This is a genomic window from Burkholderia sp. Ax-1719 (assembly GCF_011753055.1).
In the GTDB taxonomy this organism is placed as follows: domain Bacteria; phylum Pseudomonadota; class Gammaproteobacteria; order Burkholderiales; family Burkholderiaceae; genus Paraburkholderia.
Map to the genome: position 1 here is coordinate 1 of NZ_VWWJ01000005.1, position 57,671 is coordinate 57,671.

The 57,671-nt window shown below is 64.4% G+C and carries 45 protein-coding genes, 1 tRNA gene, 2 pseudogenes and 1 riboswitch (1 of these 49 running past the window's edge); of the genes and pseudogenes, 29 read left to right on the forward strand and 19 right to left on the reverse strand.

Going from position 1 to position 57,671, the window contains the following annotated elements:
• The 3 genes and pseudogenes from F3J17_RS11625 to F3J17_RS11635 all read left to right on the forward strand — a co-directional run.
• Positions 1-643, forward strand: a pseudogene (locus F3J17_RS11625) (peptidase M23); the annotation flags it as partial.
• 29 nt (positions 644-672) lie between these two features.
• Positions 673-3,111 carry a CHASE2 domain-containing protein gene (locus F3J17_RS11630; RefSeq protein WP_167057858.1) on the forward strand — a complete coding sequence of 813 codons (2,439 nt, stop codon included), beginning with the start codon at positions 673-675 and terminating at the stop codon, positions 3,109-3,111.
• An 88-nt stretch (positions 3,112-3,199) separates the two neighbouring features.
• Positions 3,200-3,820, forward strand: coding sequence for a DUF4136 domain-containing protein (locus tag F3J17_RS11635; RefSeq protein ID WP_167057860.1), 621 nt, complete (start codon positions 3,200-3,202; stop codon positions 3,818-3,820).
• A 17-nt stretch (positions 3,821-3,837) separates the two neighbouring features.
• Here F3J17_RS11635 and bluB read toward each other — a convergent pair whose 3' ends face one another.
• The 4 genes from bluB to F3J17_RS11655 are packed head-to-tail and all read right to left on the reverse strand — an operon-like array spanning position 3,838 to position 6,821.
• Positions 3,838-4,491 carry a 5,6-dimethylbenzimidazole synthase gene (bluB, locus tag F3J17_RS11640; protein WP_167057863.1) on the reverse strand — a complete coding sequence of 218 codons (654 nt, stop codon included), beginning with the start codon at positions 4,489-4,491 and terminating at the stop codon, positions 3,838-3,840.
• Complete coding sequence (locus F3J17_RS11645; RefSeq protein WP_167057865.1) at positions 4,475-5,785, reverse strand: cobyrinate a,c-diamide synthase; 1,311 nt, start codon at positions 5,783-5,785, stop codon at positions 4,475-4,477. Before F3J17_RS11645 ends, bluB begins: the two co-directional genes overlap by 17 nt.
• Before the next feature lie 4 nt (positions 5,786-5,789).
• Complete coding sequence (gene cobO / locus F3J17_RS11650) at positions 5,790-6,392, reverse strand: cob(I)yrinic acid a,c-diamide adenosyltransferase (protein ID WP_167057868.1); 603 nt, start codon at positions 6,390-6,392, stop codon at positions 5,790-5,792.
• Positions 6,393-6,401: 9 nt separating this feature from the next.
• Positions 6,402-6,821 carry a cobalamin biosynthesis protein gene (locus F3J17_RS11655; RefSeq protein ID WP_240160949.1) on the reverse strand — a complete coding sequence of 140 codons (420 nt, stop codon included), beginning with the start codon at positions 6,819-6,821 and terminating at the stop codon, positions 6,402-6,404.
• A 184-nt stretch (positions 6,822-7,005) separates the two neighbouring features.
• A riboswitch (cobalamin riboswitch) is annotated at positions 7,006-7,268 on the forward strand.
• A gap of 233 nt (positions 7,269-7,501) precedes the next feature.
• On the opposite strand from F3J17_RS11655, the gene cobW reads away from it, so the two are divergent.
• The 4 genes from cobW (at position 7,502) to F3J17_RS11675 (ending at position 14,180) form a co-directional block, all read left to right on the forward strand.
• Complete coding sequence (cobW, locus tag F3J17_RS11660; RefSeq protein ID WP_167057874.1) at positions 7,502-8,602, forward strand: cobalamin biosynthesis protein CobW; 1,101 nt, start codon at positions 7,502-7,504, stop codon at positions 8,600-8,602.
• Between the two features lie 48 nt (positions 8,603-8,650).
• Positions 8,651-12,442, forward strand: a complete 3,792-nt coding sequence (cobN, locus tag F3J17_RS11665) for a cobaltochelatase subunit CobN (RefSeq protein WP_167057877.1) — start codon at positions 8,651-8,653, stop codon at positions 12,440-12,442.
• 2 nt (positions 12,443-12,444) lie between these two features.
• The gene (locus F3J17_RS11670; RefSeq protein WP_167057880.1) at positions 12,445-13,494 is read left to right on the forward strand and encodes an ATP-binding protein; all 1,050 of its coding nucleotides are present in this window, start codon (positions 12,445-12,447) and stop codon (positions 13,492-13,494) included.
• Positions 13,495-13,571: 77 nt separating this feature from the next.
• Positions 13,572-14,180, forward strand: coding sequence for a VWA domain-containing protein (locus F3J17_RS11675; RefSeq protein WP_167058774.1), 609 nt, complete (start codon positions 13,572-13,574; stop codon positions 14,178-14,180).
• Between the two features lie 20 nt (positions 14,181-14,200).
• On the opposite strand, the gene F3J17_RS11680 is transcribed toward F3J17_RS11675, so the two are convergent.
• The 5 genes from F3J17_RS11680 to cobG form a co-directional block, all read right to left on the reverse strand.
• Positions 14,201-15,148 carry a flagellar brake protein gene (locus tag F3J17_RS11680; RefSeq protein ID WP_167057883.1) on the reverse strand — a complete coding sequence of 316 codons (948 nt, stop codon included), beginning with the start codon at positions 15,146-15,148 and terminating at the stop codon, positions 14,201-14,203.
• A 654-nt stretch (positions 15,149-15,802) separates the two neighbouring features.
• A complete protein-coding gene (gene cobJ / locus F3J17_RS11685) occupies positions 15,803-17,506 on the reverse strand; it encodes a precorrin-3B C(17)-methyltransferase (RefSeq protein ID WP_167057886.1) in 1,704 nt (567 codons plus the stop codon).
• Positions 17,494-18,225 (reverse strand): precorrin-2 C(20)-methyltransferase, encoded by a 732-nt coding sequence (locus F3J17_RS11690; RefSeq protein WP_167057888.1) that lies wholly within the window; start codon positions 18,223-18,225, stop codon positions 17,494-17,496. The genes cobJ and F3J17_RS11690 overlap by 13 nt, the downstream gene beginning before the upstream one ends.
• Positions 18,226-18,852 carry a precorrin-8X methylmutase gene (locus F3J17_RS11695; RefSeq protein WP_167057891.1) on the reverse strand — a complete coding sequence of 209 codons (627 nt, stop codon included), beginning with the start codon at positions 18,850-18,852 and terminating at the stop codon, positions 18,226-18,228. It abuts the gene before it with no gap.
• On the reverse strand, positions 18,845-20,287 hold the full coding sequence (gene cobG / locus F3J17_RS11700; RefSeq protein WP_240160933.1) for a precorrin-3B synthase: 1,443 nt from the start codon (positions 20,285-20,287) through the stop codon (positions 18,845-18,847). The genes F3J17_RS11695 and cobG overlap by 8 nt, the downstream gene beginning before the upstream one ends.
• Before the next feature lie 238 nt (positions 20,288-20,525).
• Here cobG and cbiE point away from each other — a divergent pair, with 238 nt between their 5' ends.
• The 4 genes from cbiE (at position 20,526) to F3J17_RS11720 (ending at position 24,312) form a co-directional block, all read left to right on the forward strand.
• Positions 20,526-21,749, forward strand: coding sequence for a precorrin-6y C5,15-methyltransferase (decarboxylating) subunit CbiE (gene cbiE, locus F3J17_RS11705; protein ID WP_167057894.1), 1,224 nt, complete (start codon positions 20,526-20,528; stop codon positions 21,747-21,749).
• Positions 21,746-22,489: a cobalt-precorrin-6A reductase gene (locus F3J17_RS11710; RefSeq protein ID WP_167057897.1), complete on the forward strand. Its 744-nt coding sequence runs from the start codon at positions 21,746-21,748 to the stop codon at positions 22,487-22,489. The genes cbiE and F3J17_RS11710 overlap by 4 nt, the downstream gene beginning before the upstream one ends.
• On the forward strand, positions 22,486-23,217 hold the full coding sequence (cobM, locus tag F3J17_RS11715) for a precorrin-4 C(11)-methyltransferase (RefSeq protein ID WP_167057900.1): 732 nt from the start codon (positions 22,486-22,488) through the stop codon (positions 23,215-23,217). Before F3J17_RS11710 ends, cobM begins: the two co-directional genes overlap by 4 nt.
• Positions 23,218-23,445: 228 nt before the next feature.
• Complete coding sequence (locus F3J17_RS11720) at positions 23,446-24,312, forward strand: DUF5672 family protein (RefSeq protein ID WP_167057903.1); 867 nt, start codon at positions 23,446-23,448, stop codon at positions 24,310-24,312.
• A 72-nt stretch (positions 24,313-24,384) separates the two neighbouring features.
• On the opposite strand, the gene F3J17_RS11725 is transcribed toward F3J17_RS11720, so the two are convergent.
• The gene (locus F3J17_RS11725) at positions 24,385-25,860 is read right to left on the reverse strand and encodes a sodium:solute symporter (protein WP_167057906.1); all 1,476 of its coding nucleotides are present in this window, start codon (positions 25,858-25,860) and stop codon (positions 24,385-24,387) included.
• Positions 25,857-26,072, reverse strand: coding sequence for a DUF3311 domain-containing protein (locus F3J17_RS11730; RefSeq protein ID WP_167057909.1), 216 nt, complete (start codon positions 26,070-26,072; stop codon positions 25,857-25,859). The genes F3J17_RS11725 and F3J17_RS11730 overlap by 4 nt, the downstream gene beginning before the upstream one ends.
• A gap of 307 nt (positions 26,073-26,379) precedes the next feature.
• Between F3J17_RS11730 and F3J17_RS11735 the strand changes: the two genes are divergently transcribed.
• Positions 26,380-27,063, forward strand: coding sequence for a MarC family protein (locus tag F3J17_RS11735; RefSeq protein ID WP_167057912.1), 684 nt, complete (start codon positions 26,380-26,382; stop codon positions 27,061-27,063).
• 83 nt (positions 27,064-27,146) lie between these two features.
• The gene (locus F3J17_RS11740; protein ID WP_167057915.1) at positions 27,147-27,980 is read left to right on the forward strand and encodes a class II glutamine amidotransferase; all 834 of its coding nucleotides are present in this window, start codon (positions 27,147-27,149) and stop codon (positions 27,978-27,980) included.
• A 6-nt stretch (positions 27,981-27,986) separates the two neighbouring features.
• On the opposite strand, the gene F3J17_RS11745 is transcribed toward F3J17_RS11740, so the two are convergent.
• The 3 genes from F3J17_RS11745 to treF form a co-directional block, all read right to left on the reverse strand.
• On the reverse strand, positions 27,987-29,969 hold the full coding sequence (locus F3J17_RS11745) for a PAS domain S-box protein (protein WP_240160950.1): 1,983 nt from the start codon (positions 29,967-29,969) through the stop codon (positions 27,987-27,989).
• Between the two features lie 141 nt (positions 29,970-30,110).
• Positions 30,111-31,094, reverse strand: a complete 984-nt coding sequence (locus tag F3J17_RS11750; RefSeq protein ID WP_167057920.1) for a glycosyltransferase — start codon at positions 31,092-31,094, stop codon at positions 30,111-30,113.
• Between the two features lie 284 nt (positions 31,095-31,378).
• A complete protein-coding gene (treF, locus tag F3J17_RS11755) occupies positions 31,379-33,148 on the reverse strand; it encodes an alpha,alpha-trehalase TreF (protein ID WP_167057923.1) in 1,770 nt (589 codons plus the stop codon).
• A gap of 236 nt (positions 33,149-33,384) precedes the next feature.
• On the opposite strand from treF, the gene F3J17_RS11760 reads away from it, so the two are divergent.
• Positions 33,385-34,557, forward strand: a complete 1,173-nt coding sequence (locus tag F3J17_RS11760) for a 4-hydroxybenzoate 3-monooxygenase (RefSeq protein ID WP_167057926.1) — start codon at positions 33,385-33,387, stop codon at positions 34,555-34,557.
• Between the two features lie 75 nt (positions 34,558-34,632).
• Here the strand turns inward: F3J17_RS11760 and F3J17_RS11765 are convergent, their stop codons facing one another.
• The 3 genes from F3J17_RS11765 to F3J17_RS11775 form a co-directional block, all read right to left on the reverse strand.
• Positions 34,633-36,129, reverse strand: a complete 1,497-nt coding sequence (locus F3J17_RS11765) for a DASS family sodium-coupled anion symporter (RefSeq protein WP_167057929.1) — start codon at positions 36,127-36,129, stop codon at positions 34,633-34,635.
• A gap of 212 nt (positions 36,130-36,341) precedes the next feature.
• Complete coding sequence (locus F3J17_RS11770; RefSeq protein ID WP_167057932.1) at positions 36,342-36,677, reverse strand: DUF4148 domain-containing protein; 336 nt, start codon at positions 36,675-36,677, stop codon at positions 36,342-36,344.
• A gap of 219 nt (positions 36,678-36,896) precedes the next feature.
• On the reverse strand, positions 36,897-37,574 hold the full coding sequence (locus F3J17_RS11775) for a DJ-1/PfpI family protein (RefSeq protein WP_167057935.1): 678 nt from the start codon (positions 37,572-37,574) through the stop codon (positions 36,897-36,899).
• A 193-nt stretch (positions 37,575-37,767) separates the two neighbouring features.
• Between F3J17_RS11775 and F3J17_RS11780 the strand changes: the two genes are divergently transcribed.
• The 3 genes from F3J17_RS11780 (at position 37,768) to F3J17_RS11790 (ending at position 41,158) form a co-directional block, all read left to right on the forward strand.
• Positions 37,768-39,261, forward strand: coding sequence for a PLP-dependent aminotransferase family protein (locus F3J17_RS11780; RefSeq protein ID WP_167057938.1), 1,494 nt, complete (start codon positions 37,768-37,770; stop codon positions 39,259-39,261).
• 280 nt (positions 39,262-39,541) lie between these two features.
• On the forward strand, positions 39,542-40,006 hold the full coding sequence (locus tag F3J17_RS11785) for an HU family DNA-binding protein (protein ID WP_167057941.1): 465 nt from the start codon (positions 39,542-39,544) through the stop codon (positions 40,004-40,006).
• Between the two features lie 252 nt (positions 40,007-40,258).
• Positions 40,259-41,158, forward strand: coding sequence for a LysR substrate-binding domain-containing protein (locus tag F3J17_RS11790; RefSeq protein WP_167057944.1), 900 nt, complete (start codon positions 40,259-40,261; stop codon positions 41,156-41,158).
• A gap of 154 nt (positions 41,159-41,312) precedes the next feature.
• Here F3J17_RS11790 and F3J17_RS11795 read toward each other — a convergent pair whose 3' ends face one another.
• Both F3J17_RS11795 and F3J17_RS11800 read right to left on the reverse strand, forming a co-directional pair.
• Positions 41,313-42,500: a porin gene (locus tag F3J17_RS11795; RefSeq protein ID WP_167057947.1), complete on the reverse strand. Its 1,188-nt coding sequence runs from the start codon at positions 42,498-42,500 to the stop codon at positions 41,313-41,315.
• A 377-nt stretch (positions 42,501-42,877) separates the two neighbouring features.
• Entirely contained in the window at positions 42,878-44,290 is a 1,413-nt protein-coding gene (locus F3J17_RS11800) for a YihY/virulence factor BrkB family protein (protein WP_167058780.1), read from the reverse strand.
• A 250-nt stretch (positions 44,291-44,540) separates the two neighbouring features.
• Here F3J17_RS11800 and fdnG point away from each other — a divergent pair, with 250 nt between their 5' ends.
• The 12 genes and pseudogenes from fdnG to F3J17_RS11855 all read left to right on the forward strand — a co-directional run.
• Entirely contained in the window at positions 44,541-47,612 is a 3,072-nt protein-coding gene (gene fdnG / locus F3J17_RS11805; RefSeq protein WP_167057950.1) for a formate dehydrogenase-N subunit alpha, read from the forward strand.
• 18 nt (positions 47,613-47,630) lie between these two features.
• Positions 47,631-48,617: a formate dehydrogenase subunit beta gene (fdxH, locus tag F3J17_RS11810; RefSeq protein ID WP_167057953.1), complete on the forward strand. Its 987-nt coding sequence runs from the start codon at positions 47,631-47,633 to the stop codon at positions 48,615-48,617.
• Entirely contained in the window at positions 48,604-49,245 is a 642-nt protein-coding gene (locus tag F3J17_RS11815; protein WP_167057956.1) for a formate dehydrogenase subunit gamma, read from the forward strand. The genes fdxH and F3J17_RS11815 overlap by 14 nt, the downstream gene beginning before the upstream one ends.
• Positions 49,246-49,332: 87 nt before the next feature.
• Complete coding sequence (fdhE, locus tag F3J17_RS11820) at positions 49,333-50,268, forward strand: formate dehydrogenase accessory protein FdhE (RefSeq protein ID WP_167057960.1); 936 nt, start codon at positions 49,333-49,335, stop codon at positions 50,266-50,268.
• Positions 50,269-50,285: 17 nt separating this feature from the next.
• Positions 50,286-51,755, forward strand: a complete 1,470-nt coding sequence (gene selA / locus F3J17_RS11825) for an L-seryl-tRNA(Sec) selenium transferase (RefSeq protein WP_167057963.1) — start codon at positions 50,286-50,288, stop codon at positions 51,753-51,755.
• On the forward strand, positions 51,752-53,671 hold the full coding sequence (gene selB / locus F3J17_RS11830) for a selenocysteine-specific translation elongation factor (RefSeq protein ID WP_167057966.1): 1,920 nt from the start codon (positions 51,752-51,754) through the stop codon (positions 53,669-53,671). The genes selA and selB overlap by 4 nt, the downstream gene beginning before the upstream one ends.
• 74 nt (positions 53,672-53,745) lie before the next feature.
• A tRNA-Sec gene (locus tag F3J17_RS11835) sits at positions 53,746-53,841 on the forward strand.
• Between the two features lie 109 nt (positions 53,842-53,950).
• Positions 53,951-54,013 (forward strand): annotated as a pseudogene (locus F3J17_RS36575) (hypothetical protein); the annotation flags it as partial.
• A gap of 34 nt (positions 54,014-54,047) precedes the next feature.
• The gene (locus F3J17_RS11840) at positions 54,048-54,866 is read left to right on the forward strand and encodes a DUF3304 domain-containing protein (protein ID WP_167057969.1); all 819 of its coding nucleotides are present in this window, start codon (positions 54,048-54,050) and stop codon (positions 54,864-54,866) included.
• Positions 54,867-55,329: 463 nt separating this feature from the next.
• Positions 55,330-55,635 carry a hypothetical protein gene (locus tag F3J17_RS11845; protein ID WP_167057972.1) on the forward strand — a complete coding sequence of 102 codons (306 nt, stop codon included), beginning with the start codon at positions 55,330-55,332 and terminating at the stop codon, positions 55,633-55,635.
• A gap of 148 nt (positions 55,636-55,783) precedes the next feature.
• Positions 55,784-56,674, forward strand: a complete 891-nt coding sequence (locus F3J17_RS11850) for a sugar phosphate isomerase/epimerase family protein (RefSeq protein ID WP_345891178.1) — start codon at positions 55,784-55,786, stop codon at positions 56,672-56,674.
• Between the two features lie 300 nt (positions 56,675-56,974).
• Positions 56,975-57,671, forward strand: partial view of a GntR family transcriptional regulator gene (locus F3J17_RS11855; RefSeq protein ID WP_167057975.1) — the 5' portion only. Its footprint extends 62 nt past the window's final position; the window shows 697 of its 759 coding nt (coding positions 1-697); it begins with the start codon at positions 56,975-56,977; its stop codon lies beyond the right edge, outside the window.

The following is a 57,671-nucleotide window of genomic DNA, read 5'->3' on the forward strand; positions in this document are numbered from 1 at the left end:
TCCGCTGGCCGCGTCGACGCAACTCGTTGCGGCCCGTCACGGCAGCCTTACGCTCGCGGGCCGCGCGGTGGGCGGCGCGGTGCCGCTGCTCGACGCGCCCGATCTGCGCAATCCTTCGAAGATCCAGGACGACGCCGTGGTCGCGTTCGATCTCGCGCCGGTCACCGCCGCGCACGGCTATCGCGTGCAGGTCGGTCGCGACGCGGGCCTGCTGGACATGATCCGCGACCTGCGCACCGATACATCTCACATCGACGTGGGTTCTCTCGACGATGGCACGTACTTCGTGCGCCTGTCGGCTATCGACGAAAACGGCCTCGAAGGCATGCCGTCAACGTATGCGTTCGAGCGCCGCCGCGTCTCGCTGAACGCCACGGCGGGACGTGTCGACGGTTCGCGCGACTACGCATTCCGCTGGTTTGTCGAGCGTAGCTCGGGCGACACCCGCTTCCGCTTCGTGCTGGCGGCGTCGTCGGATCTGCACACACCGCTGGTCGATCGCACCGACATCAAGGATGGCGAGGCCGTCGTGCGCGATCTGCCCAAGGGCGTCTACTACTGGACCGTGATCGCCGAGCAGTTCGAGGGCGGTCGCTACTACCAGAAGGCCAGCCCGGTCCAGTCGTTCCGGCTCGACTGGTGAGGCGTGCGCGCATGAGCGCAGGCGCACGCATGAGTCTTCGGCCGGGGCGGCCTGGTCGTCCCGGTCGTCCAGTCGGCCGACGTTTTCTGTTCGAATGGCTGGGCGTGGCGTGCGCGGGCGTCGCCATTGTCCTGCTCAGCGTGCTCACGCACTGGACGCTCAGCGCCGATTCGCTGGTCTATGACCGTTTCCTCGCCGCGCGCGAGCGGCCGGTTTCGCCCGATATCGTGGTCGTGGAAATCGACAACGCCAGCGTCGCCGCGCTGGGGCGCTGGCCCTGGCCGCGCAGCATCCACGCGCAGCTCGTCGATCAACTGGCGAAGGCGGGTGCGGCTGCCGTCGTCTACGACGTGCTCTTCACCGAACCCTCGCCCGACGATGCGCGCTTTGGCGCGGCGCTGCGCGAGCGTCCCGCGTTTCTCCCCGTGCTGCTTTCTCCGGCTGACGAAGCCGCCGATGGCCATCGCCAGGTGGTCAAACCGGTCGCGCCGCTCGCCGACGCCGCAGCGGGTCTTGGCCACATCAATCTCGAAGTCGATAGCGACGGCATCGTGCGCAGCGTCGCGCTGTTCGAAGGCGACGCCCAGCAGCGCTGGCCGCAGCTGATGGAGCCGCTCTGGCGCGCCGCGCGCGACGGCAAGATTGCGCTGGCCGCCACGCCTTACCCGCCGACCGACGCGCTCAAACGCGCGGACGCCAGGGTTCTGCGCACGGGCGACGCCGACAGCGAGGCGCGCTTTCTCCTGCCGTTCAGCCCGACCACGCAGTCGTACCGCAAGGTTTCGTTCGCGCAGGTGCTCGAAGGCCGCGCGCCGCCCGACCTGTTGCGCGGCCGCGTGGCGCTGGTGGGCGTGACCGCTTCCGGCCTTTACGACCGCTTTGCCACGCCGCTTTCGGGCACGCTCGGGCCGATGCCGGGCGTCGATATCCACGCGCTCGTGCTCGATACGCTGCTCACCGGCTCGGCGATCGAACCGGCTTCGCGCATGGCCGTCGTGCTGGCCTCGCTGCTGCCGCTCGCGCTGCTGCTGGCCGGCTTTCTGGTGCTATCGCCGCTGCGCACGCTGTTGCTGCTGCCGTTTCTCGCGCTCGTCACGCTGGCGGCCAGCGCCGCGCTGCTCTATTACGCGCGCATTTGGCTCGCGCCGGTGCCCGCGCTGCTGGCGCTCGCGCTGGTCTATCCGCTCTGGGGCTGGCGACGTCTCGAAATGACGATGGCGTATCTGCGCAAGGAGCTCAAGCAACTCGCCGATGAACCCTATCTGCTCCCGGAAGCGCCCGCGCCCGCGCGCGAGTTTGGCGGCGATGCGCTGGCCCAGCAAATGGCGCTGATGGCGCAGGCCGCGCAGCGCCTGCAGGACATGCGGCGCTTCGTGTGGGACAGCCTCGATTCCGTGCCCGAACCGCTGCTGGTGGCCGATCTGCAAGGCGTCGTGCTGATCGCCAATCACGCGGCGCGCGCGTATTTCGGCCGCCTCAACGTCGATGTCGCCGAAGGGCGGCAGATGAAGGATGTGTTTGGCGATCTCGCGCTCGTCAAGCCGATCGACCCGAATCCGGACACGCTCGCCTTTGCGCACGCACACTGGCCCGCGCCGCTCGATCCTGCGCTGGGCGACTACGCGCAATTGATGGAGCGCGGCGTCGAAGTGCGCGCGCGCGACGGCAGCGATTACCTGCTGCGTTACGCAAGCTGCACCAACGCGCAGGGGCAGGGCGTGGGCTGGATCGCGGGTCTCGTCGACGTGACGGCGCTGCACGACGCCGAACGTCAGCGCGAGGACGCGCTGCGTCTGCTCTCGCACGACATGCGTTCGCCGCAGGCATCGATCGTTGCGCTGGTCGAGACCGAGCGCGAGCGCGGCACGCTTGAAGCCGCGCCAGTGCGCGAAGTGATGGACCGCATCGAGCGCTACGCGCGCCGCTCTCTCACGCTCGCCGACGACTTCGTGCAACTCGCGCGCGCCGAGTCGCAGGTCTACGCGCTGGAGCCCACCAGCCTCACCGAACTCGCCATCGACGCCAGCGACGAAGTCTGGCCGCAGGCCAGCGCCAAGCACATCCACGTCGAGACTGCCTTCGACGAAGAGCAGATGGGCTGGATCAACGCCGATCGCTCGCTGATGACCCGCGCACTCGTCAACCTTCTTAACAATGCGGTGAAATACAGCCCACCAAATACCAGAATTATCTGTAGTATCGCTGTCGTGGAGGGTTCAGCCCCGCGCGTGATCTGCTCGATCCGCGATCAGGGCTACGGCATTCCGCTCGAGGATCAGGCGAAGCTGTTCGAGCCATTCCGCCGTTTTCACGAAGGGCAGCGGCCCGAAGTGAGCGGCGCGGGGCTTGGCATGGCATTCGTGAAGACGGTGGTGACGCGCCATGGCGGCGACGTCCACGTCGAGAGCATGCCGGACCAGGGCACGACGGTAACGATGTCGCTGCCCGCGCTAGAAGCACCGGAATGAGGGCCGCGCGGTCCTTGCCTGCTACATGTCGCCTGACTCCCCCGAGTGTTGCCAGAACCTGCTGGCAAAGATTCCGATGGAGTACCCAGTGAAGTTCCTGATGACGATCTGCACCGTGTCGATGGCGGGCGCGCTGGCCGGTTGCGCCGGCGTGAGCGCCGATGTGCAGGCGAGTGGCGGTTTGCCCTCGATGGGCGCAGCAAGCACGTCCGCCCCGGCATCGACCTACCGTTTCGCACGCACCCCCGCACAGGCCGACGCAGGCGACAACCTGCCTTACGAGGCGTTGCTGCGCGAGGGGCTCGCGCAGCGCGGTTTCCAGCAAGGCGCCGATGCCGCGCGCTATCTTGTCTCCGCCGCGTGGGCGTCGCGGCCCGCCGATGTCACGGTCGCCACCGGCGATTGCAAGGGCGGCTGCGCGCCGGCTGAAGGGCCGTCGCTGCCGTGGTTCGGCCATCGTTACGTCCACACGCTCACGCTGCGCTTTTTCACGCTGCCCGATGGCCAGGAGGCTTACAAGGTCAGCGCCGAAAAGCGCGACCGCAACGCCGATGCGCAACAGGCGCTGCCGTATCTCGTCGCCAGTGCGCTGGCGAAGATGCCTTATGCGGGCGCACCGCAATGGCGCGTGAAGATGAAGGACGCGGCGACGGCGGGCGCAATGCCCGAAGTGACATCGGTTACGCCGGTCTCGCCCGTCGCGCCATAAATGCCAAAAGCGTCGCGTCAGCCTTCGGGCGACGCGGGCCAGCGGTTCTCATAGACACACTCGCCCAGATCCTTGCGTTCGGCCCAATGCTCCATTTCGAGCATCGGCTTCGGATAGAACTCGGCGACATGCCCAACGCACAGGATCGCCACCGGCTTTGCGCCGGGCGGCATGCCCAGCAGCGCGTGCACTTCGTCGACATCGAAGATCGACACCCAGCCCATGCCCAGGCCTTCGGCGCGGGCCGCGAGCCACATGTTCTGGATTGCGCACGCCACCGACGCCAGATCCATTTCCGGCAGCGTGCGGCGACCGAAGACATGCGCCTCGCGGCGGTCCATGAGAGCGACGACCAGCAGTTCGCCGCACTCGCGCATGCCTTCCACTTTGAGCTTCATGAACTCGTCGCGGCGCTTGCCTAGCGCATCGGCGGTTGCGAGGCGTTCGCGCTCGACCGCTTGCTGAAGCGCTTCGCGCACGGCGGCGTCGGTGATGCGCACGATGCGCCAGGGTTGCATGAAGCCCACGCTCGGCGCGTGATGCGCGGCGTCGAGCAGGCGCGCGAGCACTGCCGGATCGACCGGACCGGGCGCGAAATGGCGCATGTCGCGCCGTTCGTAAATCGCGCGGTAAACCGCCGCGCGTTCGGCTTCGTCAAAGGGTTGTGCCATGGAACAGGGCGGCCGCGAAGGCCGGATTGGAAGGCCAGTAGGCGTGCATATAGGTCGCGGTAATCGAACCGTGGCGATAGAGCGCTTCGCCGTCCGCGCCGGTCTGGGCGTGGCGCGAGCGCAGTGTGGGCGCAAGCGGCGTGCTTACGCGCGAATAGTGGAACGTGTGGCCCGTGAGCGTGCCGTGCACGCCGTCCAGCCCTTGCATGCCGAGCGCCGCGAAGCGCTTTTGCATCGCGGCGGCGCCTGGTAGCAGGCCGAGCATCGGCGTGCGCGTGCCGTCAACGGTGGTGAGCGCGTCGAGCAGATACAGCATGCCGCCGCATTCGGCGACGAGCGGTTTGTTTGCTTCGACGTGCGCCTTGAGCGATGCGGCGCTGCGCGCGTTGGCCGCGAGCGTCGCCGCGTGCAGTTCGGGATAGCCGCCGGGCAGATAGACGGCGCTGGCATCCGCGGGCGCGGCTTCATCGGCGAGCGGCGAGAAGAAGCTCAAACGCGCGCCGAGCGTTTCCAGCAACGCGAGGTTCGCCGGATAGATGAACGAAAACGCAGCGTCGCGCGCCACCGCGATGTGCTGACCATCGAGCAGGCGTGGCAGCGCGGCTTGCGTTTCTGGCGCGTCGAACGTTACGGCGGGCGGCAGATCGGCCAGCGCGGTTTGGGTGAGCGCGTCGGCGGCGCGATCAATGCGCGCGTCGAGATCGGCGATTTCGCTGGCCTGATGCAGGCCCAGATGACGATCGGGCAACGAGAACTGCGCGTCGCTCGCAACATGGCCGAGCCAGCGGATATCCGCCGGCAACCCTTCCTGCAACATCTGCGCATGACGCGCGGAACCCACGCGATTGGCCAGCACGCCATGGAACGGCACGTCGGCGCGATAGCGCGCGAGGCCGAAGGCAATCGCGCCGAAAGTCTGCGCCATCGAATTCGCGCCGATCACCGCCGCCACCGGCACGCCGAACTTCGCGGCCAGATCGGCGCTGCTGGGTGTGCCGTCGTAGAGGCCCATCACGCCTTCGATCAGGATCAGATCGGCCTCGCTTGCCGCCTGCGAGAGCAGCGCGCAGCAGCCCGCTTCGCCCACCATCCACAGATCGAGCGACATGACTGGCGCGCCGCTTGCGCGCGCGAGGATCATCGGATCGAGAAAATCCGGGCCGGTCTTGAACACGCGCACGCGCCGCCCCTGGCGGCGGTGCAGACGCGCCAGCCCGGCGGTGAGCGTGGTCTTGCCCTGGCCCGATGCGGGCGCGCTGATGAACAGCGCCGGGCATGAAACCTTCGCGTTCATGACGTCAGAACTCCACGCCCTTTTGCGCTTTCACGCCTTGCTCGCGGTACGGATGCTTGACGAGGCGCATTTCGGTGACGAGGTCGGCGGCTTCGATCAGCGCGTCGGGCGCGTGACGGCCGGTCACGACCACGTGCTGCATCGGCCCGCGCGCGGTGAGCACTTCGAGCACTTCGTCGAGCGGCAGGTACTCGTACTTGAGCACCGTGTTCAGCTCGTCGAGGATCACCATGGCGTACTCGCCGCTCTCGATCATGCGCTTCGCTTCGTCCCAGCCCTTGCGCGCGGTGGCCACGTCGGCGTCGCGGTTCTGGGTGTTCCAGGTGTAGCCGTCGCCCATCGTCACGAAGTCGCACTGCGCGACGCTCGCGAGGAAGTCGCGCTCGGATGTATGCAGCGCGCCCTTGATGAACTGCACGACGCCCAGCTTCATGCCGTGGCCGAGCACGCGCACCGCCATGCCGAACGCCGCGGTGGTCTTGCCTTTGCCGGTGCCGGTGTTGACGATCAGGAGGCCTTTTTCGTGCGTCGCGGCGGCCTGCTTCTTTTCGTGGCCTTCGCGGCGGCGCTGGGTCATGCGCTGGTGCGATTCGGGATCGGTTTTCATCGTCGCGGATCAGTCCTGTTTTGCGGTCTGGGTTGTTGAGTTCGGGATTGCGGCGAGCGCCACCGTCACGCCGTCGAGCGCGATTTTGGCGCGCACGAGCGCACCGCCATTCGCGGCCAGACGCGCGCACGGTTCGCACACGCCCGCCACGCCAAAACGCACCTGCGCAGCGGCGCTCGGCGCCGATTGCATGGCGTCGGTTTCAAGCGCGGTTTCAAGCGCGGCCACCTGCTCGCGCGTGAAGGCGCGCAGCGGCAGCGCATGCGCGGCGCAGAACGCGAGCAGTGCGGGTTCGGCGGCTTTCGCGTCGAGCGTGGCCACCACTTTCACCTGCGCGAACGTGCGTCCGGACAGCGCGGCCTGCACCGCCGCCTCGATCTGCGCGAGCGTCACGCCGCTGCGGCAGCCAACGCCTAAGGCTAGCGGCAGATCGGCGGGGGCGTCGGGCAAGGTGTCGGAGGTGTGGGAGTGGTTCACGTGAAGGCGGGCGGCTGCGTTTTCCGCGCGATTGTGAAGATAGCGCATCAAACTGCGCGCTACGATAGCACACGCTCAAGCGCCCGCAGCGCGGCTCCAGCGGCGGCGTCCGGTTGACGCAGGGGGGCCCCGCGCCTACACTCGCACGCACTCTGGTGCTCGCGTGCGCGATCGATCTGCACGCGGTTAAACGGGAATCAGGGAGCTATCGCGCAGGGTAGATACGATGCGATGGCCAGCCTGAACTGCACCCGCAACGGTACAACGAGCGCATCAGCCGCAAGCCGATGCACGCCGCTTCAAGGTACGCCACTGCGCGAGCGGGCCACAAGGCCGCGCGTGGGAAGGCGAAGCGGCGTTTCGTCAGTCCGGATACCGGCCAGATACGCGGGACGCGCGCTGCGGGAATGCGGCGCACCGTCCATGATTTCCATGCGTCAGCCGGGTTGGGCCCGCGACGCGCCTTCGCCCAAAGCCTTGTTTTGCCTTGATTTATCGCGTGACGCCTGCCCAGCGGCCGGCGCGCAACGCGTTCAATCCTGTTGAACCAGCAAGACGTCAGCGAAGACGCTCAAGGCCCATACCGTGCGCGGCGCAATCCACCTGCGGCCCACGCGCCGAAGGAGCACCTCATGCAAATGCGCAAGATCCCCGTCACCATCATCACCGGTTTTCTCGGCAGCGGTAAAACCACGCTGATGCGTCACATCCTCCAGCACGCTGGCGGCCTGCGCGTCGCGGTCATCGTCAACGAATTCGGCGAACTCGGCATCGACGGCGAAATCCTGCGCGGTTGCGGTATCGGCTGCGACGAGAACGGCAACGAAACGGAAGGCCAGCTCTACGAACTCGCCAACGGCTGCCTGTGCTGCACGGTGCAGGAAGAATTCTTCCCGGTGATGGAGCAACTGCTCGAACGCCGCGGCGACATCGACCACGTGCTGATCGAAACCTCGGGCCTCGCGCTGCCCAAGCCGCTGGTGCAGGCCTTCAACTGGCCGTCGATCCGCAACGCCTTTACCGTCGATGCGGTCGTGACGGTGGTCGATGGTCCCGCCGCCGCGAGCGGCCAGTTCGCGGCCAACCCGCAGGCCGTGGACGAGCAGCGCCGCGCCGATCCGAATCTCGACCACGAATCGCCGCTGCATGAGCTGTTCGAAGACCAGCTTTCGGCCGCCGATCTCGTCATCCTCAACAAGACCGATCTGATCGATGAAGCGGGCCAGGACGCGCTCATCGCCGAACTGCGCGAAGAACTGCCGCCGCAGGTGAAGATCGTGCGCGCGCAACATGGCCAGCTCGATCTGCACACGCTGCTGGGTCTGGAAGCCGCTTCGGAAGAAAGCATCCATCTGCGCCACGACCATCACGGTTCGGCCGACGATGCCGACCATCATCACGACGAGTTCGATTCGGTGGTGGTGGAAGGCGCGGTGGCGTCGCGCGAGATCGCGATCGCCGCGCTGCAAAAGCTCGTCGACGGTCACACGATCTATCGCGCGAAGGGCTTCGCCGCGCTGCCGGGCGCGCCGATGCGTCTGGTGATCCAGGGCGTGGGGCGCCGCTTCGACAGCTACTTCGACCGCCGCTGGAACGCGCAGGAAAGCGCGGCGCTGGCGGACGGCAAGCTGGCGAGCCGCTTCGTGCTGATCGGCGAAGACCTCGACGCGGCCACGCTGCAAAGCGCGTTCGACGCGGCGCTGGCGGCTGTCGCGCACGCAGTCACGCAGTAAGCGTGCTTCGGCACGCCTCTATTTCAAGCTTGCACTGACGGAACCGCCATGCATCTTTTGCGCACCACACCGGGCGGTTTCGTCGACGATACGCAGGGCGTCATCCGCATCGACCAGCAGCCCGCCGAAATCGTCGTGCTGAGTTCCGCCGATACCACGCTCGCCCTGCTTGCGAGCGTCGTGCCGCGTCTGCCTGAGGGCTTTCCCAGCGTGCGGCTCGCCAACGTGACGTATCTGCGCCAGCCCGCATCGGTGGACTTTTACGTCGACGATGTCTTGCAGCACGCGAAGGTGGTGGTGGTCGACCACCTGGGCGGCGAGGCCTACTGGCCGTACGGCATCGAGCAGGTGACGACGCTGGCCGAACGGCGCGGCCAGTTGCTCGCGATGTTCTCGGGCGACTTGCAGGAAGATCCCAATCTGATCGCCAAAAGCCGCGCGGAACCGGAGTTTTGCCGCCTGCTGTGGCGTTATCTGCGCGAAGGCGGCGCGGCCAATGCCGAAGGTTTTTTGCGCGCGCTCGCGTGGCATGCGTTCGGCTTTGGCGCGGAACCGCCGCCGCCGGTCGTGCTGCCCGCTGCTTCGCTTTACCATCCGTCGCGCGACGTGGCGACCGTCGAGGACTGGCGCGCGCGCTGGACGCCCGGCGCGCCCGTCGTGGCGATCCTGTTTTACAAGGCGCATTTGCAGGCTGCCAACACGGCCGCCTTCGATGCGCTGATCGACGCCTTGATCGAGCGCGGCCTCAACCCGCTGCCGCTCGCCATCACCTCGCTCAAGGACGCCATCAGCCGCGATGTGCTCGACCGCCTCGCGGCGGAGCACGATATCGCGCTGGTGCTCAACACGACGGCGTTCGCGGCCTCGTCGCTCGACGATCCGGAGCCGCTCGCGCTCGCGGGCGATGCGCCCGTGCTTCAGGTGATCCTGAGCGGCGGCAATCGCGATGACTGGCTCAAGGACAACCACGGCCTGAATTCGCGCGACATCGCCATGCATATCGCGTTGCCCGAAGTCGATGGCCGCGTGATTACGCGCGCGATCAGCTTCAAGGGCCTGGCGTACCACTGCAAAGAGACGCAAGTGGATGTCGTGCGCTATCAGCCCGATGCCGAACGCGTGGCCTTCGTGGCCGAACTCGCGCGCCGCTGGTGCCGTCTGCGCACGCTGCCGAACGCGGAGAAGAAGCTCGCGCTGGTGCTGGCCAACTATCCGATGAGCGAAGGGCGCATCGGCAACGGCGTGGGGCTGGATACGCCGGCTTCGGTGGTGAACATCCTGCGCATGCTGGCCGACGAAGGCTATCGCGTGGGCGATCTGCCTGAAGACGGCGCAGCGCTGATGAACACGCTCACGCAGGGCGTGACCAACGATCCGGACACGCGCGCGCTGCGGCCCGCGTGGCAAAGCCTGTCGATCGACGATTACCGCGCGCATTTCGCGCAACTGCCCGTGGAAGCACAGAACGCGCTGATCGCGCGCTGGGGCGCGCCCGAGCAGGACCCGACCGTGCGCCGTGGCCGCTTCATGATTGCGGGCTGGCGCTGCGGGCAGGTGTTCGTCGGCATCCAGCCGTCGCGTTCGCGCGGCGACGACAGCTACGCCAATTATCACGACGCCGATCTGGTGCCGCCGCACGCGTATCTGGCGTTCTATTTCTGGCTGCGCGAGCACTTTGGCATCGACGCGATTGCGCACGTGGGCAAGCACGGCAATCTCGAATGGCTGCCGGGCAAAAGCGTGGCGCTCGCCGATACCTGTTGGCCCGACATGGCGCTCGGGCCGCTGCCGCATCTTTATCCGTTCATCGTCAACGATCCGGGCGAGGGCAGCCAGGCCAAGCGCCGCGCTCAGGCCGTGATCGTCGATCATCTGATGCCGCCGCTCACGCGCGCGGAAAACTACGGGCCGTTGCAGGACCTGGAGCGTCAGGTCGATGAGTATTACGAAGCATTGATGGTGGACCCGCGCCGCGCCAAGCTGCTGCGCAAGACGATTCTGGCGACCATCATCGAGCACAAGTTGCACGAGGAATTGAGCGTGGCCGCGCCGCAGGACCAGCAGGGCGAGGACGAACTGCTCACGCGCGCCGATGCTTATCTGTGCGAACTGAAGGAAGCGCAGATCCGCGACGGGCTGCATACCTTCGGCGAATCGCCGCAAGGCACGCAGCGGCGCGATACGCTGCTCGCGCTCGGACGTTATGCGTGCGGCGACGGGCAGGGCGCGAATGCGGGTTTGATCGACGCACTGGCGCGCGATTTCGGCATCGATCATCTGCTGGAAGCGGCGACTGTCGATTGGGCTGCGCCGTGGACTGGTGCGCGTCCATTGCCGCTTGAGCAAGCCATCGACGCGCCGTGGCGTCATGCGGGCGATACGCGTGAGCGTCTGGAAGCGCTGGCGGCCAAGTTGCTCGCGCGCGCTTGCGAAGAGGCGAACGCTTTAGGCGAAATCGCTTCGATGCTGCCGCGCGCCGCGCTTGTCATCGCCCGTTTGCGCGACGATGTTTTGCCGCGTCTCGACGCATGTGGGCGCGAAGAATTGCGCCAGTTGAGGCGCGGTTTCGAAGGCCGTTTCGTGCCGCCTGGCCCGAGCGGTTCGCCTTCGCGCGGCCGCCCCGATGTGCTGCCCACGGGCCGTAACTTCTACTCGGTCGACACGCGCGCGATCCCGACGCAGGCCGCATGGTCGCTCGGTTTGAAGTCGGCGCAACAGCTGATCGAGCGGCATTTGCAGGAACACGGCGATTATCCGCGCGCCATCGGTCTTTCTGTGTGGGGCACGGCCACCATGCGCACGGGCGGCGACGATATCGCCCAGGCGCTCGCGTTGATCGGCGCGCGTCCCAAATGGGCGGCGGGCAGCCAGCGCGTGATCGACTTCGAAATCATGCCGGTGGAAGCGCTTGACCGGCCGCGCATCGACGTGACGTTGCGCGTGTCGGGCTTTTTCCGCGACGCGTTTCCGAACGTGATGCATCTGTTCGACGCCGCCGTGCAGGCCGTGGCCGAACTCGACGAGCCGGAGCATCTGAACCCGCTGCGTGCGCGCATCCAGCGCGAGCGCGACGCCCTGATCGCCGATGGCATGGAAGCAGGCGAAGCGCGCCGCCGCGCAGGCTGGCGCGTATTCAGCGCGAAGCCGGGCGCGTACGGCGCGGGCCTGCAATCGATGATCGATCACCGCCAATGGCAGACCGATGCCGATCTCGCGCTCGCGTATCAGGCATGGGGCGGCTACGCCTACGCACAGAAAACCGGCGGCGACGAAGCGCGCGATGCCTTCCGCAAACGCCTCGCCTCGATCGACGTGATCCTGCAGAACCAGGATAACCGCGAGCACGATCTGCTCGACTCGAACGATTACTACCAGTTCCAGGGCGGCATGGCGGCGGCGGCCCGGCACTTCTCGCAGGCGCAGCCCACGATGTATCACGCCGATCACAGCAACCCCGCCGCGCCGCGCATCCGGCCGCTGCATGAGGAGATCGCGCGCGTGATCCGCTCGCGCGTGGTGAACCCCAAGTGGATCGACGGCGTGAAGCGCCACGGCTACAAGGGTGCGGCGGAAATGGCCGCGACTGTCGATTATCTGTTTGGCTATGACGCGACCGCGCGTGTGGTGGGCGATCATCAATACGCACTGGTTGCCGATGCCTACGTGCACGATGACGACACGCGCGCCTTCATGCAGCGCCACAATCCGAATGCTTTGCACGCGATCTGCGAACGACTGATCGAAGCGATGCAGCGTGGGTTGTGGCAGGAGCCGGGCGAACATCGCGCGCAAATCGAACAGCGTCTGCTCGAAACCGGGCAGCAGATGGAAGGACAGTGACCATGAACGTAGCGGCGGCGCGTCCCGCGTTTCCCTTCACCGCGCTGGTCGGTCAGGCGGCGTTGCAGCGCGCCTTGCTGCTGGCGGCCATCGATCCCGCGATTGGCGGCGTGCTCGTGAGCGGGCCGCGCGGCACCGCGAAATCGACGGCGGCGCGCGCATTGGCCGCGCTGTTACCCGACGGCGCCTTCGTCACGCTGCCGCTGGGCGCAAGCGAGGAAAAACTGATCGGCACGCTCGATCTGGAAGCCGCGCTGCGCGAGAGCGCGGTGCGTTTCGCGCCAGGACTGCTCGCACGCGCGCACGACGGCGTGCTTTACGTCGATGAAGTGAACCTGCTGCCCGATGCGCTCGTCGATGCCTTGCTCGATGTGGCGGCAAGCGGTGTGAACACGGTCGAGCGCGATGGCGTTTCGCATACGCACGAGGCGCGATTCGTGCTGGTTGGCACCATGAATCCGGAAGAGGGGGAGTTGCGCCCGCAACTATTGGACCGCTTCGGTCTGATGGTCGAACTCGACAATCGCTACGACACGGCTGAACGACAACGCATCGTCAAGGCGCGGCTCGCTTTCGATGCGAATCCGCAGGCGTTTTGCGCGGCGCAGGCCGAGGCCCAGAATGCGCTGGCAGCGCGTATCGCAGCGGCGCGTGCTGCGCTCGAATCGCTGGCGTGGAGCGACGCCGTGCATGAACGCGCGGCGCAACTGTGCGTGGAAGCGGCAGTCGACGGCATGCGCGCCGATCTCGTGATGCTGCGCGCGGCGCGTGCGCTGGCGGCGTTCGAAGGCGCGTCGCAGATCACGCCCGAACACGTCGATCAGGTGGCCGATGCGGTGCTTTTGCATCGGCGGCGCGCGTTGCCGGAGCAGCCGCAACAGCTACCGCAACAATTAACGCAACAACAGCCGCCGCATCACGACAAAACGCGAGACAACCCGCAGTCCGAAGCAAATTCGGACCCGCAATCGGATTGGGGCGAACTGCCGCCCGAGCCCGTCACTGCGAAAGCGGTCAAAGGCGTGATCCCGCTGCCCGCAAAAAAACGCTGACCCGTCGGGCAAGGACCGCCGCCCAGGCACAGGGCGGCGCACGACGGCGTGAAGGTCCAGGAACTGCGCGAGCGCGCATCGCGCACGACCCCGCGCGTGGCGCACGCCTCGCCTGGCCCGCCACGCTCGCGGCCAAGCGCGGGACTGCGCTGCGCGCGGAACATCTGCGTTACGCGCAGCGCAAGACCGGCACCGGCGCACTGCATTGCTTTGTTCTCGATTGTTCGGCGTCGATGCTCGCGCACGGCCAGCTTGCGCTCGCCAAGGGGCTGCTGATCGCGCTGTTCGATCGCGCGCGCGCTGAGCGCGTGGAAGTGGCCTTGATCTGCTTTGGCGGCGCGCAGGCCGAACTACGGTTCGGGCCTGCGGTGCCGCGCTGGTGGAACGAGCGCTGGCTTGCGCCCATTGGCGGCGGAGGCGGCACGCCGCTCGACGCCGGTATCGCGCGCGCCTCGCAACTGCTCGACGCGACAGCGCGGCGCGACCCCGCGCGTGAACGTCACCTCTGGCTCTTCAGCGACGGCCGTACCACGCAATGGCCCGCGCGCCCGCGCCAGGCGGACCACATCACCGTGGTCGATTGCGAGGCTGCCAACGTGCGCCTCGGGCGCTGCCACGCACTGGCGCAGGCCTGGCAGGGCGAGTGCGTCGATGTGGACGCATTGATCGCTCCGTCGCTTACGTAGCGTCCGGCGCTTCCGGCGATCTAGCGCGCCGCGCCGGTCCAGTACAGCACGTCGTCCTGACGATCGAACACGTAGACCTTCATCGCCATCTGGTCGGCGGGCGAGAGATGATCGAGTTCGAGACCGAGCGTGACGAGCGGCTCGGGGCCGTCTTCCTGGTGCACATTGCGCACGACTGCGCTGGTTTCGATGGTCGAATCGAGTTCGCCCGAGCGCAGCCGCCAGGCCACGCGCAGACGCTCGCCGACCTTGGCGAGCGCCCACGGCGCGGCGATCGACAGCCCGAGCGCGCTGACGCCGCGCGCGAGCGCGACACCCTGATACCCCTCGGATTCTTCGCCGATGCCATACCGCACCGGAAACTGCGCGCGTACGCGGATCGATTTGCGCTCGCGCAGCATGCGGATATTGGCGGGCTTCGAGAGCAGCAGGTAGCCCAGTGGCGCCTGATACATCGCGTGAATCGTGCAGACGAAGCGGTAGACGGCGTGGCTCGCGATCGCGACGATTTCGACGTTTTCGCCGGGGGTGATTTCGATGGGGCGACGGTCGACGTAAGGCAGCGTGACGAAGATTGCCTCATTGGGCGCGACGCCGATCAGCTTGCACGGATGCATGGGCGCGCCGCTCGCGCCCTGTTGCGGGCGCAGGCCCATTAGCGCGCCGATGGTCAGGTGTAGATCGCGGACGGCGAGTGCGGTGTCCTGTTCCTGGGGTTTGACCGGGGCGCTGGCGGGCGGCTCGCGGTCGCCGCGCTGCGGGGCGAAGTGGCGGAACAGGAAGGCGCGTTCCATTTCGCCTACGAGTGTCGCGCCGGCGTCGAGTAGCGGCGTGCCGTCGGCATCGATCAGGGGCCAGTCTAGGGGCTGGCCTAGGGCGATGTCGGCGGGAGTTAGTATGGTGGGGGCGTCCTCGGTGGCCGCTGTCTGAGGAGTGGTAGCCTCGGTGGCTTCAGTGCTATCGGTCATCGGCGCGCGTCCTGCGAGTGATGGGATCACTGTGTTTACGGCGCTGGGGGGTGAAGTTTTAGGGTTGGGGTTTGGGGTTATGCTGGGTGGATTTTTTTGTTGGCATTTTTTTGGGCATTTCCTTGTTTTCGTGTCGGTCTATTAGCGTTGCCCCTGTGCGGGGCGGCACTTACTTTTCTTTGCCGCGGCAAAGAAAAGTAAGCAAAAGAAAGCCGCTCACACCGCTAATGTGACGCCGTCCACCACTAGCCTTTAATCGGAGTGGTGACTGGGCATTGCTCGCACCACGCGCCCAATAGCGGAGTGACAAGGCAGTCATGCATTCCGTTGCTCGCTGCGCGCGCAACGGTTGGGTATGCGAGGGAAGGCGCAAACCTTCGGTTTTGGCTATGCCCTTCGGGGCGCTTGCGCCCCCGGATGTGCGAGCGTTTCCACTCCGATATTGGGCGCGTGGTGCGGGCGCTGCCCGGGCGCCACTCTGTTCGATGGCTGTAGGTGTACTGCGAAGCATTAGCGGTGTGAGCGGCTTTCTTTTGCTTACTTTTCTTTGCCGCGGCAAAGAAAAGTAAGTGCCGCCCCGCACAGGGGCAACGCTAATAGACCGACAAGAAAACAAGGAAATGCCAACAGCAACGCCAACAACAACCCAGAATCCTACCTATACCACCGCGGCGTATAAACCCACTCATCAAGCCCACCAGCTTCACCTTCCCGCATAAACCCCCGCGTAGCCGAAGACCCCACAATCACCATAGTCCGCATATCGACATCATCAGACTGCAGCGCCCCCAGTGTCGTCGCCCTCAGGGTCTCCCCGGGCCGCCCCACATCACGCCCCAGCACCACCCGCGTTTCCGGCGCCCGCACTGCACGCACAATTTCCAGCGCCCGATCGAGCTGCCACGGCCTGGCCCGTGAAATCGGGTTATAGAAAGCCATCACAAGATCAGCCAGCGCCGCATGATGCAGACGCTTTTCGATCACCGCCCAAGGCTTGAGATTGTCCGAAAGCGAGAGCATGCAGAAGTCGTGACCCAGCGGCGCTCCAGCCTGCGCCGCCGTAGCAAGCGCCGCCGACACGCCCGGCACGATCCGCAGCTCGACCCGACGCCAGCGCGAGTCCTCAGCCCCTTCAAGCGCTTCGAGCACCGCAGCAGCCATCGCGAACACACCCGGATCGCCCGACGACACCACGGCAACGCGCCGTCCCTCGCAAGCGAGTTCGAACGCATGGCGCGCGCGCTGCAATTCCTCGCGATTGTCGGTGGCGTGGCGCACCTGGCCCGGCCGCAGCGGGCCGGCCATCTCCACGTACGTGGCATAGCCGACGATATCGCTAGCCTCGTCGAGCGCGGCGCGCGCCATCGGTGTCAGCAGATCGGCGCGTCCCGGGCCGAGGCCAAGCACGGTGAGACGCCCGCGCGCGCGTCCCAGCGTGGACACGTCGAGCGGTTCGTCCGCGACGCCCAGCGCGATGCCGTGTCCCGCTTCAATCAGTCGATGCGGCTCAGGCAGCTTCAACGCCGCGAGCGGTTCGCCATCGACAAAACGCAGTGGCACGTCCAGCGCCGCTGCGGCCTGTTCGAACGCGGCATCGCCCATGTGCGCCGCGGGCGCGAGCAGCGCGGCGAGCGCCTGTTCAGCGAGGCCATTTTCAGTCAATGCTTCGCGTACGTATTCAGCCAGCAAGGCGGGCGCTTCGGTTGCGTACGCAACAACCGAGCGCGGATGAATCACCAGATGCTCGGGATTGCCGTCCCATGCCTGCGGGCTCACGCGAATCGCGTGGCGCGCCGCGGCGTCGCGCGGGAGATCGACGTTGTCGAGCCAGGGCGCGTCGCCGTCGATGCGCGTCGTGTCGCCCGCGAGCAGATCCGACACGAAGCGTTTGCCCTGCGTGAGGCTCGACAGCGCATAGCCTTCGGGCGGATTGAGCAGACAGGTGCCAAAGCGCAGTTCGCCGCTCGTGGTGATCGCAGGCGCGATGGCAAGCGCCGCGCCCATCTCGCGCGCCATCACGTTGACACCCGTGAGGCCGCCGAGCAGCGGTACGACCGCGCTGCCATCTTCGGCAAGCGCGAGGACGGGCGGCTCGATGCCCTTGTTGGCGAGCAGCGGCGCGAGGCAGCGGATCACGATGCCCGCCGCGCACAGTGCGATGAGCGGCGTGCCGCGTCGGTAGAGTTCGCGCAGATGCTCGCCCAGTTCGGTGAACGCGATGTCGCCTTGCGCCCGGTCCTGCAAGGCGTGAATCTGCGCGCCCGCATAGAGCGCCTTCACGCGCTGCGCGGTGGCCAGCGCGCCGGGGCCGAGTACGACGACGGCGGGCGCTTGCAGCGCAGGGCTCAGCGTTGCCATTTTTCCCCCGGCACGACCAGCAGCGAGAAGTAGGGCGATGCCATCGGATCGACGTCGTCGAGCGGCACGATGCGCTGGTTCGACATGGTTGCGCGCTCAACATAAAGCGCACGATCGGCGAGGCCGAGATCGGTCAGCACGCGGCGCACTTTTTCGAAGTTGCGGCCCAGTTTCATGATGACGGCGGCGTCCGCGTCGGCCAGGCGGCGGCGCAGTTCGTCTTCGGGCAGCACGCCCGAGAGCACCGACAGGCTCTGGTTCCGGTACACGAGCGGCACGCCCAGCACGGCCACGCCGCCCAGCATCGAACACACGCCCGGTACGACTTCGGCTTCGAAGCGCGTGGCGAGCCGGTCGTGCAGATACATGTACGAGCCGTAGAAGAACGGATCGCCTTCGCAGATCACAGCCACGTCGCGGCCCGCGTCCAGGTGCGCGGCGACGATTTCGGCTGCGCCGTCGTAGAAGTCGGCGATGATCGCTTCGTATGAGAGCGGCGGCTCCAGCGCTTCGGTGGTGACCGGATAGACCAGCGGCAGTTGTTCCTGGCGCGGTTCGAGATGGTCTTCGATGATGCCGAAGGCGTTGCCCTTTTTGCCCTTCGCGACGAAGTATGCAACCACGGGCGCGGCCTTGATGAGGCGCAGCGCCTTGAGTGTGAGCAGTTCAGGGTCGCCCGGACCGACGCCGATGCCGTGCAGTCGTCCTTTGATGGACATTTATTCGATCTCCGAAGCAAGTGCGTTGACGGCGGCTGCGGCCATGGCGCTGCCGCCGCGGCGGCCATGCACGACGACGAAGGGCACGCCGTGCGCGGCGCTCGCGAGCAGCGCTTTCGATTCCGCCGCGCCCACGAAACCCACCGGCATGCCGAGGATCAGCGCAGGACGCGGCGCGCCTGCCGCGATCATGTCGATGAGGTGGAAGAGCGCGGTGGGCGCATTGCCAATGGCGACCACGCTGCCTTCGAGATGCGGACGCCACAGTTCGAGCGCGGCAGCCGAGCGCGTATTGCCCATTTCGCGCGCGAGCGCCGGAACCGCCGGATCGTCAAGCGTGCAGATGACTTCGTTGCTGGCGGGCAGGCGTGCGCGCGTGATGCCAAACGCGACCATCTTCGCGTCGCAGAGAATCGGTGCGCCGTTGGCCAGCGCCGTGCGGCCCGCCGCGCCCGCGCCCGGCGAGAACGCGAGGTCGGCGGCCACGTCGACCATGCCGCAGGCATGGATCACGCGCACGGCGAGTTTTTCGAGGTCGGCGGGAATGCGCGAGAGATCGGCTTCGGCGCGGATCGTCGCGAAGGACTCGCGATAGATCGCCTGGCCGTCGCGGATGTAATCAGACATCAGGGGTGCTCCGGGGCCGCTGGGCGGTCAGTTGCGTAAGCATCTGCGCCGCGGCTTCGATCGTCAGGTGGCGCGCGACGACACGGCCGAATGGGGCCATGTCCGCCGCGCGCGGGTGGTTGTTTTCGTCGCCCTGTTCGTACAGGTCGTATTCGCCGGGCGCGACCGCGAGCAGCGTGAACGGCGCGCGATGGGCGGCGGCGCAAGAGCGCTCGCAGCCGCTCAGGTGGACGTGGACGTCAGGCGGCAATTGGGTGGCCAGACGCAGGGCGTCGGCCTTGGTATCGGCGCGGCTCTTTGCGCAACCCGCCGATCCCGTGCAGGCAATCGTGCGCGCGAGCGGGTGGGCGGCATCGGCAATCAGGCCGAGCGCTTGCAGGCTTTCTAGCACGTCCTGCGCGCTGCCGTTATCGATATTCGGCAGGATCGCGCCTTGCCAGGGCGTGAGGCGCAGCGTGCCGTCGCCGTGCTGTTGCGCGAGCGTGGCGAGGGCATGCAGCGTGGCGGCGTCGAGGCGCGCAAGCGGCGGCTGGCAGCCGATATAAACCGTGCCGTGTTTCGATTCATGTGCGCCCAGGCGCAAGGCCAGATCGACTTCCGGGCGATGCCAGCGGTGCTTGTGTTCGTTCTCGTGCGCGACGGCGATCGGCGCGTGGTCCTGCGCCCGTTGCAACACGGCGTGCGCGCCATGCGCGGCGACGATTTCGCGCATGCGCGTCTGACCGGGCTGGGCGAGATCGAGGAAGGCGTGCAGCAGTGCTTGAATGAACGCGATTACATCGGCGGCCGCAATCGAGCCGAGTGCGCCATCGGCAGGACATCCCGCAAGGCCGAACATAAAGCGCACGCCGTCGTCATGCGCCACAGCGGCCAGCCAGATATCGTGCGGATGATCGAGCGCCGCAAGCCGTTCGCCGCCGTCGATCAGCAGCGCGAACTTGGGCGACAGTGCCGCGAAACGCGGCTCGCCCTGGAGCATCGCGACGATCGGCGCGGCGAGTTGAGTGGTGTCGATGAGCGCCGCGCGATCGAGGCCGGCGAGCGGGCTGAGCATGAGGTTGCGCAGCTCGTCGGCGGCGCAGAGATCGGCGCTTTCGCTCCCGGAATTCGACGGACCGAGGCCCGCTTCGACCAGCGCCGCCGTGAGCGCCGCCGCGCTGCCCGTGCGAATGCCGCGCACCTGGAGGTTGGCGCGATTCGTCAGTTCGAGCGTGCCGTTTGCGTGCGCGAGCGCGGCTTCGGCAATCGCGTGCGCCTGTGCGGTCAGGAGCACGCCGCCCGGCAGACGGACGCGGCAGAGGCCGCCGTCGAGCGCCGCGACGACGCGCACGAGCCCCGGGCACGCCGAACGGCGGGCTGCGGCCCATGCTGCGGGGGACGAAGCAGACGAAGCGGACGTAGCGGACAAAGCGGCGGGCTTCGAGTCGTGATTCAAGGGGCACTCGTGTAGGGAATCGCGCGGTCGCCGGATCCGTGGCCCAATGCTGCGTTGGACAGGCTTAAGCGCGGCGCGAGCGCTGGCGGTATCGGCAAAAGGCGGGAAAGGGTGCGAAAGACGTGGGAAATTCGCGGTTTTCAGGCCCGTCCGGCGCCAGCGGAAGCGGTATTATGCCCGTTTTCCAGCGCGATCCGCGAATCCAGACGGGGCGCGCGCAACGCATGACGGAGCACGGATGCAGGGCAGGCAAGCGTGGCTGACGGTGATCGGCATAGGCGAGGACGGATACGAAGGACTCGGGCGCGAAGCGCGCCGCGCGCTCTTCGCGGCGACGGTCGTGACGGGCGGCGCGCGCCACCTGGCGATGCTGCCCGCACGCGTGCAGGCGCGCCGCCAGGCGTGGCCGCAGCCGTTCAGCGTCGAGCCGCTGCTTGCGCTGCGCGATGCCCAGGGCTGCGTGTGCGTGCTGGCAAGCGGCGATCCGATGTTCTATGGCGTCGGCGCGACGCTTGCGCGCCAGCTCGCGGCCGATGAGTTGCGCGTGCTGCCCGCGCCGTCGTCGCTGTCGCTCGCCGCGGCGCGGCTTGGCTGGGCGTTGCAGGACATATCGGTTGCATCGCTGGTGGGGCGTCCGCTCGATGCGCTGCGCCGTCACCTGTATGCGCGTTCGCGCGTGCTCGCCTTGAGCGCCGATGGACACACGCCCAAAGCCATCGCGGCCTTGCTCACCGCGCAGGGCCTGGGTGCGTCGCGCCTTGCCGTATTCGAGCATCTGGGCGGCGCGCAGGAACGGCGCATCGATGGGCGTGCCGATGCCTGGCATCTGGACGAAGTGGCCGCGCTCAATCTCGTTGCGTTCGAATGCGAAGCCGCCGATGAAGCGCCCGCGCGCAACTGGACACTCACGCCGGGTTTGCCCGATGAGGCGTATCGGCACGACGGGCAGCTCACCAAGCGCGATGTGCGCGCCCTCACACTCGCGCGTCTCGCGCCGACGCCAGGTGCATTGCTCTGGGACGTGGGCGCAGGCAGCGGCTCGATCGGCATCGAATGGATGCGCTCGCATCCGGCTTGCCGCGCCATTGCGATCGAAGCGAATGCCGAGCGCCAGCGCTTTGTCGAACATAACCGCCACGCGCTGGGCGTGCCCGCGCTGCAACTGGTGGCCGGACGCGCGCCGGATGCGCTCGATGGACTTGCCACGCCCGATGCAGTGTTTATCGGCGGTGGTGTGACGGCGCCGGGCGTGCTCGAAACGTGCTGGAACCGGCTGGCGCCTGGCGGCCGGCTGGTGGCGAACGCCGTGACCGTGCAGAGCGAAGCGGCGCTTGTGGGCTGGCGTGCGCAATATGGCGGCACGCTCACGCGTATTGGCATCGGCGAGGCAGAACCGCTTGGACGCTTCGATACCTGGCGTCAGGCGCTGCCCGTCACGCTATACGAAGCGATCAAGCCATGAGCGCACGCGTGTTGCTGCTCGGCGGAACGGGAGATGCACTGCGTATCGCGCGCGCACTCGGCCCCGAGCATGTTTATAGCCTTGCGGGCCTGGGCCGCGTGCCAGCCGATCTGGGCTGCGCGGTTAGGGTAGGCGGCTTTGGCGGTGCTCAAGGGCTCGCCGACTATCTCGCCGATGAGGACATCGATATCGTTCTGGACGCCACGCATCCTTACGCGGCGCAGATCAGCGCGAACGCGGCGCGCGCGTGCGAGCAGGCGAAAGTGCCTTACTGGGCGCTGCGTCGCGCGCCCTGGCAGCCGCAGCCCGGCGACGACTGGCTTTGGGTGGACGATTGGGCTGGCGTGGTCGAAGCCATTACGCCCTATACGCGCGTGCTGTTTACGCTGGGCCGCGAACCGCTCGCGCATCTTCACGACGTGCCGGTGCATCAGCACTGGACGGTGCGCTGTCTCGATGCGCATCCGGGCCATGCGCGCGCACAGGTGATTGACGCCCGCGGGCCTTTTACGGACGAAGGCGAGCGCGCGCTGTTCGAAACAGGGCGCTACGACGTGATCGTCAGCAAGAACAGCGGCGGCGCGGCGACTGAAGCAAAACTCGGCGTTGCGCGCGAAATGGGCTTGCCGGTGGTGATGGTGCGGCGGCCCGCGCTGCCGCCCGCGCAACGCGAATTCGCCTCGGTGCAGGACGTGCTGGATGCGCTTGCGGATCTCACTCAACGGAATATCGACGCATGACTGTTTTCTTTATCGGCGCGGGACCCGGTGATCCCGAATTGATCACCGTGAAGGGCCAACGGCTCGTGCGGACTTGTCCGGTCATTCTTTACGCGGGATCGCTCGTGCCGCCCGCCGTGCTGGAAGGTCATCGCGCGCAGCAGGTCGTGGATACCGCGCCGCTGACGCTCGATGAAATCGTTGCGCTGCTGGAGAACGCGCATCGGCAGGGACACGATGTGGCGCGCGTGCATTCGGGCGATCCTTCGTTGTACGGCGCGATCGGCGAGCAGATCCGGCGTTTGCGTGAGCTTGGGATTCCTTACGAAGTCGTGCCGGGTGTGACGGCGACGGCCGCCTGTGCAGCGGCGCTGGGCAACGAATTGACGCTGCCGGGTATTTCGCAAACGTTGATTCTCACGCGTTACGCGACTAAAACGTCGATGCCCGAAGGCGAGGCCTTGGGCGACCTCGCGCGTCATCGCGCGACGATGGCGATTCATCTGGGCGTGCGCCATATCGCGCGTATCGTCGAGGAATTGCGGCCGCACTACGGCGACGATTGCCCGGTGGCTGTGATTTATCGCGCAAGCTGGCCCGATGAGGAGCGCGTGACGGGCACGCTCGCGGATATTGTCGCGAAAGTGCAGGCGACGGATATCGAGCGCACGGCCTTGATTCTGGTTGGGCGTGTGCTGGGCGCGCAGGGCTTCGCGGATTCGAAGTTGTATGGGGTGGGGAAGCGGTAGGCGGGCTGAAAGCCTCGCGCTGGCGATGTATTGCGCTAGCGCAAACGTATTACAGACACGCTGGCAATTGCGGTCAATTCGGCTCAGAAAACACGATCTCGCTTTTAAGAGTGTTGCAAAATCGTGGCTCGGAAACTGGCTGGAATTTGCAAGCTATGATGTCGTTAAACGTATTGCCTGACGTCTGTCACTCACGGTTTTTCAGTGTTCACTGTCTGGGAGCGGGAAATGAGTGAACGAGCTTTTGACGTGCACAGTCCGTCACGAAATCTGCGCGACGTCACCCTCTGCGCCGTCGACACCGTCAACCCGAAACTCGCGGCGCGCGCTCTCGATATTTCGCTCTCCCAGTGCGATTTCGGCGACGCGATGCTGATCGCAGACGTCGATGCGCCAACGCGGGCGCGTATCGAAAAGATCGCAGCGCTGCGCTCGCTGGCCGAGTATTCGCACTTCATGCTCAAGCGCCTGGCCGACTACATCGCGACGCCCTGGGTGCTGGTGGTTCAATGGGACGGCTACGTCCTGGACGCGTCCAGGTGGAGCGACCGCTTTTATCAATACGACTACATCGGCGCGCGCTGGCCCAACTCCAGCAGCGGAAACGACGTCGGAAACGGCGGATTTTCCTTGCGCTCGGCGAAACTGCTGAAGGCGCTGGCGAACGATCGGTTCTCGATAGATCCCGGCGCAGCAGAAGATGTCCTGATTGGCAGCACCTGGCGGGAGGCGCTGGAAGCCGAACACGGAATCCGTTTTGCGCCAGGCGACGTTGCCGACGAATTCGCCTACGAGTATGGCGTACCCAGGCAACCGACCTTCGGCTTTCATGGATTCTTCAACATGTGGCGGCACGTTGAAGACAGCGTGATGTTGGAGATCATCGATGGTCTGGACATTCAGACGCTGGCCTCTCCGCGAGGCGTGGCCCTGCTGAAAAACTACTGCGATCTACGCAAATTCGCTTGCGTGCGCGCCATGTATCGCCGCTACCGGGCGCATTTGAGCGTCGCGGACGTCGCGCACGCATTCGCTCGCAATGGTTTGAGCGACGATGCCGCACGCGAATACGTGAATATATGCGAGCGCAGTTAAGCCTGCGCATGCGAGAAACGAAAGGGCCGACAACGTCGGCCCCAGTCATTTGCAGCGGAACCATCACCTCATTCAATGCGCGCCCGCATGCTTATGATCGGCATGCGTATGCGGCTGCGTCAGCACGCTCACCGCTGCGAGCACCACGATATTCACGCCCAGCGCGAGAAAGCCGATATTGATGTCCTTGAACGCGTCGGGCGCGAAAGGAATCAATTGCGCGACGCTCACATGCGTCACCGTCGTGATCACGACCACGGCCACGCCAGACAAAATCCCGCAAAATGCGCCTTGTTTCGTGACGCGATTGCGTGCCGAAAGGCTGCATACCAGCGCCGGGAACAATTGCGTGACGAAGTTATAGCCCATCAACAGCAGCGCCACGATGGTCTCGCCGCCATTGAGCGTGAAGCCCACCGCCACCAGCGCGATCACCGGCACGAAGAATCGTGCGAGCTTCGCCACGCGCGCGTCGTCGGCCTGTTTCATCATGGCGCCGCGATACACGTCGTTGGCGATCAGCGTCGAAGCGGTGGTGAGGATCATCGATCCCGGCACGAGCGCGGTGAGCACGCCCGCCGCGCCAATGACGCCGACGAACCACGGGTCGAAGGTCTGCAGCGAAAGACGGAACAGCGAAAGATCGATATCTCCGCCCTTGAGACCCGGCACTTTCAACACTGCCGCAAATCCGCAGAAAAACACGAACAGCAGGATCAGCTGATAGAGCGGCAAAATCGCGGCGTTGCGGCGGAAAATGCGTTCGTCTTTCGCGGTATAGACCGATCCAAACGTGTGCGGCCACATGAAAAATCCCAGCGCCGTGAGCAGGACCGTCGACTGGAACCACGTCACGCTCTGGCCTTTCGCGGGGAAGGCGAGGAAGCCGGGCTTCGCGGCATCAATGGCACGGAACATTTCCGACATGCTGCCGTAGTGATGAACCGGCAGATAAATGCCCAGAAAGATAGCGATGGCGAGAATCATCGTGTCTTTTACGACCGAATTCCACGCACAACCGCGCACGCCCGAGACAATCACGTAAACCGTCACCACGGCCGCGCCGATCCAGATTGCCGCCGTCGACGAAATCGCGCCGAAGGAGGCCGTTGTCACGATGATGCCGAGGCCTTTGAGTTGCAACACCAGATACGGCACGAGCGCGAGCACGCCCACGCACGCTACCAGCACGCCCAGCGCAGGGCTGTTGTATTTGCGCGCGAAAAAATGCGGCTGCGACATCAGCCGGTGTTGCTTGGCGTAGCGCCAGACCGGCGGCAGCATCCAGTAAGACAGGATGTACGCGAGCGTGCCGTAGCAGAGGATGTAATAGACCGGCGCGCCCTTGCCGTAGGCGAAACCACTGCCGCCAAGGAAGGTAAAGGTGGTGTAGATTTCGCCCGCCATCAGCAGGAACACGAATGCGGTGCCAAAGCTGCGTCCGCCCACCGACCACTGTTCGAGACTCATGTCGTGCCCGCGTCGCGCACGCATGCCCAGAAATAGCGCGACGACCGTGATCGCCGCGATGATGATGAGCGCGCTCATGGCCGCACCTCGCTTTGCGCGTCGGCGGGCAGGCGGTTGACCGGATCGAGGCGATAGACGATGGCCATGATCGCCGACGTCAGCACGACCCACATGACGATCCAGGCCAGCACGAGCGGCATGCCAAGGATCAGCGGTTCGGTGCGGTTGACGAACGGCACGCCCAGCAGAATGCCGATAAAGGGTAGCGCTGCGAGCAACCTCAGTGACATGGCAACTCCTTTTTGTAAAAGGGGAACGTCGCGACCGGGTTAGAACGATTCACTCTATGCCGGTGTACGCACCCCGTAAAGCCGCCAAAAATCCTGATATCGCCGCGTCAGTGCCTGCATTTCGATGCTGCGCTGCGGCACGTGCAAGCAGATTCCGTGCGCGCGCAGCGCATTCAGAGGGCACGCCGCAGGCCGATCCAGTTACACTTCACGCACCCTTGGCGATGCGCGCGCTTGCAACGATTGCGCGCCACGCGCCGCCGCATTATTCGATGCCAGCACCTGCCCCGTTTTCCGGATCGACTTCATGATCGAGAGCCTGATTTCAGACATTCTGTTCGGTTTTACCGGACTGATCAGCATCATCAACCCCATCGGCATCGCCTTTGTCTTTCTCGATCGCACGGCGACGTTGACCGACGAGGAGCGCCGCCTGCTCGCCAAGCGCGTCGCCACCAATGCGGGTTTCGTGCTGCTTGCGGCGTTTTTCGTGGGCACGCCGATCCTGCATTTCTTTGGTATTTCGATGGAAGCGCTGCGTATCGGCGGCGGTCTGGCCGTGGCCGTGAGCGGCTGGCAGATGCTCAACGCGCCGGAACCGGAGCCGCCCGCAGCGAGCGATCCGGCGGTCAAGCCGGTGAGTTCGTGGTCGGCAAGCGGCAAGGCTTTCTTTCCGCTGACGGTGCCGCTCACGACCGGCCCCGGTTCGATCGCGACGGCCATCGCGCTGAACGCTAACCGCACGCACAAGCTTTCCGCGTGGCTGCTGTCGAGTATCGCGTCCGTGGTGATTTCGCTGCTGGTGGTGCTGGTGATCTATTACGTTTACAGCCGCGCCGCGCGTCTGGCGCACTATCTGGGCGTGGAGGGCACGCGGGTGGCCATGCGCGTGTCGTCGTTCCTGCTGTTGTGTATCGGTGTGCAGATTATCTTGACCGGCTTGACCGGTTTCCTCACACCGATCGCTGCGGGGCTGCACGCCGCGAACTAAAGCGCCGGCGACGCGGCAAACTACACAGCGAACTGCGTGGCAGTGCGCGAAGGCAACCGCCGATCTGATCGATGGAGGCAACGATGTGCCGCTGGCTTGCTTACACGGGTAATCCGATTTCGCTCGAAACAGTGCTGTTTCGGGCGCGCCATTCGCTGATCGACCAGAGCCTGCATTCGAAGCTCGGCGCGACCACCACCAATGGCGATGGTTTCGGCCTTGGCTGGTATCAGCATCCGCACGATATTCCCTATCGCTATCGCAGCGTGCATCCGGCCTGGAACGATCGCAACCTGCGCGAACTGGCCAGGGCCGTACACGCGCCGATGTTTGTCGCGCATGTGCGTGCGGCCACGCACACGCCAGTGCAGGAGACGAACTGTCATCCGTTCCGGCATCGGCGCTGGATGTTTGCGCACAACGGGCTGATCCAGAGTTTTCCGCTCATGCGGCGCGAGTTGCTGCTGGCCATTGATCCTGGGCGCTTTAACGCGCTCGAAGGATCGACCGATTCCGAGGCGATGTTTTATCTCGCGATGACGTTTGGCCTGGAAGTCGATCCGGTGCCGGCGCTCGAACGCATGGCTGGTTTTATCGAGGCGACCGCGCAAAAGCACGGCATCGAGCCGGCGCTCAACATGACGGTCTTTGCCAGCGACGGCGAGCAGATCGTGGCCGTGCGCTATTCGAGCGAGCACAACTCGCGTTCGCTCTTTCACAGCACCTCGTTCAAGCATCTGCGGGAGCTGTATCCCGACGACCCGCGCATTGCGGCGGTGGGCGAGGATGCGTATCTGCTGGTATCGGAGCCGATCGTCGACCTGCCGGAAGCGTGGGCCGAAGTGCCCGAATCGACCGCGATCGTGGTACGCGGCCCGCAGATCGAGTACCGCGATTTCAAACCCGTCGCGCCTTGACCTGCCTTAAATCTGCGGATGTGTGCTTGTCCACGCCACGCGCGCTGCCCGCCGGGCAGCGGCGCGCGCGAGCACTTCATCGAACAGCAATACATCGACGGGCTTCACGAGGTGCATTTCAAAACCCGCTGCACGCGTGAGTTCGATATCGGCGGCCTGGCCGAAGCCTGTCATCGCAGCGAACACCGTATGCGCGAGCGCTTCCAGCGTGCGCAGGTCGCGTAGCGCCGCATAGCCGTCGATTTCCGGCATCGCAATGTCGATGAGCGCGGCATCGGGCGTGAAGCGCTCGGCCCATTCGCGGGCCTGAGCTGCGCTGTAGGCCACGCGCACGTCGTGGCCCTTGAGTTCGAGCAGCATCGCCAGGCTGTCGGCGGAATCGCGATTGTCGTCCACCACGAGCACGCGCAGCGGCAAGGATTCGTCGTGCGCGAGCACCGTCTGGCCGACCGTGCTGATCAGCCCTTCCACCGCCAGATCCACGTGCGCCGCGTTGCTGGCGCGCGCGAGCGGCAGACGGATCGTAAAGGTGCTGCCCGCGCCGAGGCCCTCGCTGGTCGCGGAAATGGTGCCGCCGTGCAGTTCGACCAGCGAGCGGCACAGCATCAGGCCGATGCCCAGGCCGTTTTCGCTGGGGCCTGGCATCGAGCGGTCCTGGCTAAAAAGGCCAAAGATCGATTCGAAGGTCTCGGGCCGCAGGCCGCGCCCTTCGTCGCGCACCTGGATCTGCACGCCGCGTCCGGCCACCTGCACTTCGATGGCGATGCGCGTCTGGTCCGGCGAAAACTTCGAGGCGTTGTGCAGCAGGTTCTGCAAAACCTGCATGAGCCGCGTGTGGTCGCCGGTCATCGGCAACGGGGCGGCGGGCAGGATGGCTTCGACTTGCTGGCCGCGCGCCGCCGTGAAAGGCTGCGCGGCTTCCAGTGCGTCCTTGACGACCTCGCGCAGATCGAGCGGCGCCTCGCGCAATTCGATCTTGCCCGAGGTGATGCGGCCTACGTCGAGCAGATCGTCCACCAGACGGGTGAGATGGACGATCTGGCGGTCGATCAGATCGCGCGCGCGCTCGACTTCGGGACTCTGCGCGGTCATCAGGCGCATCGTGGCGACGGCGTTGCGCACCGGCGCAAGCGGATTGCGCAGTTCGTGCGCGAGCATGGCGAGGAACTGCTTCATCTGCTCGCTCGAATGCTCAAGTTCGTCAGTGCGGCGGCTTTCGGTCATGTCGCGCGTGACCTTGGCGAAGCCGGTCAGGCGGCCATGCGCGTCATGAATCGCCGTGAGCGTGACGTTGGCCCAGAACATCGAGCCGTCCTTGCGCACGCGCCAGCCTTCGTTGACGCAGCGGCCCAGATCGGCGGCGCGGCGCAATTCGCGCTCGGGCACGCCAGCCGCGATGTCGTCGGGCGGATAGAACACCGAAAGATGCTGACCGATGATTTCGGCTGGCCGGTAGCCCTTGAGATTGGTCGCGCCGCTGTTCCAGCTCACCACGCGGCCTTGCGCGTCGAGCATGAAGATCGCGTAATCGCTCACGCTTTCCACCAGCAGACGGAAGCGCTCTTCGGAAAGCCGCAGCGCTTCGACCTGTCGGCGCTCCGCCGTGAGATCGCGCGTGACCTTGGCAAAGCCCGCGAGCGAGCCGTCCTGCTCGCGCAGCGCGGTAATCACCACATTGGCCCAGAACATCGAGCCGTCTTTACGCAGACGCCAGCCTTCGTCGTTGAAACGGCCGTGCAGCGCGGCCTGTTCCAGCTCGTGCTCGGGCCAGCGGCGGGCGTTGGCTTCGTCGGTATAGAAACGGGAAAAATGCTGGCCGATGATCTCGTGCGCTTCGTAGCCCTTGATGCGCGCGGCGCCCCGGTTCCAGCTCACCACATGGCCGCGTGGGTCGAGCAGGAAGATCGCGTAGTCCTCGATGGGCTGCACGAGCGCTTCGAAGCGGCGCCCGCTGTGCCCTTCGGCGGACAGGCCGGCATCGGGTTGCATCGCGGAATCGGACGTGGTCATGGTCCTTTTTGAATCGGTAAAGATGGAACGCCTCTCAGGCGGGCAGGCGCTCGCGATGCGCTGCTGTTGCGTTTCGGATGCAATGTCCGCTGCGTTTCCAGTTACATGTCGCGCGGCAGCTTACCACGCACGTTGACCGGCGCGATCGTACTTTTCGGCCATCGCCGGGATGCCGGCGCGCACCAGACGCTCGGCGCGGCGCACCTGACGGGTCAGCAGCACGACGTGTGCCGGGGCCACGCGGCGGCGGCGCAGCGTCCAGAATGCGCCGCGCAGCAGCGCAAAACCGGCCGGACCTAGCGAGCGCTGACGCGCGAACACAACCAGCGCGCGGCCGGTGGCGGCGAGCGCGTCGCGCACCGGCAGGCGCATCCACGCGACCCACGCCGAATTGCGCGCGTGCGTGCAATGCTGCGCCCGCGTGAGCCAGCGGTAGAGCGGTTCGCGGTGCGCCAGCGCCGGTTCGCAGTAGACGATCGAATGGCCGGCGGCGAGCACGTCGAGCGCGGCCAGTTCTTCCGCGCCGCCATGCGAGAGCCGTTCCTCGTAGCCGCCGAGCGCGCGGAACACCGCGGTGCGGAACACGCAGGCGCCCGCCATATAGCCCGCGAGCGCGGGGCCGGGCAGCGCGTCGTCGCCGGGCGAGGTGGCGTTGAGCATCAGGCAGGCGGGGTGGATTTCGCGTTCGTCATGCCCGACCACGCGCGCGTTGAGCACGGCCACCTGCGGATGCTGGTCGAGCCATTGCGCGGCGTGCGCGAGCGCGCCGGACGCGAACCAGGTGCTGTCGTCGCAGCAGGCCACGTATTCGGTGGGCGCAAGGGCGACGGCGCGGTTGAAGCCCGCCATGCCGCGATCGCCCAGACACTGGACGATGCGCACCTGCGGAAACAGCGAGGCGAGCAGGCTGATGGTGGAATCGGTCGAGCCGTTGTCGGCGACGATCACATGAGGATGTTCAGGCAGCGCGGTGAGCCGCGCGACGGTGTCGACTGCCTGACGCACATGATTGCGGGTGAGCACCACCACGGTGATGCGGGGGCCCGATGGGGGAGTCGGGGCTGGGGCGCCGGAGGCGCCAGGAGCGGGAGCGGAGGCGTTCATCGCGGTTCCATCTTCCATCGCGTTGCGGGCGGCGCAAGCCGGCGGCCAGCAGGCAGATCGCTCTGCGGAGCAGGTTTTCAGGATACGCCGATGCGGGGCGGCTTGCACCCCGTCAGAACGCCATGTAGCGCGGATTCGAGGCCGATTGGCACGATGGATGTTGCATTGCGTAATCGGCGCTCAATCGACGCTCAAACGTTGCGAATCAATGCGCGAAGCGTGGCGGAGTCACCGAGAGCGCGCATCCGCCATGCCTGTACTCACCGCATCGCCAAAGTCCGGCGTCAATGCGCCGGGACTGCCGGTTTCCGCACACTGGAGGCCCGCGCAGCCGGCGTGTTTTCCGTGTGCGGATACATCGTCAACAGCGCGCGCAGCACACCGTTGGTCCAGCCGAAGCCATCCTGCAGCGGATATTCCCCGCCGCCCGCCGACGAAGCCCTGGCCGCCGCCGCGCTCACATCGTATTTCTCGACCAGTTTGTGCGTGCGCTGGTAGTAGACGAGGTTGGTGGCAATCCAGCGTGTCGCGATGGTCTGCGCGAGCGCGCTCTCGCCGTAACGTCGCAGGCCCGTCACGGCCAGATATTGCAGGGGCGCCCAGCCGTTGGGCTCATCCCACTGCTGGCCGCTCGTTACCTGCGTGGTCGCGAGACCACCGGGGCGCAGCAGTCCGGCGCGCACCGCGCCCGCCACCTGATGCGCCTGCGTGCGCGTGGCCACGCCCGTATAAAGCGGATAAACCGTCGCCGCCGTGAGCCGGTGCGTGAGCGTTTGATGCACGAAGTCGTAATCGCTGAAGGCGTGGATCTGCGGATCCCAGAGCACGCGGCCGATGGCGGCGCTGCGTTGCGCGGCGCGCTGGTTCATCTGCTGCGCCTGGGCTGCGTCGCCGGTCAGGCCGTAGCCCCTGGCGAGCGCGCGCTCGAGATCGACCAGCAGTGAATTCAGGTCGACGGGCACGAGCGAAGTGATATCGATGGTCGCCAGCGTGCGGTTGTCGGCCAGCCAGCGCGAGCTGAAATCCCAGCCTGTTTCGCCGCCCGCGCGCAGATTGCGCCAGAGTTCCGGCGCGCCGCGTTGCGGGGCGCTCTGGGCGGTCAGCACGTCTTCGCGATACGACTCGTCGCGCGGCGTGTCGCGCGCATCCCAATAGCGGTTGAGCAGGGTGCCGTCATCCAGGCGCACGACGTGGCGCGTCGCCTCGCCGGGCTTGAGCGTATCGGCGCCCGCCATCCAGTAGTCGTATTCCTTGCGCAGTTCGGGCAGGTAGCGCACGTAGGTGGCGTCGCCGTCGCGGCGCGCCACGAGCGCCACCATCTGCGCGAAAAACGGCGGCTGCGAACGGCTCAGGTAATAGCTACGGTTGCCGTTCGGAATATGACCGTAACGATCGATCAGGGCAGCGAAATTATCGAGTTCGTCGCGCGTCAGTTCGTGGCGGCCGCTCGCCTCCAGGCCGAGCATGATGAAGTACGAATCCCAGTAGTAAATCTCGTTGAAGCGGCCGCCCGGCACGACATAGGGCTTGGGCAGCGGCAGCAGCGACGAATACGGCTGCTGCGCACTATCGGGATTGCGGCGCAGCACGTCCCAGAGCGTGTCGATGTGGCTCACGACGTCCTGATCCGGATCGGAAACATAGTGATCGTCGCTCTGTTTCTGATCGGAAAAATGCTGGGCAACGAACTCGCGCAGCGCGGCTTGACGCGCGCCCGGTTCGGTAATGCCGGCGTTGCGCGAACTCCAGATTTCGTATTCGGCGACGATTTTGCTGGGCGCTTCGTTCGGCACCATGTCGGCGAAGGTTTTGCTGTCCGGGAAAACCTGGGCGAGTTCGACGTCGCGGTACAGCTGGCCGAACAGTTCGGAAGGCGGTTTGGGCGCGTTTTGTAAATCCTGCTGAGGCGCTACGGAGGAGGCCAGGTCTGGCGCACTGATCTGCGCAAAGGTCGGCGTCATGGCGCAGGCGAGTGGCAGCGCCGCGATCAGGGCGGCGGCATAGCGGCGTGTGCGTTTGAGCGTGGCGGAATCAGGCGGCGTGGAAAACGGCATCGGCATGGCTCGCGGTGATTGTTCGGTGGAAGGGCGCTTGCCGGCGCGCGACCGTGTCGCCGGCAAAAACGCTGTGGCGCAGCAATTTTCGTTCCGCCCCGTTTTTGCGGGACGATCGGAACACCGTAACTACACTATCTAAAATCGGGATAGTTCCTATTCTCCATATCGCGTTGCGCGATACCGCTGGCCGAAGCGAAACTTGCGGAAAATCAAAACCGCACATGGAGACACCTATGCGCACTCAAGTTGGCATCATCGGCGCGGGGCCTGCGGGCCTGCTTCTTTCCCATCTTCTGCATCTGCGCGGCATCGATTCCGTCGTGCTGGAAATGCGCAGCCGCGAGCAGATCGAATCGACGATCCGCGCAGGCGTGCTTGAGCAAGGCACCATGGATACGCTCACCGAAGCCGGTGTCGGTGCACGCATGAAGGCCGAAGGCGCGCTGCATCACGGCTTCGAGCTGGCTTTCGAAGGCAAGCGCCGCCGCATCGATCTCACCGAACTCACGGGCAAGGCCATCACGGTCTACGCGCAGCACGAAGTGCTCAAGGACCTCGTGGCAGCGCGCGTGGCCGCCGACGGCAAGCTGTTCTTCAACGTCAAAAACACCGCAATCCACGGCATCGAAACCGATGCACCCTCTATCAGCTTCGAGCACGAAGGCGAGCCGCACACGCTGCATTGCGACTACGTGATCGGCTGCGACGGCTCGCAAGGCGTCTCGCGCGCCGCCATTCCCGCCGCGCTGCGCCAGGACTACGAACGCGTGTTCCCGTTCGGCTGGTTCGGCATTCTGGTGGAAGCGCCGCCGTCGTCCGACGAACTGATCTATGCGCGCCACGACCGCGGCTTTGCGCTGGTCAGCACGCGCTCGCCCAATGTGCAGCGCATGTATTTCCAGTGCGATCCGAAGGACACCGTCGACAACTGGTCGGACGACCGCATCTGGGCGGAAATGCACGCCCGCGTCGATTCGGAGGAAGGCCATCAGGTGGTGGAAGGCAAAATCTTCCAGAAGAATATCGTCGGCATGCGCAGCTTTGTTTCGACGACGATGCAGCACGGCCGCCTGTTCCTCGCGGGCGACGCGGCGCACATCGTGCCGCCGACGGGCGCAAAGGGCCTCAACCTGGCCGTCGCCGACGTGCGCGTGCTGACGGCGGCGCTGGTGGCGTTCTACAAGGAAAACCGCACGGATCTGCTCGACGGCTATAGCGAAACGGCGCTGCGCCGCATCTGGCGCGCCGAGCATTTCTCGTACTGGATGACGCGCATGATGCACCGCCTCGACGACGCTACGCCGTTCGAGCAGCGTTTGCAGGTGGCTGAACTGGAGCACGTCACCACCTCGCGCGCGGCGGCCATGGCGATGGCCGAGAACTACGTAGGCGCCGTGGCGGTTTAAGCCGGGAAAACCGCAGTCAAACAGAAGGGGCGCGAAAAAGCGCCCCTTTTTCATGGCTGGTGCGCGAGCGTGCGCTCACACCCAACCGAGCCAGCGCCACCACGTCGCCGCAAACAGCAGCAACAGCAGATAGCCGATCACGCTCAGCACCAGGCCCACGCGCGCGAACTGCTTCGCGGTGAAGGTATCGGTGGCGAGGCACACCATGTTTTGCGGCGCGTTGATCGGCAAAATGAAGCCGAAGCTCATCGTGAAACCGAGCAGCATGGCGATGCCCAGCCGATTGAAATCGCCCGACATCGACTGCAATACGGCAATCAAAATCGGCAGCATGGCGGAAGTGAGCGCCGTGGCGCTGGCGAATCCCAGGTGAATCAGGATCAGAAACGCCGCCAGAATCGCGAACGCCATGAACGGCCCGGCGGTATCCAGCCCGGTGTGATGCGCGACGAGATCGCCTAGCCACTGGCCCGCTTTGGTGGTCAGCAGCGCGGTGCCCAGACTGATCCCCACGCCGAACACGATCACCGTGCCCCACGGAATGCGGCTTTGCACGGTCTTCCAGTCCATCACGCCAAAGCGCGGCAGAAGCAGCAGCACGAGGCCCACGTAAGTGACCGAGGTGGTATCGAAGGGATGCAGCTTGCCTTCGGTGGCCCAGAAGCACAGCAGGCCGATGGACACGCCCAGCAGGCGTTTCTGCGGGCCGGTCATGGGGCCGAGCTCGCGCAGCGATTGTTCGACGGCTTCCTTGCCGCCCGCGATGGCATCGGTCTCGGGCGGCAGCATCTTGAGCACCAGCACGAGCAGCACCGCTGACATCACGATCGCCCACGGCGCGCCCGCGATCAGCCAGTCGAGCCACGTCACGCGCGCGCCCAGCATCTTGTCCATGAAGCCCACGGTCAGCAGATTCTGCGCGGCGGCGGTCTGGATGCCGACATTCCAGATGCTGGTCGCTTCCGCCACCACGATCATGATGCCGGCCGCGATATTCGAGCGCTTGTCCACGCCGAACGCCGAAATCACGCCCACCATGATCGGCACCACGCAGGCGCTGCGCGCGGTGGCGCTCGGCACCACCAGCGAGAGCACGATGGTGACCGCCACCGCGCCGATCAGGATGCGTCGCGTGGTGGTGCCGATCAGCGAGAGCGTGACCAGCGCGATGCGCTTGTCGAGGCCGGTGACGGTCATCGCCGCCGAGATGAACAGCGCGCCCGCCACCAGCGCGAGCGCGGAATTCGAAAAGCCGGCAAGCGCCATGCTGATCGCTTTGGAGGTGCCGTAAAGCTGCGAGGGATCGTCGATGGTGGGCGCGGTGCCGACGAGAAACGCCATCAGCGAAGTGATGATGATGGCGCTTGCCTCGTAGGAGACGGCCTCGGTGAGCCATACGACCACGGCGAAGGCGAGGATCGCCAGCATGCGCTGGCCGGCCACGGGCAGGCTCGCGGGCAGCGGCAGCAACAGCACGACGACGAGTGCGATTACACCTGCGATCAAGCCGATCGGAAGGCCCGATTTTTTCTGCGCCTGGGCGGCGCTTGCCTCCGGTTTCGCTGCGTTCATGCGTTGCGCTCCATGTGGACCGGCACGTCGGGCATCGTCCCATAACGAATCGGGGCGTGCGTCGTAGGTGCTCTGTAATGAAGCGAAGCGGGGAAAGGAGGAGCGGCGGAGCGGGCGGCGGAGGATCGTGGCAGGACCGGCAGCGCCGGTCCTCATGCAGCTTTATTGCGTCACTGGCTTATGACTGGGTCAGCTACGAAACGACTGCGAACTTACTGGCTTGCACCCTTGGCAGCGGCTTTCTTTTCCGCGTCCTGGAGGTTCTGCGGATAGTTCGGGTCGTTGTTCGCGGGCTTGTAGCCGGCGTCTTCGAGCTTCTTCAGTTCCGCGTTGTTCTTGGCGCGCGCGGCCTTGCGTTCGGCCTTGCGCTGGGCGCGGGCCTGTTTCTTCGCGGCGGCCTTCTGCTCCTTGGCGGTCGGCGCGGAGGCCATGGCCGGTGCCGTGGCGGCAGGCGCGCTGGCGTCCTGGGCGAACACGGGCGCGGCAGCGCCGAGCAGGAATGCGGCGGTGGCCGCGGCGAGAGTCAGCTTGCTGGTAATGGAACGCATTGATACCCCTCTTGGTTGTGTGTGCTGCTGGATTCAGGGTTTGTGATGCAGATAAGGCGAGAAGTGCTGGACAAGCGGCGCGACCCGAAACAACGAGTGCAATGCATGTCACGCCCGAGGCTCAATGTATACGATCCTTGTAAAACACGGTAGCAAGTGCCGACCCTAAGCGCGAAACCCGACGCGACGTGCGCCCCCCGAAGCTCCGCGGCTGGATTTTCAGCGCCTTTGCGTCACGCGTTCGACGATGCGCGTGCGTTGCGCCAGCGCCGCCGCGTTCAACTGGCGCACGCGTTCGACTACGGCGGGCGGCGCGCTTTGCGGGCTGCCTGCATCGAAAGGCGGTGCGGGCGCGTATTCCAGTTCGAGTTGCAGCGCTTGAGCGGCTTCGTCGCCGATCAGTTCTGCCGCGAGCGTGAGCGCGAAGTCGATGCCTGCCGTGATGCCGCCGCCCGTCATCAGCTTGCCGTCGCGCACGACGCGCTCCTTCACGGCGATGGCGCCGAACGGTTCGAGCAGCGAATGGAAGGCCCAGTGCGTCGTCGCGCGGCGTCCGCGCAGCAGACCCGCTGCGCCCAGCACGAGCGAACCGGTGCACACGGAGGTCACATAGCGTGCGTTTTGCGCCTGGCGCTGCACGAAGGCGAGTGCGGCCTCGTCTTCCAGCAAAGGACCGACGCCGCTGCCGCCCGGCACGCAGAGCACGTCGAGCGGCGGACAATCGTCGAATACCGTATCGGGCGTGAGCAGCATGCCTGTCGCCGACATGAGCGGCTCGCGCGTTTTCCAGACGAGCCGCACGGTCGTATCCGGCATCGAGGCGAGCACGTCGTAAGGGCCGCAGAGGTCGAGTGGCTGGACCTTAGGGAACAGCAGAAAGCCGATCTGGAGCGTCATGGAAAGTGCCTTTATAGAGGAGTGAAATCCGGGCGAGCGGCCGTCGAGGCAGCGCGCCAACGTCGGCTCATCTTCACCGCGTCGTCACTTTAAGCAGGCACGTTTGCGCACGAGCGCCAAAAAACGCGCAAAAGCTGCCAGCGCAGCGCGGCTTTGTGCCAGCATCCTGCCAGCACGACCACTCGTCATTCACATGGATCTACACGTCACCGTATCCGGCCAGCGCAACCTTGCCGGGCAGATCTACCGGCAACTGCGCGAACGCATCGTCGAAGGACGGCTGGCGGGTGGCACGCGCCTGCCGTCCACGCGCGAGCTCGCCGCGCAGCTTGGCGTCTCGCGCAAGACCACGCTCGACGTCTTCGAGCGCCTGCTCGCCGAAGGCTATCTGATCGCGCGGCGCGGCTCGGGCACCTTCGTCGCCGATACGCTGGAGCGTCTGCCCGCGCGTGCGCCTGGACATCCGAATGCGCAGATTCGCGCGGCGCAGGCGCTCAGCCAGCGCGAGCCGCACGATCCGCCCATCTTGCACGACGCCGATGCACCGCCGTGGTGGCAGACGCAGACCGAAGCGCTCGCGCTGCCGCGTCCCGATCCGCATCTTGCCTGCGATTTCGCGGGCGGCATCGTGGACAAATCGCGCTTTCCCTTCGACGTCTGGCGTCGCTGCATCACCGACGCGCTGCGCGTGCAGGCGCGAGGTCAGGGTGCGTATCGCGATCCGGCGGGCGAGGAAAAACTGCGTCTCGCCGTATCGCGCTACCTCGCTTTCAATCGCGCCGTGGCGAGCAACTGGGACGATGTAATCGTCACGCAGGGCGCACAGCAGGCGCTCGCGCTGCTCGCGCGCGTGCTGTTGCGGCCCGGCGACATCGTCGCGGTGGAAGATCCCGGTTATCCGCCTGCGCGCGAAGCGTTCGAGTCGTTTGGCGCGAAGGTCGTGCCGGTTCCCGTCGATGACGACGGCCTGATCGTCGCGAAGCTGCCGAAGCGCGCGCGTGTCGTGTATGTGACACCTTCGCACCAGTTCCCGCTCGGCATGCCGATGAGTCTCGCGCGGCGCGTGGCGCTGCTCGAATGGGCGCAAAAGCACGGGGCGCTCGTGATCGAAGACGACTACGACTGCGAGTTCCGCTTCGAAGGGCGTTCGCTCGAACCGCTCAAGAGTCTTGATAACGCCGGTCTGGTGGCCTACGTCGGCACGTTTTCGAAGACCATCTTCCCCGAGTTAAGAGTTGGCTACATGGTGCCGCCCGTCGCGCTCAAGGGCGCGCTCATGCGTGCGCGCCAGACGGCGGACTGCCACGGCTGCGTGCTCACACAGACTGCGCTCGCGAATTTCATGCTCAACGGCCACTTCGCGCGGCATCTACGGCGCATGCACCAGACCTATGCGGCGCGGCGCGAAACGCTGCTCGCCCACCTGCGCGGACCGCTTTCCAGATGGCTCGAACCGGTGATGCCGAACACGGCGGGGCTGCACCTGGCTGCGCGTCTCGTCGCTGGCGCGGATGAAAACGCGCTGCTGGCGGCGGCGCGTGAGGCGTCGGTTGGCTTGCATGCGCTCGCGCCGTTTCATCTGAATGCACCGCTGCAACAAGGCTTTCTGTTTGGCTACGGCGCGGTCGAAGTCGAGCAGATCGACGCCGCGCTGAGTGCGCTCGCCGCGCATCTTGAGGCTGAGTGAAGCGCGCTGGAACGCGAAAAACGCCATACGTGTGGCGTTTTCGCTGCATCGCCGCTGCGTCGCATCGAGGCGGAAGGCAGGTCTGACAGGCGAGCCTGGGCACGTTTACCCCTGTAAACAGGCGTCAAAATGCGTTCGAGAGTGGGCTTGAAACAAAAAATTTGCATCGGCGATGCAAAAGAATGACGCAAAACGCTTGCACGCTTGTAGAATCCGCCGATGAAGCATCTGCATCCCGCAGTGCTTCGTCGCTTCACTGACCAACACTGGTAGGAGAAACATGCCGACTTCCGCAAAGAAAGTGGCCAAAAAGGCAGTTGCTGCCCCGGCCAAGAAGGTTGTTGCAAAGAAAGCAGCGCCCGCCAAGACGGCCGCAGCCAAGACGCCCGCAGCTAAGAAGGTCGCCGTGAAGGCGTCCGGCGCTCTGTCGCCGATCAAGGACACCTTCACGAAGGCCTCGCTGGCTGCTCACGTCGCTGAGCGCGCTGGTGTCGAGCCGAAGGCAACGAAGGCTGTGCTCGCCGCACTGGAAGACACGATCCTGGGTTCGGTCCACAAGAAGGGCGCTGGCGAATTCACGCTGTCGGGCCTTCTGAAGATCGTCGTTCAGGCTGTGCCGGCGAAGAAGAAGCGCTTCGGCAAGGACCCGTTCACGGGTGCAGAGCGCTGGTTCCCGGCCAAGCCGGCTAGCGTTCGCGTCAAGGCACGCGCACTGAAGAAGCTGAAGGACGCAGCAGCAGGCTAAGCGCCTCGCGCCGCAACCCTGGCGGTTGCGGTTTGCGTCAGTACCCAAAGAATCCCCGTTGGCGATGCGCCCACGGGGATTTTTATTTGCCCGCGAAAAATGAATCTGCGCGAAACGAGTGCTGCGCCATGTTCAAATGTTATGGAATGAAGTGCTGTAATATCAGGCAATAAATAGCGAAGAATTGATGAAACGGATCTTCGTTTGACGTTGTTTTGACGGAATTTATTCAGCAAACCATACCTTTATATTATGGCTGCCAATGAACTCAGTGTTCGCCAGGTCGAAGCGTTTCGCGCCTTGATGCATGCGCGTACCGTCACGCACGCCGCGCATACGCTGGGCGTATCGCAGCCTGCGGTCAGCCGTTTGCTGGCGGATTTCGAATCGAGTGTGGGTTTCGCGCTGTTCGAGCGCAGGCAAGGGCGCCTGTGGCCTACCGCACAGGCGCACGCACTCCATGCTGAAGTGGAGCGCGCGTTCAGCGGCTTCGATCGCGTTGTTCAGGCGGCCGCGCAGATTCGCGAGCAGCGGCGCGGGGCGATCTGCGTCGCAGCAGCGCCCGAATTTGCCGCGGATTTTCTGCCGCGCGTGGCGGCGGCCTTCGCGCATGAACATGAAGGCGTGGACGTGACGCTGCTCACACTCGAACCGGCGCTCGCGCTCGAACGCGTGGCCGCGCAGCGCTGCGATCTGGCCATCGTGAACGAGGCCGCGCCGCCGCCCGGTGTGCGACTCGAACGTCTGGGGCAATGGCCGATGCGCGCGATCGTGCCGCGCGGTCATGGGCTCGCACGCAAGCGTGTGTTGAGCGCGGCGGATTGCGAAGGCGAGGCGTTCGTCTCGTTCGCGGCGGGTTCGCCAGCGCGGCTGCGAATCGACCGCTTGTTTGCCGAGTGCGCAGTGACGCGCGCGAGCGGCGTGGAAGCCGATCTCGCGCAGGCGGTGGTGACGCTGGTGGAGGCGGGAATGGGCGTCGCGCTCGTCGATCCGGTGACGGCTGCGGCCTTGGGAGCGCGCGTCGCCGTGAAGCGATTCGAGCCGGTGCTCGACGTACCCGTAAACGTGGCGCGCGGCGCGCAACCTGAATTTTCGCCGCTGGCTGAAGCTTTCGTCCGGCATGCAGCGGCCGCACTCGCGCGACTGAAGTAAGCCTCGCGCAAGCCGAAGCGGCGCGACGAAGAAACCGTGCGGCCAAATAAAAAACCAGCCTTGGGCTCGCGCCGAAGGCTGGTTTGGGGGCAGCGTGTAGTCCGCTGCGAGGTCTCGTCGCGTGGCCGGGCTTGCGCCCGGCTCATGCCGTCGATCAGAACTTGTGGCGGATGCCCAGGCTGACGATCTCTTGCGAGCTCGAAGCCGAGTTGTAGCCGTACGAACCGATCGAAGCCGTTGCGTTCACGCCCGGTTGGCCCGGTTGCGTGCCGTTGGCGTGCTGGTAAGCCGCCACAGCGTAGAAGTCGGTGCGCTTCGACAGGTTGTAGTCGGCGCCCAGCGAAACCTGGTGGTACGAGCTCGACGTTTCGCCTGCAGCGTGCGTGTAGATGTAGCCGAGGCCCAGCAGCAGCGCCGGGTTCAGTTGATAGCCGAGGAAGCCGCCGCCAACGTTGTAACGCTCGGTCGATGCGAACGACGAGTAGCCGTCCGGCTTGACCTGAACGTTGCTGTATCGGATGCCGATCGTGAACGGACCTGCGACGTACTGGCCAGCCACCGAAGCGATGCCAACCGACTTCGCCGTAGCGAATGCGTCGGTGATGACGCTGCCGTCCTGGAACACGTTGTCCGACGTAGCCGTCGATGCCCAGCCGCCGTTCGTCGTCGCGCGGTTAGCCGGGTTCGACGAGTTGTCCATGCGGAAGTAGCCAGCAGCAGCGTTGAACGAGCCGATGCCGTACGTTGCAGCTGCGCCCCAGCTTTGACCCGAACCGGTCGAGCCAGCGACGCCGCCCAGTGCGTACATGCCTTCGAACTGGAAGCCGTCCAGAACCGGCGACGTGTACTTGATTGCGCTGTTGGTACGCGAGCTGTTGTCGTTATTGTCGATGTCGCCCGGCGTTGCGAACTGGCTACCGAAGTAGTTGTCGCCCGTCAGCGGCTGAACCAGGTCGACCAGCGGGTCGTACTGGCGGCCCAGCGTGACCGTACCGAATTGCTCATGCGTCAGGCCAACGTAGGCCTGGCGGCCGAACAGGGCGCTGTTGCCGTTGTAGCTGCCCATCTTGCCGTTGTTGATGTTGAAGCCGTTTTCCAACTGGAAAATCGCCTTCAGACCACCGCCCAGATCTTCCGTGCCCTTGAGGCCGAAGCGGTTGCCCGAGAGGTTGCCGCCAGCCAGTTGGTACAGGTTCTTGTTGGCGCCATCGACTGCCGTGTTGTGAACCCACTGGATCGATTCATCGATCACGCCGTACAGGGTGACGCTGCTCTGGGCATGTGCCACGCCGGTGACGGCGAGCAGTGCCAGCGAGAGGGTCGAGAGTGCGACTCGTTTCATCCAGAATTCTCCACGCAGATGTTTGATTTAGTTGTTGCTGTTGCGCAATTTGATTGCTGCTGTTGCGCAAAGGAGAATAACGCAGGGGTGCAAATCTCTTGAACTGAAAAAAAATCAGTGTCGCGAAAAGCTGACACACGCGCGTAAGGCCTTGAAATACGGGAGATTCGGCGATTCTTCCGAATCCTGAAATATCGGATTCCCGACTCTGCATTATTGTCGTTTTCGCTACAAGTCGCGAAAAGTGCAACTCCACTTTGTAAGGTGTACGGGTAAACGTGGAGCAACCAGGGGTGTGCCCTGGTTGCGCCTCACAAAGTTAGCGGTGCTCTCTATATATAGTGGCGCGCGGGAGGGGAAGCGCGCCCTGGCTGCGCTCAGGACTTGTTGCGAGAGCTGGCGTGGCGGCGGCTGGTGGTGGCGGTCACGGCGATGGCGGCGCTCGCGACTATCAGGACTGAACTCCAGGGATGTCGCTTGATATAGCGGTCGGCGGCGGCCACGGTGCGACCCGCCTGGACGAGCGTGAGCGCGGCGGCATAGGTGGCGCTGTCTTCGATCCGCACGACCGAGCGGCGGATTTGCAGCCCGCCGCCGCGCCGTGCGAAGGCGCCACCCGCGGCGCGCGCCTGGCCGATGGCGCGCAGGGGCGCGTCGGCGTCGGCTGCGGCGAGATCGGCGGGGCCGGCCGGCGTGCCGGCGGCGGCTTCGGCCGCCACGGCCGCCGCATAGGGCGGCAAGGTGCCGTTGCTCAGGGCGGCGTCTGCTTCAGCAGCGTTTCCGATGGGAACGGCCTCGGCCTTGCGCGCGCCGGTGGCGGCTTCGCGCAGCGGCGCGATGGTCGAGGCTGCCAGCACGGACGCCAGCTTGGCGCGGCTGCCGGGCGGCGGTTCGTCGAGAAAGCCCCATGCGCCGCGCGGATCGTGCAGGCGTCCGCGTGCCGCCGAGAACTCCGCGCCCAGCAGTAGCACCGCCGCCGAAAAATACAGCCACATCAGCAGCACCGCGAGCGAACCCGCCGCGCCGAACGCCGTCGCCATGCCCGCGTGAGCGAGATAGAGCGCGAACAGTTTCTTGCCGACCGAAAACAGCACCGCGGCGACGATCCCGCCCACCATGGCGTCGCGCCACTGCACCAGCGCATCGGGCAGAAAGCGCAACAGCGCGGCGAACGCGACCGCGAGTACCAGCAGGCCCGCCACGAACTGCACGATATTGCCGATAAACAGATAGGTAGACGCGCCCCAGAGCCACTGGCCGACAAAGGTGATGGCGGCGTCGAGGACCAGCGAAACGATCAGCAGAAAGGCCACGCCCAGCACCAGCCCGAACGAGATCAGGCGTACTCGCACCAGGGCGATCACCGAGGAGGCGCGCGGGCCGTCCAGCGGCCACACCATATTGAGCGCGGAGTTCAGCGAAGAGAACGTTGCGGACGCCCCGACCACCAGCAGCACCAGCGAGATCACGGCGGCGAGGCCGCCCGCGTCGCCCGCGCGATGGGCGTTCTGCACGATGGTGGTGATGCCGGCGGCGGCGTCGTTGCCCAGCACGTTATGCACCTGACGAAACAACTCGCCGCGCGCGGCGTCGGCGCCGAAGAACCAGCCGGCCACGGCGATCACCATGACCAGCGTGGGCGCGAGCGAAAACGCCGAATAAAAGGCGATGCTGGCGGCCAGTGACGGGCAGCGGTCGGCGATGAACTGCCGGCAGGCGTCGACAACCCAGGAAGCTTCTTTGCGCGCGGCCGATTCGAGCCGCCGGGATGAAATCGTCGTCATGTGTATGCGTCCCGCGTTCAAGCGTGTGCAGCGTAGTCGGGCGTGATCCAGCAAGCATGCAGCCAGTTTCGCGACCCGCGTCGCCGCAGATTTTGCGCTGCACCTTTCGTTCGACTATAGCAATCCCGATACCCGGTTGCGCGATGAACGACAGGTCAAATGAAATCGAAAAAGTCCGGGCGCAACTCATGCGATCCGGTTCCCAAAACGTCTTATACTGAAATGACCCACAACCAGAAAGCCGAGGACGCACATCATGCTGCAGATGTCCCGGCGTCAGTTCCTCAAGGTCACGGCTACGTCGCTGGCGGGATCCAGCCTCGCGTTGATGGGCTTCGCGCCTGACAACGCACTTGCCGAAGTCCGACAATACAAACTGGCGCGCACCACTGAAACCCGCAATACCTGTCCGTACTGCTCGGTCGGTTGCGGGATCCTCATGTACGGTCTCGGCGATGGCGCGAAAAACGCGACGGCGAGCATCATCCACATCGAGGGCGATCCCGATCACCCCGTCAATCGCGGCACGCTCTGTCCCAAGGGCGCGAGTCTGATCGATTTCATTCATAGTCCGAATCGCCTGAAGTATCCGGAATACCGTGCGGCGGGATCGAACGAGTGGAAGCGCATTTCGTGGGACGAAGCGCTCGATCGCATCGCGAAGCTGCTCAAGGAAGACCGCGACGCGAATTTCGTCGATAAAACCGCGGACGGCAAGACGGTCAATCGCTGGCTGAGCACCGGCATGCTGGCTGCATCGGCGGGCAGCAACGAAGTCGGTTATCTCACGCATAAAGTGGCCCGCTCGTGGGGCATGCTCGCATTCGATAACCAGGCGCGTGTCTGACACGGCCCGACGGTGGCAGGTCTTGCCCCGACGTTTGGCCGTGGTGCGATGACGAACCATTGGGTCGACATTCGCAATGCGGACGTGATTCTGGTGATGGGCGGCAATGCGGCCGAGGCGCACCCGTGCGGCTTCAAGTGGGTCACGGAGGCGAAGGCGCACCGCAAGGCACGGCTCATCGTGGTGGACCCGCGCTTCACGCGCACGGCATCGGTGGCGGACTATTACGCGCCGATTCGTACCGGCACGGACATCGCATTTCTGGGCGCGGTGATCAACTGGTTGCTCACGAACGACAAGATCCAGCACGAGTACGTGAAGAACTACACGGACTTCTCGTTTATCGTGCGCGACGACTACGCGTTCAACGACGGCATCTATTCGGGCTATAACGCCGAAAAGCACGCGTATCCGGACAAAACCTCGTGGAATTACGAGCTGGGCGACGACGGTTTCGTAAAGACCGACGATACCCTGCAGAATCCGCGCTGCGTGTATCAGTTGCTCAAACAACATTACTCGCGCTATACGCCCGAGATGGTGGAGAAAGTGTGCGGCACGCCAAAGGATAAATTCCTCAAGGTGTGCGAAATGCTCGCGACCACGGCGGTGCCGGGCCGTGCGGGCACGATCCTCTATGCGCTGGGCTGGACGCATCATTCGATTGGCGCGCAGATGATACGCACGGGTGCAATGGTGCAATTGCTGCTTGGCAATATCGGCATTGCGGGCGGCGGCATGAACGCGCTGCGCGGTCACTCGAATATCCAGGGGCTCACCGATCTTGGCTTGATGTCGAATCTGCTGCCTGGCTATATGACCCTGCCGGTCGAAGCCGAACAGGATTACGGCGAGTACATCAAGAAGCGCGCACAACAACCGCTGCGGCCGAATCAACTGAGTTACTGGCAGCACTACGGCGCGTTCTTCGTGAGTTTCATGAAGTCGTGGTGGGGCGATAACGCCACTCAGGAGAACAACTGGGGCTACGACTGGCTGCCCAAGCTCGACAAGCCCTACGACCTGTTGCAGACCATCGAGCTGATGAATCAAGGCAAGATGACGGGCTATATCTGCCAGGGCTTCAACGTGATCGCTTCGGCGCCGGACAAGGCGAAAACGGTCTCGGCGCTCAGCAAGCTCAAGTGGCTCGTCATCATGGACCCGCTTGCTACGGAAACGTCCGAGTTCTGGAAAAAATACGGCGACTATAACGATGTCGATACCGGCTCGATCCAGACCGAGGTGTTCCGTTTGCCGACCACCTGTTTTGCCGAGGAAAACGGCTCACTGGTGAGTTCGAGCCGCGTGCTGCAATGGCACTGGAAGGGCGCGGAGCCGCCATTCGAGGCAAAGAGCGATCTGGAGATCATGTCGGGCTTGTTCCTGCGTATTCGCGCTGCCTATCAGAAGGATGGCGGCAAGGTGCCCGACCCGATCCTCAAGCTGAGCTGGCCGTATTCCGACCCGGAAAGCCCGACGCCCGAAGAACTGGCCAGGGAATACAACGGCAAGGCCCTCGCCGATCAGACCGATCCCAAGGATGCCACCAAGGTGCTCGTCAAGAAGGGCGAGCAGCTATCGGGCTTCGCGCAACTCAAGGATGACGGCAGCACTGCGAGCGGTTGCTGGATCTTCTGCGGCGCGTGGACGCAAGCGGGCAACCAGATGGGGCGGCGCGACAATTCGGATCCCACCGGCATCGGCCAGACGCTGAACTGGGCCTGGGCATGGCCGGTGAACCGGCGCGTGCTCTATAACCGCGCGTCGTGCGATACGGCGGGCAAGCCTTTCGATCCTACCCGCAAGCTGATTGGCTGGAATGGCGCGGCGTGGACAGGCGCGGACGTGCCCGACTATAAGGTCGACGAATCGCCCGATCTGGGCATGGGGCCGTTCATCATGAACCCGGAAGGCGTGGCGCGTTTCTTTGCCCGCGACGGCATGAACGAAGGTCCATTCCCTGAGCACTACGAACCGTTTGAAAATCCACTGGGCTACAACCCGTTCCATCCGAACAATCCGCAGGCCACGTCCAACCCGGCCGCGCGCGTATTCCCGGACGACCGCAAGACCTTTGGAACGGCGCAGAACTTCCCGCATGTCGCCACCACCTATCGCCTCACGGAGCATTTCCACTTCTGGACCAAGCACGCACGCCTGAATTCGATCATCCAGCCGCAGCAGTTCGTCGAAATCGGCGAAGAGCTGGCCAACGAAGTCGGCGTGGTCGATGGCGGGCGCGTGAAGGTATCGAGCAATCGCGGTTATCTGATTGCCGTTGCCGTGGTCACGAAACGCATCAAGGCGCTCACGATCGAGGGCAAAAAGGTGCATACCGTGGGCGTGCCGCTGCATTGGGGTTTCACGGGACTGACCAAACCCGGCTATCTGACGAATTCGCTGACGCCGCCGGTCGGCGACGGCAATTCGCAGACGCCTGAGTTCAAGTCATTCCTTGTGAAAGTGGAAAAGGCATAACGGGGAGCAGGGGGGAACATGGCATTCCAGTCTCTCGACATCAAGCGCCTGTCCGCCACCACCACGCCGCCGCCGGGCGTGCGCGAACCGGTGACGGGCACGGTGGCGAAGCTGATCGACGTCACCAAATGCATCGGTTGCAAGGCGTGTCAGACCGCGTGCATGGAGTGGAACGATCTGCGCGACGAAGTGGGCATCAACACGGGCGTCTACGACAATCCGCGCGATCTCACGGAACACTCGTGGACGGTGATGCGTTACACCGAATACGAAAATCCGGATGGCAACCTCGAATGGCTGATCCGCAAGGACGGCTGCATGCATTGCGAGGATCCGGGCTGCCTCAAGGCGTGTCCGTCGCCGGGGGCGATCGTGCAGTACACGAACGGCATCGTGGATTTTCACGAGGAAAACTGCATCGGCTGTGGCTATTGCATTACGGGCTGTCCGTTCAATATTCCCAGGCTGTCGAAGACCGAGCATCGCGTTTACAAATGCACGCTCTGTTCGGACCGCGTGGCCGTGGGGCAGGAACCGGCCTGTGTGAAGACCTGTCCGACCGGCGCAATCGTCTTCGGCACCAAGGAAGACATGAAGGTGCACGCGGCCGAGCGTATCGTCGACCTCAAGGAACGCGGCTTCGAAAACGCAGGGCTTTACGATCCGCCGGGTGTGGGCGGCACACACGTGATGTACGTGCTGCATCACGCGGATACACCGTCGCTCTATCACGGTTTGCCCGATAACCCGCGCATCAGCCCACTGGTGCGTTTGTGGAAGGGCGTGGCCAAGCCGCTCGCACTCGCGGGGATCGCGCTGGCCGCGGTGGCCGGTTTCTTCCACTACACGCGCATCGGCCCGAACGAAACGCATGCCGAGGACGAAGAAGCCGCGCTCGACGAAGCGCAGCGCATTCGCTCGCAACGCAGCGGCATCGGTGGCATTGGTGGAATCGGCGGTATTGGCGGTATCCCTCCCGAGGAGCGCAACGATGAGCGACCATGAACCGCGCGTGATCGAGCCGCGCTTGATTCAACGCTACACGGCCAACGAGCGCAGCAACCACTGGATTACGGCCATCACCTTCGTGCTGCTCGCGCTCTCCGGGCTGGCGATGTTCCATCCGGCTATGTTCTGGCTTTCCGCGCTGTTCGGCGGCGGGCAGTGGACGCGCATTTTGCATCCGTTTATTGGCATCGTGATGTTCGTGTCGTTCATGATTCTTGCGCTTCGTTTCTGGCATCACAACTATCTGGACAAAGCCGACGTGCAATGGCTCAAACAGATGGACGACGTACTGCACAATCGCGAGGACAAACTGCCCGAAATCGGCAAATACAATGCGGGACAGAAGCTGTTATTCTTCACGCTGGTGGTTTGCCTCGTGCTGCTGCTGGTGAGCGGCATCGTGATCTGGCGGCGTTACTTCTCGTTCTATTTCCCGATCACGATCATCCGCATTGCCGCTGTCGTGCATGCGGCCGCGGCCTTCGTGCTGATCGTGAGCATCGTCGTGCATATCTACGCGGCGATCTGGGTGAAGGGATCGATTGGCGCGATGACGCGCGGCTACGTCACCTGGGGCTGGGCGCGCAAGCATCATCCGCGCTGGTTCCGCGAGAGCATCAAGTAGCGTCGCCGTTGCACGGCACGCTGCGCGCAAGCCGCCTCGCCCGTGAGGGCGCGGCGGCTTTTTGCTGGTTGGACGGAGACTAACGCCGTGACGCAACAACGCATACTCGACCCGGAACAGATCCAGACGCAGGATCCCACTGCGATTCCGCGCATCCGACTGCCCGAACGCGCGACGCTCTTCAAGGAGCGCGCCGCACGCCTGCGCAAGCTGGCGGACCGCAATCCCATCGGCGGCTATATGCGCCTGATGGCGGCTCTGGTGGACGCGCAGCAACAAGCGCTCGAGCACTTGAGCGCACAGATGCCTTCGGCAGAAGCGATCGCTCACGCGCAACGTCATTCGATGCCGATCCTGCCTGCGCTGGGCGCGGATCGCGATCCGCAATGGCGTGCGGTGCTGCGGCGTCTCGCCGACCGTATTGAAGCCGCTGGCGCGGTCACGCCCGCGCTCGCGAACGTGCTCGACGCCTTACGCACGATGAGCGATGCACAACTCGATACGCAAGCCGATGCGTTGCTCGCGCAACGATATACGGAAGTCGCCCCCGCTACCGCGCCATTCATCATGGCCGCGCTGCAGACGGTGTGGACCGATCTCGCGAGCCGGCTCGACGTGAAGGACGTTCCCTACGTGGACGCGCCCGGCGTGTGCCCCGTTTGCGGCCTGCCGCCCGTGGCCAGCATCGTGCGCGTGGGCGGCGCGTTCCAGGGTTATCGGTACACCCAATGCAGCCTGTGTGCCGCCGAGCATCATGTGGTGCGCGTCAAATGCACGAATTGCGATTCGACCAAAGGCATCGCATATCACGGCATCGAAGGCAGCGATGGTGCATTGAAGGCTGAATCGTGCGACGAATGCCATACGTATCGCAAGATCGGCTATCAGGACAAGGACCTGGAATTCGAACCGCTCGCCGACGACCTCGCCAGTCTCACGCTCGATCTGCTGATGAGCGAAGCGGGATACCGCCGTGCGAGCGCAAACCCGCTGCTGTATCCCGAAGCCCCGGCCGACCAGTGACCCGTGAGATCAGCCCGATGAGCGAAACCGTGGAACAGGGCGCAAAACCTGCAATCGATACGCCTGCGCTGAATGCGCTGCTGGCGCAGATGCCGGCGGTGGAGCGCGTGATCGCTTCAAGCGAAGCACAGGCGTTAATCGCGCAGTATGGGCGCACGCAGGTGCTTGCTGCGATTCGCGCGACGCTCGATGGATGGCGGCACGATGCGCAGAGCGGGACACTCGCGTTAGCCGCCGATCCTGCCGCGTTTTCAATCGAGCGCGTTATTGCTGCCGCAGAACGGGCCTTGAGCGAACGTGCGCAAAGCAAGCTGCGTGCAGTGTTCAATCTCACGGGCACGGTGCTGCACACGAATCTGGGCCGTGCGCTGTTGCCCGACGAATCGGTGCGCGCTGTGGTTCAGGCGCTCACACAGCCCGCGAACCTCGAATTCGATCTGGCTTCCGGCAAGCGTGGCGATCGCGACGATCTGATCGACGACTTGATCTGCGAACTCACTGGCGCGGAAGCAGCAACCGTGGTGAACAACAACGCGGCGGCAGTATTGCTGACGCTGTCCGCGCTCGCAGCGCGCAAGGACGTGATCGTGTCGCGCGGCGAACTGGTGGAAATCGGCGGTGCGTTTCGCATTCCCGACATCATGAGCCGCGCGGGCGCGCGCTTGCGGGAGATCGGCACAACCAATCGCACGCATCTTAAGGATTACGAAGCGGCGATCAGTGCACGAACAGCGCTGCTTATGAAGGTCCATTGCAGCAACTACGCGATCAGTGGCTTTACCAAAAGCGTTGAGCTCGACGAACTCGCGCCCCTCGCGCGTAGCCATCATCTGCCCGTTGCAGTGGACCTGGGCAGCGGCACGCTGACCGATCTGACGCAATGGGGCTTGCCTGCCGAGCCCACGGTGCGGGCCACCGTTGAAGCAGGCGCGGATATCGTGACTTTTAGCGGCGACAAATTGCTTGGTGGGCCGCAAGCGGGGCTGATCGTTGGTCGCAAGGAACTGATTGCGAAAGTCAAGAAGCATCCGCTCAAGCGCGCATTGCGCGTGGGCAAGCTCACGCTCGCGGCGCTGGAGCCGGTGCTCAGGCTCTATCAGGCGCCCGAGTTTTTGCGCGATCGGCTCACCACGCTGCGTCTGCTTACGCGTCCGGCTACGGAGATTCACGAAGTCGCGACGCGCGCTTTGCCGGCATGGCAAAACGTACTGAGTGACGGCTACGACGTGAGCATCGAACCGATGTTCAGCCAGATCGGCAGTGGCGCGTTGCCGGTGGATGTGCTGCCGAGCAGCGGGCTCGTCGTGCGGCATCGTGGCAAGGGCGGCAGCGGTCGCGCGCTGCTCAAACTCGAACGCGCATTGCGCACGCTGCCGCGCCCGGTGATCGGCCGCATCGCCGACGATGCCTTGCGTCTCGATCTGCGTTGCCTCGAAAGCGCGGACGAAGCAGCGTTCATCGCGCAACTCGCGGAGTTGCGCCTGTGATTGTCGGCACGGCAGGACACATCGATCACGGCAAGACTACGCTCGTGCGTGCGCTCACTGGCGTGGACACTGATCGCCTGAAAGAAGAGAAGGCGCGCGGCATCTCCATCGAATTAGGCTACGCTTATGCGCCGCTGGAGAACGGCGATGTGCTGGGTTTTATCGACGTGCCGGGTCACGAAAAACTCGTGCACACGATGACGGCCGGCGCGTGCGGGATCGACTTTGCGCTGCTTGTGATCGCCGCCGACGATGGCGTGATGCCGCAAACGCGGGAACATCTCGCGATCCTGCAATTGCTGGGTGTGCAGCATGGCGCAATTGCACTCACGAAAGTGGATCGCGTGGACGCAGCAAGGCTCGCACAGGTGCGTGCGGAAATTGCAACGTGGCTCGCGCCGACATCGCTCTCCGATGCACTCGTTTTCGCAACGAATGCGAGCGTAGCGGGCGATAAAGGCGTCGCGCAACTCGATCAGTATTTGCGCGAGCGCGCAATGCACTGGCAGTCGCGCCGCGACGACGGCTTGTTTCGTCTTGCTGTTGACCGTGTATTTACGCTGACGGGACAGGGCACCATCGTGACTGGCACCGTGTTTTCCGGGCGCGTGCAGACGGGCGATACGCTGCTGCTCGCGCCTGCCGCGGAGCCGGTGCGCATACGCAGCATCCATGCGCAGAATCGTGCATCTGAAACCGGCCATGCGGGACAACGTTGCGCGCTCAACCTTACCGGCGTCGATAAAGATCGCATCGCACGCGGCGACTGGATTGTGGATGCGCGACTCGCGCAACCGGCCACGCGGCTCGACGTCGAACTGCAACTGCTCGTGGATGCGGATATCACGCTGCAGCACTGGGCTCCTTTGCATGTGCATCTGGGCACGACGCATAGGGTGGCGAACGTGGCGCTGCTGGAAGCCGACACGCTTGCGGCAGGCGAGCGGGCGCGCGTGCAACTTGTGTTCGACGCGCCGCTGCATGCGATGCCGGGCGATCGTTTTATCGTGCGCAACGCTCAGGCGAGTCGCACAGTGGGCGGCGGGCGCGTGCTGGATCCCTTTGGCCCTGCGCGCAGACGACGCACGCCGGAACGTCGGGCCTGGCTCGATGCGCTTTGCGCGTGGCTGGATGAAAAGCGCGTGGATGCCATGATCGATCAAGCGCCGCGTGGGCTGGAGCGCCGCGCGTTGATGCAATTGACCGGCTACGATGCCGCGACGCTGGCATTGCCCGATGATGTTGTCGTGATCGCGCCGCAAGGCCGTGTCGAAGCCGCGACGCTAATGGCCCGTGAGCATTGGGTGCGTCTGGCCGCGCGTATCGTCGAAGCGCTGGGCGATTTTCATGCGCGTATGCCTGACGAACAAGGCCCGGATGCGGCGCGTCTGCGGCGTATGGCGGCTCCGTTAGCGAGCGATACGATCTGGCGCGCGGCAGTTGATGCATTAGTCGAGGATGGTCGTATCGCGCGTAGTGGGCCGTGGCTGCATTTGCCCTCGCATGCGGTGGCGCTCGATGCGCAAGAGGAGCAATTGGCGGCGCGTCTCATGCCGTTGATCGCGCAAGGACGCTACGATCCGCCGTGGGTGCGCGATCTAGCGCGCGAAACGCAGCAACCGGAGGAGAAGATACGCGCGTTGCTGCGCAAACTTGCGCGCCTTGGGCGTCTTTATCAGATCGTGCGTGATCTGTTTTACGACCGTGACGTTGTGCATGAACTGGCGCGTTTGATTGCGCTTACGGCGCAGAGTGAGGTGGCGGGAGTGGGAGCTGCTGCGTTTCGCGATGCTTCTGGTCTGGGGCGCAAGCGTGCGATCCAGATTCTGGAGTTCTTCGATCGCGTTGGATATACTCGGTTCCAGCGCGATCTGCATCTGTTGAGGCCCGATAGCCATATGCGTGAATGGCTATGAACAGATGATAAAAGTGCGTGCGCGTGCATCGAAATCGCGTTTGAAAGCACCGTGCCAAAGGTTTTGTGGTCAAGGGAAGGCAATCGCATCCGGTGGTGCGGCTGGACTTCAAATCCAGTTGGGGACGTCAGCCGTTCCCGGGATGGTTCGACTCCATCTGCTTTCCGCCAGGAGCTTTCTTTAGTTTGATCGCAATGTGTTATGACATCGCATGAAAGCCGTCCCGCTTCGCAACTGTTCGCGTTGATCGACGGGGCCGCGAGTCCGGGGCGCATTCACATGCTGCTGGAAGAGTCCGGAGCGGAATTCAAATCGGTCTTTGAAGGCTTGCCGGAGGAAGCGCTGGGACCGGCGTCACTTCATCTCGCGCGAGTCGATGATCGCGATGCGTCGTGGTTTGACGAGCTTGAACATATCGATCTGTATTCACAAATTCACGCCGGCTCAGTGTCAGTCAGAAAAAACAGATCGAGGAAGCAAGTTGATTCATTTCGTAAAGAATGTTCTGGTGCGTCGCGGCGCGCAGGATGCAAGCGTACCTGTGCGATTGTTTGCCGCGTTCGCGTTTGGTCTGATGATGGCGGGCTGTCATCAGGACGTGGCGCAGACGGATGCCGCGAAGTCATCGGCACCGGTTGTTGATAACGTCGAAAATCCGGCGTCGGTGAGCGGATTGAACTATGCATCGTATGGCGTGGCGACTTTCTCCATCACGGATGCCGAAGGAAGAAGCGGGGGCGGCCCCAATCTCGCGCCGGTCAGTAAGACGGGCCAGCCGAGTGGAGGAGGTTTCGATATGTGTTGCGTCTATGTCCCGCAGAAGTGGCATGACGGAATGTCGGTCCATGTTCGCTGGAGGCGAGACACTCACCCCTATGACGACGATCGTAGTGGCGACCAATGGCTGGAGGCCACGGCGAAGGTCCCACCCTATGGACCAAAGCAATATAACTTCATCGTGCAGTTCCTCGAGAACGACCGGGTTCGTGTGCGCGTTGACGACGGCAGTCCTTTGGACAAGCCGGTCAGTAATGATCCGTATACGGTTCAAGGCGAACTCGATGTTCAGGCGAACGCGCAAATGCAAGCGTCGCGCGAGCGTGATAAAGCCGCGGCAGCCTATGACCGGCAACTACAGGAAAAAGTCGATAAGGCAGAGAAGGCGTCCGAAAAGGCGGTGCAGCCGAACCGATAGTCGCGCTGCGAAAATCGACTTTCGAGCAGAAGGCGTCCGCGTAAACTCGCTATTCAATAAAAGGTGCGGCGTATCGATTTGTTAAGCGACCGTCTGTCGGAACGACCTCCGCCTCTGCCAGCCTTGTTCTTTAGAGTTTTTGAAGCGCTGCGAACGAGGCATTTGAAGACTGAATAATTTCGAAAACACCGTCGGAAAGTCTGCAGTTTCTGAAGCTTATATCTTTGCGCCTCCGTAACGGACTGACGAAAGCTTAATGAAGGGGGCCGATCACCTTTCGGCCATCCATTCGCAATAAAGTTGCTCACGCTGATGCCGTTAACTCGCAGGTGTCATCGTGACGCTTTGTTTAGCGGATGCATTCTTGCCGCGCCAGCCACGATCGTTCGTGCGCGCACGGCGGCTTGCCCTGGCATCGCCAGCGCGCTCGGGACGGTCCTGTTATCTGATGAAAGAGGAGTTCATGGTTACATCCGCAGTATCCTTTCCCCGGTCAATCGGCGCGTCAACGCGTATTGCTTGCGCTGATGGTCTCGTCGCCCACGTGTTCATGGTCGACTCCCAAGTGCCGTTGTTCAACGTAGTCTGCGGGCCATTGAAGTTCCTCGCGAACCGCGAGCAGGTGGAGTCTCAGGTGGCACGCGTAACCGCGGGCAAAATGCCCGTGCCAGACTGGGAATGGGTGCTCGATACCGGCTTCGATTCTTCTGTCGATGGAGCGTCGAGCAAGCAATGGAAAATGACGCGCAAAGTGGCGGACGCGTCCTGAATCTTGATGGCGGCTGGCTCGTCAACCGTCGTTCTGATCTCGGCGGAATCTGCCCTACGAAAAGGGTTGTTCGACTTCAGCAATGCGGCTGTGCAGTCCCCACGACCTGTACAGCAATGTCGACGTGTACCTGTCATGCGCGATTTCAGTGAGTGAGACTTTGTTGATCAAAGCACTCCGGAGACATCGACGCATGACATACGATCTTTCGCGCTTTGCGATCAATCAGATCACGACGCCAAAATGGACCATGCCTGAAGCACTCGACGGATATAGCCGTCAGGGTGTTAGCGGCATTGCGGTTTGGCGGCAATTTCTCGAAGCTTATGGCGTTGCGCAAACACGCAAACATCTCAGGGAACTGGAGATGTGGGTGCCTTCGCTATGCACGAGCGAATGGTTGAACGTTAGTGTCGAGCAGAGCATGACGGCTGCGATCGACACGAATCGGCGACTGCTAGATGCAGCCGCGGAAATTGGCGCCGCCTGTCTAATGATGGTGGTCGGCGGCATGCCACCCGGCAGCAAGGACATCGCAGGGCAGCGCGCGCGTGTGCGCGATGCGCTCTTTGCATTGCTGCCGCATGCGCGCGAGGTCGGCGTCAAACTCGGCCTTGAACCATTGCATCCGATGTACGCCGGCGATCGCAGTGTGCTGAATTCGATCAAGGTCGCCAACGATCTATGTGATGAGCTTGGCGAAGGCGCGGGGCTGGTGCCCGATGTCTATCACTGCTGGTGGGACCCGGCATTCGAAGCCGAACTTCGGCGTGCGGGACCTGAGCGCATCCTCACCTTCCATTACTGCGACTGGCTCGTGCCGACCCGCAACCTGCGCGATCGCGGCATGGTTGGTGACGGCGTCATCGATATTGCGGGTATCAAGGGCTGGCTCGACAATATCGGCTACTCCGGGCCGTTCGAGCTGGAGATTTTCTCCGAGCTGGACTGGTGGGAGCGGCCACCCGAAGAGACGGTTCGTGTCGCTGTCGAACGGTGCGCGCCGTACGTTGCAATGCCTTCTACCTCGCGCAACTGAGCGCAACCGCCGCTCATTGCTATGCCGACGCCTTTGGCCCAGGGCGTCCCACCAATACACTCGCTTCCCTCCCTGGCTGGAATCCGCCTTATTGACACCAGCCGCGATCCGCTTGGCAATTCAAGTAAACTGGAGCGAAAGCTCTAGTTGCGGTCCATCCCCATAAAATTCCATTGACATTGTCGTCATTATGTCGACAATTGAATGAGCAGAGTCCCTGGCTCATCGAACGTGGCATGGCCGCGATTCCCGTGAAGCAGGGCCGCACGCTCCACAAGCGGCAAGAATTCAGGAATTGATATGGCTAAGCCAGTAGCGGAACAGCCGTCCGGCAAAGAAACGGGCGCGGCCCGAGTGTACAAAATGCTCCGCAGCGAGATCCTCACCATGACGCTCGCGCCCGGCGAAGCGCTGGACGAGGTCAGCCTCGCAGAGCGCTTCGATTCATCGCGCTCGCCCATCCGGGAAGCGCTGGTCAGGCTTTCGGCCGATGGCCTGGTGACCACGCTCGCCAATCGCAGCACCGTCGTCACGCCGATGGAACTCGCGCGCGTGCCGGAATTCCTCGACGCATTGGATCTGCTGCAACGGGTGACCACGCGTCTCGCCGCGTTACACCGCACGCCGGCGGATCTCGTCAAAATTCGCGAGACTTATAAGGCCTACGAAAAGGGCGTGGCAACGAGCATCCGTACGCGTGTCAGCCTGCCGATGATCGAGACGAATCACGAATTCCATATGGCCGTGGCGCGCGCCGGACGCAACACGTATTTCGCCGATCTCTACAGCCGCTTGCTGGACGAGGGGCGCAGAATGCTGCATCTGCATCTGCAATTCAAGCTGCAGGACCCCAATATCTCGCCGCAGCAAATGGGCGCCGACCACACCGAGATTCTCGACGCGATCGAGCGGGGCGATGCGGACAAGGCCGAGGAGTACGGCCATCTTCACGCTGTGCAATTCAAGGGGCAATTTATGGAGTTCATGGATCGCAATC

Excerpts from the sequence above, each read along its gene's own strand:
- F3J17_RS11730 (WP_167057909.1), bottom strand. The coding sequence starts at position 26,072 with ATGTCACTGAGGTTGCTCGCAGCGCTACCCTTTATCGGCATTCTGCTG.
- cbiE (WP_167057894.1), top strand. The coding sequence starts at position 20,526 with ATGCAGGGCAGGCAAGCGTGGCTGACGGTGATCGGCATAGGCGAGGAC.
- F3J17_RS11645 (WP_167057865.1), bottom strand. The coding sequence starts at position 5,785 with ATGAACGCGAAGGTTTCATGCCCGGCGCTGTTCATCAGCGCGCCCGCA.
- F3J17_RS11775 (WP_167057935.1), bottom strand. The coding sequence starts at position 37,574 with ATGACGCTCCAGATCGGCTTTCTGCTGTTCCCTAAGGTCCAGCCACTC.
- F3J17_RS11770 (WP_167057932.1), bottom strand. The coding sequence starts at position 36,677 with ATGCGTTCCATTACCAGCAAGCTGACTCTCGCCGCGGCCACCGCCGCA.
- F3J17_RS11710 (WP_167057897.1), top strand. The coding sequence starts at position 21,746 with ATGAGCGCACGCGTGTTGCTGCTCGGCGGAACGGGAGATGCACTGCGT.
- F3J17_RS11840 (WP_167057969.1), top strand. The coding sequence starts at position 54,048 with ATGATCGCGATGCGTCGTGGTTTGACGAGCTTGAACATATCGATCTGT.
- F3J17_RS11695 (WP_167057891.1), bottom strand. The coding sequence starts at position 18,852 with ATGTCTGATTACATCCGCGACGGCCAGGCGATCTATCGCGAGTCCTTC.
- treF (WP_167057923.1), bottom strand. The coding sequence starts at position 33,148 with ATGCCGTTTTCCACGCCGCCTGATTCCGCCACGCTCAAACGCACACGC.
- F3J17_RS11670 (WP_167057880.1), top strand. The coding sequence starts at position 12,445 with ATGAACGTAGCGGCGGCGCGTCCCGCGTTTCCCTTCACCGCGCTGGTC.
- cobN (WP_167057877.1), top strand. The coding sequence starts at position 8,651 with ATGCATCTTTTGCGCACCACACCGGGCGGTTTCGTCGACGATACGCAG.
- F3J17_RS11795 (WP_167057947.1), bottom strand. The coding sequence starts at position 42,500 with ATGAAACGAGTCGCACTCTCGACCCTCTCGCTGGCACTGCTCGCCGTC.
- bluB (WP_167057863.1), bottom strand. The coding sequence starts at position 4,491 with ATGGCACAACCCTTTGACGAAGCCGAACGCGCGGCGGTTTACCGCGCG.
- cobJ (WP_167057886.1), bottom strand. The coding sequence starts at position 17,506 with ATGGCAACGCTGAGCCCTGCGCTGCAAGCGCCCGCCGTCGTCGTACTC.
- F3J17_RS11750 (WP_167057920.1), bottom strand. The coding sequence starts at position 31,094 with ATGAACGCCTCCGCTCCCGCTCCTGGCGCCTCCGGCGCCCCAGCCCCG.
- F3J17_RS11785 (WP_167057941.1), top strand. The coding sequence starts at position 39,542 with ATGCCGACTTCCGCAAAGAAAGTGGCCAAAAAGGCAGTTGCTGCCCCG.
- F3J17_RS11735 (WP_167057912.1), top strand. The coding sequence starts at position 26,380 with ATGATCGAGAGCCTGATTTCAGACATTCTGTTCGGTTTTACCGGACTG.
- F3J17_RS11845 (WP_167057972.1), top strand. The coding sequence starts at position 55,330 with ATGGTTACATCCGCAGTATCCTTTCCCCGGTCAATCGGCGCGTCAACG.
- F3J17_RS11680 (WP_167057883.1), bottom strand. The coding sequence starts at position 15,148 with ATGACCGATAGCACTGAAGCCACCGAGGCTACCACTCCTCAGACAGCG.
- selA (WP_167057963.1), top strand. The coding sequence starts at position 50,286 with ATGAGCGAAACCGTGGAACAGGGCGCAAAACCTGCAATCGATACGCCT.
- F3J17_RS11780 (WP_167057938.1), top strand. The coding sequence starts at position 37,768 with ATGGATCTACACGTCACCGTATCCGGCCAGCGCAACCTTGCCGGGCAG.
- F3J17_RS11745 (WP_240160950.1), bottom strand. The coding sequence starts at position 29,969 with ATGCAACCCGATGCCGGCCTGTCCGCCGAAGGGCACAGCGGGCGCCGC.
- F3J17_RS11765 (WP_167057929.1), bottom strand. The coding sequence starts at position 36,129 with ATGAACGCAGCGAAACCGGAGGCAAGCGCCGCCCAGGCGCAGAAAAAA.
- cobO (WP_167057868.1), bottom strand. The coding sequence starts at position 6,392 with ATGAAAACCGATCCCGAATCGCACCAGCGCATGACCCAGCGCCGCCGC.
- F3J17_RS11760 (WP_167057926.1), top strand. The coding sequence starts at position 33,385 with ATGCGCACTCAAGTTGGCATCATCGGCGCGGGGCCTGCGGGCCTGCTT.
- cobM (WP_167057900.1), top strand. The coding sequence starts at position 22,486 with ATGACTGTTTTCTTTATCGGCGCGGGACCCGGTGATCCCGAATTGATC.
- F3J17_RS11725 (WP_167057906.1), bottom strand. The coding sequence starts at position 25,860 with ATGAGCGCGCTCATCATCATCGCGGCGATCACGGTCGTCGCGCTATTT.
- F3J17_RS11630 (WP_167057858.1), top strand. The coding sequence starts at position 673 with ATGAGTCTTCGGCCGGGGCGGCCTGGTCGTCCCGGTCGTCCAGTCGGC.
- F3J17_RS11790 (WP_167057944.1), top strand. The coding sequence starts at position 40,259 with ATGGCTGCCAATGAACTCAGTGTTCGCCAGGTCGAAGCGTTTCGCGCC.
- F3J17_RS11740 (WP_167057915.1), top strand. The coding sequence starts at position 27,147 with ATGTGCCGCTGGCTTGCTTACACGGGTAATCCGATTTCGCTCGAAACA.
- F3J17_RS11690 (WP_167057888.1), bottom strand. The coding sequence starts at position 18,225 with ATGTCCATCAAAGGACGACTGCACGGCATCGGCGTCGGTCCGGGCGAC.
- F3J17_RS11815 (WP_167057956.1), top strand. The coding sequence starts at position 48,604 with ATGAGCGACCATGAACCGCGCGTGATCGAGCCGCGCTTGATTCAACGC.
- cobW (WP_167057874.1), top strand. The coding sequence starts at position 7,502 with ATGCAAATGCGCAAGATCCCCGTCACCATCATCACCGGTTTTCTCGGC.
- fdxH (WP_167057953.1), top strand. The coding sequence starts at position 47,631 with ATGGCATTCCAGTCTCTCGACATCAAGCGCCTGTCCGCCACCACCACG.
- F3J17_RS11720 (WP_167057903.1), top strand. The coding sequence starts at position 23,446 with ATGAGTGAACGAGCTTTTGACGTGCACAGTCCGTCACGAAATCTGCGC.